We start from the raw sequence: 56,303 nt of genomic DNA, 5'->3' as shown, positions 1-56,303 counted from the left end.
TCAGCAGCGAGACGACCAAAAACAGCTGCGGGATGTCCAGCCCAGCCACGCCCAGCAGCACCATGGTCAACAGGGCCGATACCACCATGAACAACGCATTGAGGATGTTGTTGGCAGCGATCACCCGCGCGCGCTCGTCTACGGCGGTGCGTGCCTGAATCAATGCGTACAGCGGCACGATATAGAAACCGCCAAACACCCCGAGCCCGACGATGGACAGCAGAATCCACCACGCCTGGCTCAGGCCCAGCAGGTCGAGCCAGTCATGGGCGCTGGCAGCGCTGGGCACATCCCCGGAATGCCACCACCACAGCAGGCCGAACACGGTCAGGCCAAAGGAGCCGAACGGCACCAGCCCGATCTCCACCTTGCGCCCGCTCAGACGCTCGCACAACAAGGAACCCAGGGCGATGCCCACCGAGAACAGCGTCAGCACCAGGGTGACCACGGTGCCATCGCCGTGCAGCCAGTCCTTGGCATAGGCCGGGATCTGGGTCAGGTAGATGGCGCCGACGAACCAGAACCAGGAGTTGCCGACGATCGAGCGCGATACCGCAGGCGGCTGGGCAAGGCCCATGCGCAGGATAGTCCACGACTGCCTGAAGATGTTCCAGTCCAGCCTCATGTGGGGTGAGGCAGCGGCGGCACGGGGAATCCAGCGGCTGGCCAGATAGCCCAGTACGGCAGTGCCCACTACGCCACCGGCTACCACCGCGGCATAGCGTTCGGTCGACATCATCACCCCGGCGCCGATGGTGCCGGCGAGGATAGCCAGGAAGGTGCCCGTCTCCACCAGCCCATTGCCGCCTACCAGCTCTTGCTCACGCAGCGCTTGGGGCAGGATCGAGTACTTCACCGGCCCGAACAGCGCCGAATGGGTACCCATGCCGAACAAGGCCACCAGCATGAGGGCCAGGTGATTGGTCGCAAACCCCAGCGCGCCGATCGACATGATGCCGATCTCCGCCAGCTTGATCACACGAATGAGCGCGTCCTTGGGAAACTTCTCCCCGAACTGTCCACCCAGCGCCGAAAAAAGAAAGAACGGCAGGATGAACAGCAAGGCACACAGATTGACCCAGATGGATCGGTCACCGTCCCCAAGGCTCAGCTTGAACAGGATGGCCAGGATCAGCGACTGCTTGAACAGGTTGTCGTTGAACGCACCGAGCGACTGAGTAATGAAGAAAGGCAGGAAGCGCCGCTTGCCGAGCAAGGTGAATTGCGAGGAATGACTCATCGTCCTTGGTCCTGGGTGAAGCCGCGAGGGCACGGGTGAAGGAAGGTCGTGGGGATTGCACAGATATCGGGGATAGGCAACTGGTAGATCTGCGAGTAGCGAGCTTGATCACTCAGGTGGCAATGTCAGGGAAATTCGACCAGGAAGTCAATGGAATGACCCCTCCCCGCAAGCGAGCAACCCGCTCACCTGCACTCACGGCCATGTTGATGCTTTGCGCAGCGATAGGGCCTGTCACCGCCCTGGCTAACAAGCCTGACGCGCAGCAAAAGACGTTCATCGACAATTTGCTCTCGCAGATGACCTTGCAGGAAAAGATCGGACAGTTGCGAATGGAATATGCCGCTCAAGGTGATGCGCCTCAAGACATGAACACAGCCATCGCAGCCGGGAATGTGGGGGCGATGTTCACCCACCCGGCTGCCAACAGTACGGATTTGCGCAGGCTACAGGCCATGGCGGTCGAGCGTAGCCGGCTGGGTATCCCGCTGTTCTTTGCAGGTGATGTAATCCATGGACGTCGCACCATTTTTCCCATCAACTTGGGTCAGGCGTCCAGCTGGGACCTGCGCGCGGTGGAAAAAAGTGCACGCGTTGCAGCAATCGAGGCGACCAACGATGGCTTGGACATGACCTTCGCTCCCGTCTTGGATGTCAGTCGCGACCCGCGGTGGGGACGCATCTCCGAAGGCTACGGCGAAGACACGCACCTGGCCTCGCGCATGGGTGAGGCTGCCATCCGCGGTTTGCAACGACCGCATCTGGCAGCACCGGACAGCCTGATGGTTTGTATCAAGCATTTTGCCGGGTATGGAGCCGTTGAGGGAGGGCGCGACTACAACACAGCTGACATGAGCGAACAACGCCTTCATCAGGATTACCTGCCCCCCTTCAAGGCTGCCATCGAAGCCAAGGCCGGTGCCGTGATGACTGCACTGTCCAGCCTTAATGGCATCCCTGCAACGGCCAACGGCTGGCTCTTGAAAGACCTGCTTCGCACACAGTGGCAGTTCAAAGGCTTAGTCATCAGCGACCACGGCGCAGTGGCAGAGCTGATAGACCATGGCGTGGCCCGTGATGGCACCCAGGCGGCCAAGGCAGCGCTGACCGCTGGCACACAAATGAGCATGAGCGACCGTCATTACCGTGACCAGCTGGCTGGCTTGATCAAGCAAGGACAGGTCAGCGAAGCCGAGCTGGACGGCGCGGTTCGCCAGGTGCTCACAACCAAGTACGAATTGGGCCTGTTTGATGCCCCTTATCAGCGCCTGGGTGCCGACGCCGCTAGCGAGCAGATCGGACAGCATCGTGCCCAAGCGCGGGATATGGCGCGCCGCTCCTTGGTGCTGCTGAAAAACCGAAACCGCACGCTGCCGCTGCATAAAAGCATGAACATCGCCTTGATCGGCCCATTGGCCGATAACGCGGCGGACATGCTTGGCAGTTGGTATGCCAATGGCAGACCCGAGGAGGTGGTCACGCTTCGCTCCGGCATGCATCAGGCTCAGGCGGGCAAGGGTCGATTGCGCTATGCCAAAGGGGCCAACATCATTGACGATCCATCGGCCCTGATGCTTCTTGCGGACAAACACGTCGACATCGATCCAAGCCCTCCCGCAGCGATGCTCAAGCAGGCCCTGGCGGTGGCTCGGCAAGCCGATGTAATCGTCGCGGTGCTTGGCGAGGCGCGCGGCATGTCCCATGAGGGTGCGAGCAGGACCGAGCTGGGTCTACCCGGCGGACAACGTGCGCTGCTCAAGGCATTGAGCGATACCGGCATTCCAGTGGTACTGGTTTTGATGAATGGCCGCCCGCTTGCCCTCGACGACGAAACCAAGTGGGCCGATGCCGTACTGGAAACCTGGTATAGCGGGAGCGAGGGGGGTAATGCCATCGCTGATGTGCTGTTTGGCGACTACAACCCCTCCGGGAAACTCCCAGTGACGTTCGTGCGCAACGTCGGCCAGATCCCCCTGTATTACAACCATCTGAACACCGGCAGGCCGTTCGACGCCATCAACCCCGCACCTTACCGGTCGCGCCACTTCGACGTCGATGACACCCCTCTTTTTCCTTTTGGCTTCGGGCTGAGCTACACCCAGTTCGATGTCTCAGCCCCACGCTTGTCCACCGACCGTCTGCGTCCGGGTGAGCGCTTGAAGGTTCGAGTCACTGTTACCAATCAGGGACCGTTGGCGGGCGAAACAACCGTGCAACTCTATCTTCGGGACCTGAGCGCCTCTGTCAGTCGGCCCGTCAAAGAACTCAAAGGCTTCCAGAACATCTTCCTGGAGCCTGGCGCTGCCAGAGACCTGACGCTGGAGATTGCACCCACCGCGCTAGCATTCGTGGACCGTAACCTGCAATGGGTGACCGAGCCCGGTAACTTCGAAGTGATGGTCGGACTGGACTCGCACCACGTCAAAACAGCCACATTCGAACGCCTGCCGTGACTGCTTGCCCCGACGACCCCGCTACAGGATCGCTATAGGTTGACCGAAGCCTTGCGTACCCATTCTTTGGCTCAATTGAAACGGTACAAGTCCTTGGCCGTCTCCAGCAACAGCGCCTTGCGCAACTCGCTGGAGCAGCCTAGGGCCTGCAATTGCTCGAGCGCCTGGCCATAACTCATCGTGCGTTCGTGCTGCGTATGCGGCCAATCGCTGCCCCACATCAGGCGCTCGGCCCCATAGTGCGCTTCCAGCGCGCCCAGCGCCTGGCGGGCGAACAGCTCGTTCTGCTCGGGCGAGCCTTCCAGGCGGTAGATACCGGAAACCTTCACCCAGACATTGCCCTGCCCGCCCAGGGTCAATAGGTCGGCGAAGCCTCCCTGCCCCAGCCCGCTGCGCGCATCGGGCCTTCCCAGATGGTCGATGACGATATCCAGCCCGTACGGTTGCAGCGCCCGCACCAGGGTGGGAATGTCCGCCAGTTGTCGATGCAGCTCGACGTGCCAGCCCAGTTCGGCCATGCACGCGAAACGATGGCGCCACTGCGGGGCCGCAAGGTCCGGCAGTGGTTGCCCCATCAGGTTCAGGCGCACGCCTCTGACCCCAAGCTGGTCCATCTGTATGAGGGTTTGGCGCGCAACGTCCGGCTCAAGCATCACCACCCCCCGCAGGCGCCCCTGAGCGGCTTGCAGGGCACCCAGCAGATAGCCATTGTCGGTCCCCAGGAAACTGGGCTGCACCAGAACGCCGTGACTGAAACCGTGCGCCTGCAACTGGCTGAGGTAATCCGCCAACGATGCATCGTACGCGGGGGCATAACGGCGCTCGCGCGCCAATGTCAGCCCTTGACTGAACACGTGGGCATGGCTGTCGATGGCAATCATGGATGAAGCAGGGTTGTGAGGCATGTCTTTGATCTTTCGGTCAGGTTACTGGGCGGCCACACCGGGCGCTTGCGGGGCAGGCTCGAGGTTGCGGCCGCGCGTTTCAGGCAGGCACAGTGCAGCGATCACCGCCACGCCGTAGGCGATGCCGGCATCAATGCCGATGGCGGTACCCAGCGACATGGATTCGCTCATGTGCCCGACCAGGAAGGGGAAGACCGCCGAGAGCACACGGCCAAAGTTGTAGCAGAAGCCAACCCCCGCTCCCCGCACATCGGCAGGATACAGCTCGTTGAAGAAGGCGCCGAGGCTTGCTGGAATGCCGGCTGCGAAGAAGCCCAGCGGGAAACCCAGGAACAGCATCTGCGTATTGCTCAACGGGAAGAAGACATAGGCCTGAACCGTCAGCACGCAGCACAGCGCAAACAGCAGGATGTTGCGACGCCTGCCGATGCGATCGATCAACAACCCGCTGACCACGCAGCCACACCAGAACGCAAAGATGATCACCGCCAGGTAGCCACCGGAATTGAGCACCGACAAGTTGCGTTCGGTCTTAAGGAAAGTCGGCAGCCAGGTCATCACCGCGTGGTAGCCACCATGCGCCCCCAGGCCCAGCAAGCCGCCCAGCAACGTGACGCGCAGCAATTCAGGGCGAAAGATCCCCGCCATCGAGGCGAAGAAACCCTGGGGAATGGCGTTCTGTTTCTGCAGGCGTTGAAAGCTGTCCGGTTCTGGAACGTTGCGACGCACCCAGATGATCAGCAGCGACGGCAACAGGCCCACGAAGAACATCACGCGCCAGGCGAATTCCTGCGGCACCAGCGAATAGATCAAGGTGAACAACGCTACCGCCAGGCCCCACCCTACCGCCCAGGCGCTTTGCACCGTACCTATGACCTTGCCGCGGTACTTGGGGTTGATGGTCTCGGCCATCAGCACGGCCCCGGCCGCCCACTCCCCACCAATGCCAAAGCCTTGCATGGCCTTGACGAACAGCAGTGGATAGAAGCCTGTGACGAAAGCCGAGAGGAATGTGAAGCAGGAGAACCACAGGATCATCCACTGCAAGGTGCGCACGCGGCCGTACCGATCCGACAGGGTTCCGCCAAGCCAGCCGCCGATCGCCGAGGTCACCAGGGTCAGGCCACTGATCAGGCCCGCATCGCCTTTGGACAGCGAGAAAGCCGCGATCAGCGCGGGAATGGCCAGGCCGAACATCTGCACTTCCAGCGCATCGAGCGACCAGCCCCCAAAACAGGCCCAGAAGGTCTTGCGTTCGCGCGATGTAATTTGGCGGTACCAGCTGAACATGATTCTTATCCTTTTAAGGGTGAAGGGTACGCTGGGTTGCCCTCAACGCAGACAACCGAGCAGGCGAAGCCACTGCGCCCTGGTGACGGGGCGCAGGCAGGTAAAGAAGGTTGAAACGGCGCGGTCAGCGAATATCGATGCGGTAGCGGAAGTGCTGCGCGTGTCCCCGCGACCGGCGCCACTCCAGGGGTTTGCCGGCGTAGTCACGGGCCAGCCGTTCGATCACCACAATAGGGCTGCCGGCCGGTACCTGCAGAAGGCGCCCATGCACTTCATCCACGGCCTCGGCAGTCAGGGCTTCTTCGGCGGCTGCGACCACTTGCCCACACAGCTGTTCGTAGATCGGGTAGAGCAATGGGCCCTTGTTATCCAGATCAGTCTCCAGCAGCAACTGGAACGGCTGGCGGGGCAGCCAGATGTCCTCGGCCAGCACGGGCTGGGCATCGAGCAGACGAAGCCGCTGCAGATGGATCACATCGGCCCCGGGTACGAGCCCCAAGGCCTGAGCCACGGCAGACGGTGCCGCCACGGCGTTCATGCTCAGGATGCGACTCATCGGCACGACGCGCTCGCCGTTGACAGCTTCGAAGCGGAAGAAGCGAAACAGCGAGGATTGGAACTGTGGACGGCGGATGAAGGTACCTCGCCCCTGCTGGCGCTCAAGCACGCCTTCGGCGACCAGCGCATCGATGGCCTTGCGCACCGTGCCCACCGACAGGTCGAATTCACTCGCCAGTGCAGCCTCGGTGGGGATCGCCTCACCCGGGTGCCAGCGGTTGTTGGCGATCTGCGCTACCAGATGGTCGCGTAGCTGTTGATAGCGTGGCAGTCGTGTGTCGCTGGCGAGTGGAAGCATGGCTGTATTCTCGTCTTGTTATATAGACATCTATATGAATTTTTCGAGAGTATTTGCTTCCAGGCATCGCCTGTCAATCCTCCACCCGTCTGCTGGGCCCCGCACGAGCCCGCAATTTGGGTGCGTCACGCTGCGACCACCTGCCACTGCGACCATCGTCTGCGCTGACGGCGCGCCACCTGTCGTGCCAGACTGGCTGACCGGGCCTCGTTATCCATTTAGCTTCGGAGTCACCATGTCGTTGTCCAGCGGGCTGATCGCCGCGGTCGCCCTGGCCTATATGGCCGTCATGTTCGCCATCGCCTTCTATGGCGACCGGCGCAGCACCCCTTTGCCGCCCAAATTGCGTGCCTGGGTGTACAGCCTGTCGCTGGCGGTGTATTGCACCAGCTGGACGTTCTTCGGCGCGGTCGGACAAGCGGCCGAGCAGCTGTGGGCATTCCTGCCGATCTACCTGGGGCCGGTATTGCTTCTGGTCTTCGCACCCTGGGTGGTGCAGAAGATGGTGCTGATCAGCAAACAGCAGAACATCACGTCCATCGCCGACTTCATCGCTGCCCGTTACGGCAAATCCCAGACGCTGGCCGTGGTCGTGGCTCTGATCTGCCTGGTGGGCGTGCTGCCCTACATTGCCCTGCAGCTCAAAGGCATCGTGCTGGGCGTCAATCTGTTGATCGGCGCCAGTGCAGACGCCACCGGCACGCGCGTACAGGACACTGCGCTGGTGGTGTCGCTGGTGCTGGCGCTGTTCGCCATCGTATTCGGCACGCGCAGCCTGGACGTCACCGAGCACCACCGGGGCATGGTGCTGGCGATCGCGTTCGAGTCGTTGATCAAGCTGTTGGCGTTTCTGGCCGTGGGGATCTTCGTCGTCTTCAACCTGTACGATGGGTTCGATGACCTGTTCACCCAGGCGCGCCAGTCCATCGAGCTGCACGATTACTGGACAGAGACCATCAACTGGCCGTCGATGGTGGTCCAGACGGCGGTCGCCATGATGGCCATCATCTGCCTGCCTCGGCAGTTCCACGTGACCGTGGTGGAAAACATCGAGCCACAGGACATGCGCCTGGCACGCTGGGTGTTCCCGATGTACCTGGCCCTGGCTGCACTGTTCGTGGTGCCCATCGCCCTGGCGGGGCAGATGTTGCTGCCAGGGACGGTGATGTCGGACTCGTTCGTGATCAGCCTTCCCCTGGCCGAGGCCCACCCCAGCCTGGCGCTGCTGGCATTCATCGGTGGCGCGTCAGCGGCTACCGGCATGGTCATCGTAGAAGCGGTCGCGTTGTCGACCATGGTGTCCAACGACATGCTGCTGCCCTGGTTGCTGCGTCGCAACAACGCCGAGCGACCGTTCGAGGTGTTCCGGCACTGGATGCTTTCGGTCCGGCGGGTCACCATCGTGGTCATCCTGCTGCTGGCGTACGTCAGCTACCGCCTGCTGGGTTCTACGGCCAGCCTGGCGACCATCGGCCAGATCGCGTTTGCTGCCGTGACCCAACTGACGCCCGCCATGCTCGGGGCGCTGTACTGGAAACAGGCCAACCGCCGGGGTGTATTCGCAGGTCTGGCGGCGGGCATCTTCCTGTGGTTCTACACCCTGGTGCTGCCCATCGCCGCCCACAGCCTGGGCTGGTCGTTGCAGGTGTTCCCAGGGTTGGCGTGGTTGCACGGCAACCCCCTGAATCTGCCGATCAGCCCGCTGACCCAAGGCGTGGTGCTGTCGCTTGCCGGCAACTTCACCCTGTTTGCCTGGGTCTCGCTGCTGTCGCGTACCCGCGTGTCCGAGCACTGGCAAGCGGGCCGCTTCATTGGCCAGCAGACCAGCGCCCGCCCCAGCAGCAAGCCCTTGCTGGCGGTGCAGATAGACGACCTGCTGACCTTGGCATCGCGTTTCGTGGGTGAGGAGCGCGCGCGCCAGAGCTTCATCCGTTTCGCCTACCGCCAGGGCAAGGGCTTCAACCCCAACCAGAACGCCGACGGTGACTGGATCGAGCACACCGAGCGGTTGTTGGCCGGTGTCCTGGGCAGTTCGTCTACCCGTGCAGTGGTCAAGGCAGCGATCGAAGGCCGCGACATGCAGCTCGAAGACGTGGTGCGCATCGCCGATGAAGCGAGCGAAGTGCTGCAGTTCAACCGGGCACTGCTGCAGGGCGCCATCGAAAACATCAACCAGGGCATCAGCGTGGTCGACCAGAACCTGCATCTGGTGGCCTGGAACCGGCGTTACCTTGAGCTGTTCAATTACCCGGACGGGCTGATCAGCGTGGGACGGCCCATTGCCGACATCATTCGCTACAACGCCGAGCGCGGCCTGTGCGGCCCAGGGGAGGCCCAGGTGCACGTAGCCCGGCGTCTGCACTGGATGCGCCAGGGCCGGGCCCACTCGTCCGAGCGGCTGTTCCCCAATGGGCGCGTGATCGAGTTGATCGGCAACCCGATGCCCGGTGGCGGTTTCGTGATGAGCTTTACCGACATCACGCCGTTCCGCGAAGCCGAGCAAGCGCTGCGCCATGCCAACGAAAGCCTTGAGCAACGCGTGGCAGAGCGCACCTACGAGCTGTCGCAACTGAACCAGGCGCTGACCGAAGCCAAGAGCCATGCCGAAGCGGTCAGCCAGTCCAAGACTCGCTTTTTGGCTGCGGTCAGCCACGACCTGATGCAGCCTCTGAACGCCGCCAGGTTGTTTTCAGCGGCCTTGTCGCAGCAAGCCGAAGGCATGACCGAGGAAGCCCGGCAACTGGTTCAGCACATGGACACTTCACTGCGTTCGGCCGAAGAACTGATCAGCGACCTGCTGGACATCTCGCGCCTGGAAAACGGCAAGATCACCCCTGACGCCAAGCCATTTGCCTTGAACGAGCTGTTCGACACCCTTGGGGCGGAATTCAAGGTGCTGGCGGCAGAGAAAGGCCTGGCGTTCCGCCTGCGCGGCAGCCGCCTGCGGGTCAACAGTGACATGAAGCTGCTGCGCCGCGTGCTGCAAAACTTCCTGACCAACGCCCTGCGCTATGGCAAGAGCCCGATCCTGCTGGGTGCCCGCCGCCAGGGCGAGCGCCTGTGGCTGGAAGTCTGGGACAGGGGCCCTGGCATCGCCGACGACAAGCTGCACGTGATCTTCCAGGAGTTCAAACGCCTGGACAGCCATCAGACCCGCGCCGAAAAAGGCCTGGGCCTGGGCCTGGCGATCGCGGACGGACTGTGCCGAGTCCTGGGCCACACACTGGAGGTACGTTCCTGGCCAGGCAAGGGCACCGTGTTCCGTGTGAGCGTGCCGATCTCTCTACAACCAGCCCCTGTCACTTCGGCGGTGGAGCAGCGCAGCGAGCCGCTGGCCGGGCTGCAGGTGTTGTGCGTGGACAACGAAGACAGCATCCTGATTGGCATGAACAGCCTGCTCAGCCGCTGGGGCTGTCAGGTGTGGACCGCACGCAGCCGCAGCGAGTGCGAGGCCCTGCTGGCCGAGGGCATGCGCCCACACCTGGCCTTGGTGGACTATCACCTGGATGAAGGCGACACCGGCACGCGCCTGATGGGCTGGCTACGCACCCGATTGGGCGAACCGGTGCCCGGGGTGGTCATCAGCGCCGACGGCAGCAAGGAAACCATCGCCCTGGTGCATGCCGCAGGCCTGGACTATTTGCCCAAGCCGGTCAAGCCGGCTGCATTGCGGGCCCTGCTCAACCGTCATCTGAGCCTGGTGCAGTAACTGCCTGGTCGGGCACTTCATCGGCGAAGGCGCGCTCGAGCAAGTCGGGCGACAGGCTTTTGCTGGCCCGGGCGCCGAGCAGCTTGAGCTGCTCGCTGCGACTGACGAGATTGCCGCGCCCTTCGCACAGTTTGTTACGTGCTGCCGCATAGGCCTTGTCCACCTGTTGCAGGCGGCTGCCCAGCTCATCCAGGTCCTGGATGAACAACACGAACTTGTCGTACAGCCACCCGGCACGTTCGGCGATTTCCCGGGCGTTCTGGCCTTGGCGTTCCTGCTTCCACAAGCTGTCTATCACCCGCAAGGTGGCCAGCAAGGTGGTGGGGCTGACGATGACGATTTGCCGGTCGAAGGCTTCCTGGAACAGGTTGGGCTCGGCCTGCAGCGCCGCCGAGAACGCGGCCTCGATGGGCACGAACAACAGTACGAAATCCAGGCTGTGCAGGCCTTCGAGGCGGCTGTAGTCCTTGCTCGACAGGCCCTTGACGTGACTGCGCAGCGACTGGACGTGCTGCTTGAGCGCCGCCTCGTCGTTGCCTGACACGAACTGCTGATACGCCGTCAGGCTGACCTTGGCATCGACCACCACCTGCTTGTTGCCCGGCAACATGATCAGCACATCTGGCTGGAAGCGCTCACCGTCAGCGCTCTTGAGGCTCACCTGCGTCTGGTACTCCCTACCCTTCTCCAGCCCTGCGTGTTCGAGCACGCGCTCCAGGATCAGCTCGCCCCAATTACCTTGGGTTTTCTGCCCCTTGAGCGCCTGGGTGAGGTTGGTCGCTTCATCGGACAGACGCAGGTTGAGTTGCTGCAGGCGCTCGAGTTCCTTGCCCAGCGAAAAACGCTCGCGGGCCTCTTGCTGGTAACTTTCCTCGACACGCTTTTCGAACGCCTGGATACGCTCCTTCAATGGGTCGAGCAGTTGGCCAAGGTGCTGCTGGCTGGTTTGAGCAAAGCGCTGCTCACGCTCATCGAAGATCTTGGTGGCCATGTCGGCAAACTGGGCGCGCAGCGTATCGCGGGCCTCCTGCAGGTCTTCGAGACGCTGCTGGTGGCTTTCCTGCTGTTCTCGCAGCTCGGCTTCGAGGCGTGCGGCCTGGGACTCCAGACGGCGCTGCTCGGCCTCGCGAGTCGCGCGTTCCAGGTTCCAGGCGTGAGCGGCATCACGGGCGTTGTCTCGCTCGATCTGCAGCAGCTCCAGCTCTCGGCCCTGGGCTGCCAGTTGCGTCTGCTTGAGGGTATTGGCTTCGCTGAGATCACTGACTTCATCACGGCTGGCTTCGAGTTGCGCCTGCAAACCGGCCTGGGCCAACTGCGCTGCGTTCAGACGCTCGTCAAGCAAAGCACGCTCGCCATCACGTGCTGCATGCCGACGCTGAAGCTGCATGACCCACACCAGGCACGGCACCGCGCCCGCCACCAAGCCCAGCAGAATGCTGGCCAGATCCACTGTCATGCCTACCCCGGTCACTGTTGGCAAATTCGCTGAAGCTTAACAGCCTGACCGGCAGGTTGCCCGTGCCGCCGTCACCTGCAGGGGTCGTCAGTGCCCAAACCACTGACGCAGCAATCGACGGGCCTCATGGGACCCCTTCCCGGCCGCCAACTCCAGCCAGCTGCGGGCCTGTTCGGGCGCAGACGCCCGGCACGCCCGTGCATACTCCACCTGGGCACGACAATCGCCAGCGCGTGCGGCCTGGCGTAGCAGGTCATGGCCGATACGCCGATCACGGGCGCTGCCACAATCGCGGCAAAGCATCTGTCCCAGGCGGCTTTGAGCCACCACCACACCCTCGCGGGCTGGGCGCTTGAGCAACCGCCCAGCCAAGTGCTTGACCTGAGGCTTGTCACCCAGACGCGAATTGTCGAGTAGCCACAGGGCAACCTTTAGGGTGAACCGTCCGGAACGCTCTGCAGACGAGGGCATGGGGCTGGCAAGTTGTTTACTGCGAGACTTCATGAGCGGCAGGTCAGGCAAATCGAAAAGCGCGCCACTCTACCGGTTTTCGACGTGCGGGCCTAACCCTGAGGATTTTTTTTATAAAAATTTCATGTGATTGTTTCTTGACGTTTGCAAGACGATGGATGGTCATTCGAACTGGTCTGATTCTTGGCGAGATCCCAGGCAGCTTGGCGCCAACCCCGCACTAGAGCAAGCGGCGGCGACAATCCACAGTTCCTGTGGATAAGTCGGTGGACAACACCCTATTCCCCCCCGCCAAGCCCCGAATTACGGGGGCTGCTGTCAAACTGACGATTTTTTCACCAACGAAAAATAGTGTTTTTTTTCATTGACTTAACTGGCTAGTCAAGTCATTGGCGACTGGAGCGAAAGGTGGGACAGGTTTGATACACGTCCTCCTTTCGGTGTGAACAAACATCAACCGCGCATCCGTTCGTGTGTGAGCAAGGCGGCCAGGACACCCTTCGAGCACGCTCGGCCCCTTCCCACCGCCGGCATTAAGCGCCATACTGCTCGGCTACCCACGCACAATCAGGGCTTGCCTTCACCGAAAGGCTCAGGTAGGATGCGCCTCGTTAGTACCAAGCTGAAAGTCAATTCTGGCCCACAGTGTCCTTGCAGACTCGCTCTCCCAATAGCGCGCTGCTGAAACCAGGACCGGCCCTTTCGATGATTCGCCCGCAGCCGATACGCTGCCGCGACATCCATCACGAGCCCAATTGATCAGGATCCCGCGCGAAGGCCTAGAACCTTGGCTCCGCGTGCTGCCTGCCCTCTGAAGTACCTACCAGTCAGCCCAAGCGCCCACCATTGATTGCGCTCCCTCTGGCTGCTTTGTTCCAGCAGGTTCTCTCGTCCCTTAATAAAGACGTCACTGGAACGTTTCTATGATGCACGGATCTACTCCCCGTGTTTAATGCAGGAACCTCCAATAATATGCAAACTCAACATCAAATCCAGGCTGCAATCGGTACCCTTTCCCAGGCGTTCTCGCCGTTGAAATGCTTGCTCGTCGCACCCCGCAAGGGCAGCTTCAGCTTTACGCTGGTGGACGAACACGGTATCGCCTGCCATACCGAACGCCTGTACCACGAGCAGTACAGCCGCAGCGAACCGCTGCAGGCCGTCATCGCCCGTACCCGCCAGTCACTCACCGCGTGAGCGGTGAATGCTGCGGCATTCACCCATCAGATACACCCCCTCCCAGCTTGCCTGCACAAATCCAGCGTAATTGCCTTCGGGTATATCGCTCGGCTTGTCAGGCAGCAATCGATTTAAAAACAGCCTTTTACGTCACCCTTATCACACTACACTTCAACTCGAGCGGTGCACGCCGCTTCCGGCGGGCCTGACCGTTCACACAGCTGCCAAGCGCCTGCGCCCGCCGGTCCCTTACTGCTCGGGGGCACCATGGGTATTGCGGCCAAAGAACTATGTCAGCATGTCATCAGGCCCACACTGATCTACCTTGACCGTCACTGCGCCAGCGCCGAAGTGTTGTTGCTCGGCATCGCTGCCTGCCAGTCGGCTTTGGGTTCGGCGCTGCACGGCAGACGCGGGCATGGCCTCTTTCGCATAGATGATCAGCGTCATCGGGCGCTCTGGGACGACTACTTGGCACGCGATCCAGACTTGGCCAGCCGTGTACGCGGCCTGGCCAGCTAACATGCCTTCCTGGGCGGACCCGACCTGGAACTCACCGTCAACCTGCGCTACGCCACTGCCATTGCCTGGCTGCTTGTGGAGGCCCAGGTGGTGACCTTGCCTGCCGTGGACGACCGGATGGGCCAGGCGCGTATCTGGCGGCAGATTTTCAACCCTCAGGGTCGCTTGCGAGACTTCACCGAAGCCTGGCAAGCCTGCATTGATCAGAAACTGCCAGTAGCTTCTTGAGACGGTTCTTACAGACTCAACTGAGAAAAGGAATTTTAGTCGGATTGTCCTACAAAACCGCTCTATCTCCTGCGATTGCGCCTATAGCGCGACGCGTGATTTGTTGGTAGCTTTTCGCCTCGGAGATCCCAAGGAGTTCTAATAATGAAAAAAGTAATGCTCAAAACCTCCCTTGGCGTTGCTGTTGCGCTCGCATCGAGCCAACTGTTCGCCAGCGGCTTCGCGTTGAACGAACAAAGCGTCAGCAGCATGGGGACAGGTTTCGCGGGACGTTCCTCTTCTGCCGAGGATGCCAGCACCGTATACGGCAACCCGGCCGGCATGTCCCGCCTCAAGCGCCAGCAGGTCACCGTCGGTGGCGCAGCGGTCATCGCCAAAACCGATATCTCGGGGCCTGGCAGCAACCTTGGGGGGGAAACTGACGGTGACATGGTACCGGTCGTCGGCGTACCCATGGGTTACTACGTCAAGCCCATCGACGACCACTGGACCGTCGGCTTCGGTGTCTACGTGCCCTTCGGCCTGGTGACCGATTACGGCAGTGACGACGCGGCGCGCTATTGGGGCAAGAAAAGTCACGTGGAAGTGGTGACGTTCCAGCCTACCGTCAGCTATGCCTTCAATGACAAGGTATCGATCGGCTTCGGCCCGACCTTCAACCGGATCAAGGGCGAACTGGGTTCCAACCTGATCAACCCGGCCACCCCTGGGCGCAACGACGGTGAAGTCAAGATCAAGGGTGACGACACGGCAGTCGGCTACAACATCGGCCTGATGGTGCAAGCCACCGACCGCACGCGCATCGGCCTGACCTATCACTCCATGGTCGACTACAAGCTCGAGGGCAAGACCAAGGTCAACACCCCACTGATCGGGCCATTCAACGGCAGCAAGTTCGATGCCTCGCTCAAGATCAAGACGCCGGAGTCGGTTGACCTGTCGGTCACGCATGAACTCGACGACCAATGGACGCTGTACGCTGGCAGCACCTGGACGCGCTGGAGCCGCCTGAAGGACATCACTGTACAGAACGATGTCCCGCGCCCATTGATCGGCTCTGCCTTCCAGACCATTTCGGAAGAACAGAACTGGCATGACACCTGGGCCCACGCCGTGGGTGCGTCGTACAAGGTCAACAAGGAGTGGGTGCTGCGTACCGGCTTCACGGTCGACCAATCGCCGACCAACAACCAGGACCGTTCGCCGCGCATCCCCACGGGCGATCGCAAGATCTTCAGCCTGGGCGCCGGCTGGAGCCCGAGCGAGGACATGACCATCGACGTGGCGTATTCCTACCTGTGGGAAGAAGACACCAAGGTCAATCAGGTCAGCGCCACCAAGGGCGCCTACCGTGCCAAGTACGAGAACAGCGCGCACGGTGTAGGGGCATCGCTCACTTACCGCTTCTGATCGTTACCGTTACCTTGAAAAACCGCCCTTGTGGCGGTTTTTTCATGTTGGCACTTGCCACTCTTCGCCCAGGTGGTCGCGCAGGTAGTGCATGAAGGCGTGTACCTTGCTCGTGAGTGCGAAGCGGTCGGCCACGCAGAGATAAACGTCCATGGGTGCTGTCTGCGCGTACGCCTGCCCGTCAGGGCCATGTTCGAACAGCGGCACCAGGGCACCGCAAGCCAGGTGCGGCCGGGCAATGAATGCTGCCAGGCGCGTGATGCCGCCGTCATGCACCGCCATCTGCGTCAGCGCATCGATGTCGTCGCAGATGAGCACGTCGCCAAATTCGGGCTCCAGGCGCTGCCCATCACGCATGAATCCCCAACGCAACAGACGGCCATCGACCGGGTAGCGAAACACCAGACAGCGGTGATTGCGCAGCGCCTCCGGCGTCTGTGGTACGCCGGCACTGGCCAGGTACCCTGGTGCGGCACAGCAGACGAAAGGAATGCGGGCGATGTGCTTGGCTATCAGGTGCTCGTCCAACTGGGGCGTGATGCGCAGGCTGACATCGATACCTTCACGTGCGTGGTCAACCTTTCTGTCGCTCATGACCAGTTCTATCGAAATGCGCGGGTACAGCACGCTGAACGCGGGTATCAGGGGCGCCAGGACGTGACGACCGAACGCAGAGGTCGACGCGATGCACAGGCGACCTTGAGGTTCGCTTTCGGGGGTCATCACCGCTTGTTCAGCGCGCGCCAAGTCACGCTCTATCAGCCTGACATGCTTGTAGTACTGGGTGCCGGCGGGAGTCAGCGTCATACGCCGCGTTGTGCGGGTCAGCAAACGGACCTGCAAATGCCCTTCAAGCCGGGCCAGGTTCTGGCTCACAGCTGCTGGGGTAATGCCCAGGCTGCGGGCACCTGCTGCAATACTTCCGGCTTCGACGACCTTGATGAAGCTGCGGATGGCGTTGAGCAGGTCCATGCTGTGCCCTTGGGATTCGTAAGTTTTGCTTTATAAAGGAGTTAGGCGGAGCGGTCTACTGGTGAAGCGCAGTGGGTTGATAGGGTAAGGCCTCAATCGGACTCCAGGAGGTCGCATGACTGATGTCACTCAAAGCCGTCGTCGCAGGTTGCATGTGAATGCCACGCCGTATGTGTTTGCCTTTTACATGTCGGCCATCATGGCATTGCTGATGTGTTTCGTGATCACGGCAGCTAATGCCGGAATCGATCAGGATTATATGAGCAACGTACTGAAAGCTTATCGATTGGCGATGCCGGTAGCCTTTGTGTGCGTGTTGATTGTTAGGCCGATTGTGGGAAGGCTGGTTGCGATGACCGTGCATACGGCTTGAATGGCCGTGCAGCTGCTATCGTGGATAGGTAGATTAATCATCAGCAATCGCTATGCAGGGTACCCTCTTCACTAACCCCCTACCTGTAAATAACGGTCACTGCTATCGTTTTGGCTGTTGATCTTGATCTTGATCTTGATCTTGATCTTGATCTTGATCTTGATCTTGCTCTTGCTCTTGCTCTTGCTTTTGATCTCCGCGACTTCAGAAGGCCGAACGCAGGTCTTGCGGAGGGAGGTGACAGGCATGGATGCCTGTCAAGCGCTGGGCCCCAGGATGGGGCCTACAGCGCGGTCCTCCCGGGAGCAAGACCGGAGTGAGGGAACCCCGAAGCGCAGCGTAGGGGCCGTATGAACGGAGCGCAGCCTTTTTTGGTTACTTTTTGTGGCGTTTGACAAAAAGTAACTCGCCGTAAGGGCGAAAAGGTGATTAAGCGTCGCCATCGCAAATGGACTATGCGCTCTATCAATACCCACACCAACCCATCGAACTTCAAACTTCAAACTTCAAACTTCAAACTTCAAACTTCAAACTTCAAAGCGTGGGCGCATATATCGAGTTGGTATTCATTGGCGCGGGTGGCGCACAGTCACCCTTCCGCCCTTACGGCGGCTCACTTTTTGTCTTGTCAAAAAGTAAGCAAAAACCGCCTGCTCCTATCATCCGGCCCCTACGCTGCGCTCCGGGGTTCCCTCGCTCCGGGCTTGCTCCCGGGAGGACCGCGCTGCAGGCCCCATCCTGGGGCCCAGCGCTTGACAGGCATCCATGCCTGTCACCTCCCTCCGCAAGCCCTGCGCTCGGCCTCCTGAAGTCGCGAGCTGTGTTGCCTGGGCTACCGCGCGCTTAGAAGCAAGAGCAAAAGCATTAGCAAGAGCAAGAGCCAAAACAGCGCATTTCTCTGAACTTGATAGTTGAGCAGTTGCCCAACTTTCTGGATTACACATCACCCCTGTAGGAGCGGTCGGCCCGGTACCCCAGGAAGGCCGCCCCTACAAGCTACTGTGGGTAATTGGCCAAGTACACTTAAGCACCTTATATATACTTGCCACAGATCACCTATACAGTTCCATCACTGGAAGCCCCCATGCTCTAACAGGGATCGCTACTTGATCAAACCAAAAAGATCAGGGCTGCGAGGCGATAGCCTTCTCAATCGCTGTTCTAAACTCGACGTCATCCGGTTTCGTCAAACTCGAAAAACTACCAATCACCTTGCCCTGGCGATCAATTACATACTTGTAGAAGTTCCACTTGGGCGCACTGCTCTGCCTGGCCAATTCAGCGAACATCGGAATCGCATCCTTGCCCCGTACCGCCTGCTCCTTGGTCATGGTGAACGTCACACCATAATTCGCATAACACACCTTCGCCGTCTTCTCGCTGTCCGCATCCTCCTGCTTGAAGTCGTTCGAAGGCACACCCAGCATCTCCAACCCACGGCCATGGTACTGCTTGTACACCGCCTCAAGCCCCTCGAACTGCGGCGCAAACCCACAATAACTGGCCGTGTTGATCACCACCAAGGGCTTGCCGGCAAACCGCTCGCACAAAGCGACCTCACCCTTGCCCCGCAACTCCGGCAACGAACCCTGCAACACGGCCGGGCATTCGGTCGCCCAGCTGGACGCGCTGGCCATCAACGCCAATACCGGCACCACCATCCACTTCACGCTCATGACATCTCGCTCCTGCTCGATCAACCTTGAACTGGCAGCGTAGTGCCTAACAGGCGCCCATGCCCAATTGCATGAGCGCCATGCCGCCCTCGTGCCACCCCCACCAGACCAGCGTCAGCACCAAAAGCGCCGCCACCGCGAGGGCGATACGGATCAGTCCAGGGCTCATGCCGCTGTTGCCTGCAAGCGTGCCACAGGCCGTTCACGAACCGGCCAGTTGAGCGCCGCAGCCAAGACACTCAGCAGGATCGCGATCTGCCAGACCAGGTCATAACTGCCAGTACGGTCATACACCACGCCTCCCAGCCAACCGCCCAGAAACGCCCCAAGCTGGTGGAACAGGAAGACGATACCGCCAAGCATCGACAAGTTGCGCACGCCAAAGACCGTCGCGACGGTACCGTTGGTGAGCGGTACGGTGGACAGCCACAACAGGCCCATCGCAATACCGAACAGGTACGCGCTGAAGGCACTCACCGGCGCCCAGAGAAACAGCACGATGACGACTGCACGCAGCAGGTAGAGCCCGGTCAGCAACCGTGGCTTGGACAGGCGCCCGCCCAGCCAACCGGCCGTGAACGTGCCCACGATATTGAACAGGCCCACCAGGGCCAGCACGGTCGTGCCCGTGGTGGCTGGCAGATGCTGGTCTACCAGGTACGCCGGCAGGTGCACCCCGATGAACACCACCTGGAAGCCACACACGAAAAAACCTAGCGCCAGCAACCAGAAGCCGGCATGCCCACAGGCCTCACGCAGCGCCTCGCCCAGGGTCTGCTCGTTGCCGTACGCGGGCAAAGGCCGGTCGCGCAACAGGCCTACCAACGGCACGATGAAGGCGACCAGCAGGCCCAGTACCAGCAAGGCGGCCGACCAGCCCAGCCATTGGATCAGGCCGAGGGTGCCGGGCAGCATGGCGAACTGACCGAACGAACCGGCGGCACTGGCAATGCCCATGGCCATGCTGCGCTTTTCAGGCGGCACGGCCCGGCCGACGACGCCCAGGATGACCGAAAAGGACGTACCCGACAGGCCGATGCCGATCAACAGACCCGCGCTCAGTGACAACGACCAGGCAGAATCGGCCATCCCCATCATCGCCAGGCCCACCGCATACAGCACGCCGCCCACCATGACCACCCGCGAGGCGCCAAGACGATCGGCCAACGCCCCGGCGAACGGCTGGGCCAGGCCCCAGATCAGGTTCTGCAAGGCGATGGCGAAGGCAAAGACCCCTCGACCCCAGCCGAAATCGGCGCTCATCGGCGCCAGGAACAGGCCAAAGCCGTGCCTGACGCCCAGTGACAGCGCGAGGATCAGCGCCGCCCCAGCCAACACCCATCCACTGGTTCGCCATACAGACGTCATTGTTATTGTCTCCAGCCCATCGCAAGGTCGTCAGGTGCTGCCGCTGATAAAACCTGATATTCCAGGGACGGTGACCGCCCTGTACGTCGAGTTATCAAGGAAGCATTTGGTTACAGCATGAACGCTGGAGCCGACTGACAGCAAGCAGGACATCAGCAGACGTCGCCATTGGTCTATGGCCAGTCGTTTGCGTATCGGTTCGAACGCCGGCGTCGCCTGCCGTGGCAGCGGGTCGGGCAACCCCTGGTCGATCGCCTGCCAGTAACGCCAGGGCACTTTGGCGGTACCCAATTCGTAATCCATCCCGTCCCAGCTGTCTTCGCGGAAACTGTAGAACGCCCAGTGCACGCGGTGCTGATCGAGCACGCCCAGTACGTCCTCCAGGTACTGCCGGCAGCCGGACTCGCCCACCACCAGGCGCGAACGGGGCACGTTCGTGGCTTCGGCCCTGTTCAGCGGGGCCTGCAGGTACTGCGCCACGCGCTGGCCGTCCCCTTGCTGAGGCTGGCCGGAAGACCGCGCTGCCGCGATTTGCTCAGCGGATCACGACAAGGCCCAGCAGGACGGTGAGCTCAAGCAGTTCCAGCAGTGCACCTGCGGTGTCGCCCGTGGTGCCGCCCAGACGATTGCACATCACCCTGCGCAATGCCACGAACACGACCGCCGTCAGCACCATTGCCCAGCCGGTCAAAGCCAGGCCCAGGCCAGCACAGGTCAACAGTACCCATCCCGCTGCGCGGCGGGGCATGTGATCGGCCAGTGCCTGGCCTAACCCGCCAGGGCGCACATAGGGAGTACACAGGAACAACCCCAGCATCGCTGCTCGACCAATGACCGGTGCAAGCATCAGTTGCAGGCCAGCCCCCTGCTCGATCAGTGCCCACAAGGCGCAGAACTTGAGCAGCAGCACCAAAACCAGCGTCACCACCGCTGCCGGCCCGCTGCGCGGGTCCTTCATGATCTGCAGCGTGCGTTCACGATCACCAAACCCGCCTAGCCAGGCATCTGCGCTGTCTGCCAGGCCGTCCAAGTGCAGCGCGCCACTGAGCAGCACCCAGAGGGTCAATAGCAAGGCAGCATGCAGCGCCGCCGGAACGCCTTCGAGCCAGTGGCTGGCCAGCCACAGCACCAGACCGAACAGCAGCCCGACCAAGGGGTAGTACAACAACGAGCGGCCCACTTGGCGTGGCGTTGGCATGCCAGGCAAGGTGACAGGCAGGCTGCTTAGAAACTGCAGGGCAATCCAGAATGGCTGCATGCTAACCCTCCTCAACCAGCTGGCCATCCTCGCCGACTTGCAAGCGCACCCGTGCGCCATGGCCGACTTCCACCTGCAACAGCTGCGCCCTGGGCAGGCCCCGGGCGCGGGCCAGCAGCAGGCGCATGACACCCCCATGGGTGACCAGCAGTACGCGCTTGCCGGCATGCTGGCGGTACAACCCCTCGATGGCTGTCAGGACGCGCTGCGCAAACGCCTGGACCGGCTCGCCATTGGGCGGCGTATAGCCATAGGGGTCAGCCCAGAACTGCCCAAGCGCCTGTGCGTCGTGTTCCATGATCTGCAACGCCGTACGCCCTTCCCAATCGCCGAAATGCAGCTCTTGCAATGCAGGCTCGCGCTGCACGGGCAGGCCCAGCCTGGCGCCCAATTCATCGGCGAATCGGCCACAGCGCTGCAACGGCGAACTGACCAATGCCTGCCAAGGCCCTGCGTCGGCCACGGCAGCGCGCATTTGGGCCCAGCCCTTTTCGGTCAGGGCGTCATCGAGGCTGCCACGCAGGCCACCTTGCTCGGTTTCCCCGTGGCGCAGCAGGTCGAGCCTCATGCCGGGCGGTCCTCCACGGCAGCCTCGGCAAAGGTCGCCATCTGCGCGTGTAGCGCGCAGGCCAGCCGCAGCAAGGGCACGGCCAGCGCGGCACCGCTGCCCTCACCCAGGCGCAGCCCCAGGGCCAACAGAGGCTCGGCCTGCAAGGCGCTCAGCACCGCCTGGTGACCAGGCTCCGCACCTTGGTGGGCGAACAACAGCCAAGCGCGGCACTGCGGGTTGAGGCGCACGGCCACCAAGGCCGCCACGGTGCAGATGAACCCGTCCACCAGCACCGCCACACCCGCCTGGGCGCATGCGAGATAAGCGCCGACCAGCGCCGCCAGCTCGAAGCCCCCCACACAGCCCAGCGCACGCAGCGGCTCATCGGCCGCCAGGCGGTGCAAGGCCAGGGCTCGCTCGATGACGTACGCCTTGTGCTGCACGCCGGCGCTGTCCAACCCGGTGCCTGGCCCGCTCAATGTGGCTGGCGGACAGGCGAGCAGTACGCTGGCCAGCGCCGCCGCTGCGGTGGTGTTACCGATGCCCATTTCGCCGCCGATGAACAGCTGTGCACCGTGGGCCGCCGCCCGCAGCGCGCTGTCACGACCTGCCTGCAGGGCGGCTTGCAGTTGTGCCTCGCTCAGGGCGGGCTGTTGGGCAAAATTAGCCGTACCGGGGCCAAGGTGCATGTGGCGAACGCCCGGCAATGCGAGCGTCGGGTCGACAGTGCCGAGGTCGACCACCTCCAGGGTGGCGTGCAGTTGGCGCGCCAGTACGCTGATGGCTGCACCCCCACCGACGAAATTGCGCAACATCTGGCCTGTCACGGCCTGAGGGTACGCCGAAACGCCCTCCTCGACCACGCCGTGGTCGCCCGCGAACAGGCTGATGGCGACGTGCTCCAGCGACGGCCGTTCGCAGCCCTGCAGGCCTGCCAACTGAATGGCGAGCGCTTCGAGCTGGCCGAGCGAACCGGCAGGCTTGGTCAATTGTTGCTGCCGCTCGCGTGCTGCGGCCATGGCCGCCTCGTCAAGGGGCTGGCAGGGCATCTGCCACCAGACAGGGTTCATGATGCAGGTCCTTTGAGCGTGAGTGGGAGGCCGGCGACCGTGAGGATCACCTGCTGGCAGCGTTCGGCCACCGCCTGATGCACGACACCGGCCAAATCGACGTAACGTCGCGTCAGCTCGCCCATGGGCACCACGCCCAGGCCGGTCTCGTTACTGACCAGGATGATGTGGCCGGGCAGGTGCTCAAGGCAGCCCAACAAGGCATCACGCTCCTCGGCCAGCCGGCGCGGGTCGTCCAGCATGAGCAGGTTGGTCAGCCATAGCGTCAGGCAGTCCACCAGCAGGCAGCGGTCAACGGCCGCTTCGGCCTTCAGTACGGCGGCCAGGGCCAAGGGTTCTTCGATCAACCCCCACTCCACTGGCCGGCGCTGGCGGTGCAGCTGCACCCGCTCATCGAGTTCGCCATCCAGCGGTTGACTGGTGGCGATATAGGTCACGGGCAGGCCGCAGGCGGCTGCCCGCTGCTCGGCCAGGCGGCTCTTGCCAGACCGGGCTCCGCCGATCACGAACGTACGCACGTCAAGGTACTCCACACAATTGGCGCAGGCGCTGGGTGTCCAGGTGCTTGTCCACCAGGTCAGCCAGGCGTTCGATGTCGCGCTCGCGCAACGCCTCGTAGTCGATCAGTTGCACGTCTTCAAGCCCAGCCCAGCGCAGCAGGGCCGCGCAGGAGGCGCTGCCCTCGAACAACCCGTGCAGGTAAGTGGCCAACACCTGGCCGTCCGTGCTGATGGCACCCTCGCAGCGACCGTCGGCCAGGCGTATAGCTGGTTGCGCCAGCGCAGGGCCAGTGGTGACACCGGCATGGATCTCGTAACCGGTCACAGGCGATGCATCCAGGTGCAAGGTCCCGGCGACGTTGCGCAACTGCTTGTCGGCTTCCAGCACCGTGGCGTAGTCCAGCAGGCCGAGCCCGGGGCTGGAGCCTGCAGCGCCTTCCAGGCCCAGCGGATCGTGCACCTCGCGCCCAAGCATCTGCAGGCCGCCGCAGATACCGATCACCTTGCCGCCATAACGCAGATGGCGTTCGATGGCCTTGTCCCAGCCGCGCGCACGCAGTTGCGCCAGGTCGCCACGGACACTCTTGGAGCCTGGCAGGATGATCAGGTCCGCTGGCGGCACCGGTTGACCGGGGCCGATGAACTGCAGGTCGACCTGCGGGTGCAGGCGCAGCGGGTCGAAGTCGGTGTGGTTGCTGATACGTGGCAGCACAGGCACGATCACCTTGAGCACACGCTGCTGCTTTTCGCCCTGGCGCCGGTCGATGCCGTCCTCGGCTTCAAGGTGCAGGTCGGTGACGTACGGCAGCACGCCGAGCACGGGTTTGCCGGTGCGCTGCTCCAGCCAGTCGAGCCCGGGTTGCAACAGGGCGATGTCGCCCCTGAAGCGGTTGATGACGAACCCTTTGACGCGCGCCTGCTCGCTGGGCGACAGCAGTTCGAGGGTACCGACCAGGTGGGCGAACACACCCCCGCGGTTGATGTCGGCGACCAGAATCACCGGGCAGTCCACAGCCTCGGCAAACCCCATGTTGGCAATGTCGCCAGCCCGCAGGTTGATCTCGGCCGGCGACCCTGCGCCCTCCACCATGACCACCGGCCAGCCCTGGCTCAGGCGCTGGTGCGAGGCCAGCACGGCCTGCATGGCGATGGCCTTGTAATCATGGTAGGCAACCGCGTTCATGCTGGTCACCGCACGGCCATGGATGATCACCTGGGCGCCGGTGTCGCTGTTGGGTTTGAGCAGCACCGGGTTCATGTCGGTGTGCGGCGCCAGGCGACAGGCTTGGGCCTGCACCGCCTGGGCCCGGCCGATCTCGCCGCCGTCGGCGGTCACGGCGCTGTTGAGGGCCATGTTCTGCGGCTTGAACGGCACCACGCCGATGCCCTGGCGCAGCAGCCAGCGGCACAGGGCAGTCACCAGGGTGCTCTTGCCGGCGTCGGAGGTGGTGCCTTGCACCATCAGGGTCGTCATGTAAGGTCCTTGCGGTAGGCACTGAGGGCTTGGGCCAATCGTCGTTCGTCCGCCTGGCTGGGCGGTAACCCGAAACGCAGGGCCGCCGGCTGCTCGAACAGGCGCACCAGCACCCCGTGTCGTGCGAGGTGATCGTGCAACCGGGCGGCATGCTCGCACCGCACGTACTGGAACAGGTCACAGCCGCCGGCGGGCGCCAGCCCTGCATGGGACAGCAAAGCCGCCAGGCGTTCGCTGGCGCCTGCACAGCGCTGGCGCTGCAGCTGCTGCGTGGCCAGGTCGGTCAGGCTGGCCTGGGCCAGCACCCGGCTGGGGCCGTTGATGGTCCACGGGCCGAGCAATTCGGCCAGGCGCTGCAGCACGCTGTGCTCTGCGGCCACGAAGCCCAGGCGCACACCGGCCAGGCCGAAGAACTTGCCGAACGAGCGCAGCACTATCAAGCCCGGGCATTCGGCACGTTTGATCACAGTGTTTGCGGGGCTGTTGTCCATGAAGGCTTCATCGACCACCAGCCAGCCGCCGCGTGCTGCCAGGCGCTGATGCCACCCCAGCAGTGTGGGCGCAGGCACGACGCGGCCGGTGGGGTTGTTCGGATTGACCAAGACCAGCACGTCGAGGTTGTCGATCGCGTCGTCGACCTGGTGCTCATCCAGCTCAAGCAACGTGTGCCCAGTCCGCTGCCAGGCATAGGGGTGCTCGGCATAACAGGGTGTCAGCACTCCGACTCGGCTCGGGCTGCGTAACAGGGGCAGGGCCTGGATGGCAGCCTGTGAGCCCGCCACGGGCAGCAGTCGCGTGGCGCCGTAGTAGCTGCACGCCGCCTGCTCAAGGCCATCGTCTGTTTCCGGCAGGCGTGCCCAGGCTTCGATAGGGATCGGCGGTATCGGGAAGGACCAGGGCGCAATGCCACTGGACAGGTCCAGCCACTGCTCGCGGGCGATGCCATATTGCCGAACCGCACGCAGCAGCCGGCCTCCATGTTCAAGCATTCAAGTAAGCTCCCAGACACAACACCAACAGCCACAGCCATACCCCACGCTGCACCAGTGTCCAGCCGCCCTCGATGGCATCGGGGCTGGCCGCAGGGCCGTCGCCCAGGCGCGGGCGGTCGTGCAGTTGGCCGTGGTACACCGCCGGCCCGCCCAACTCGACACCCAGTGCCCCTGCCCCGGCCGCCATGACCGGGCCAGCATTGGGGCTGTCCCATAGCGGCCCCTGGCGGCGCCAGCAGGCCAGCGCCAGGCGGGTTTTGCCCAGCACTGCGTAGGTGAGTGCGACCAGGCGCGCCGGCACATAGTTAAGTACGTCATCGATACGCGCCGCGCACCAGCCGAAGCGCTCGAAGCGTTCGTTTCGATAGCCCCACATGGCATCGAGGGTGTTGCTCAGTCGATAAAGCACCACCCCTGGCGCCCCGGCCACGGCAAACCAGAACAAGGCGGCGAACACGGCATCGCTGCCGTTTTCCAGCACCGACTCGGTGGCCGCCCGCGCCACCGCCGTCTCGTCCAGCTCACGGGTTTCACGGCTGACCAGATACCCCACTCGCCGCCGTGCTTCTTCCAGATCGCCCTGGCGCAAGGCCGTGGCCACCGGCAGCACATGTTCGCCCAGGCTACGCAGCCCCAGGGCGCAGTACAGCGCCAGCACATCGACCAGCCAGCCGATCACCGGCAGCCAGGAGAGCATGAGGGCCAGCAAGGTCAGCGGCACCACGGCCAGGAACCAGGCGCTCACGCCATGACTGCGCCAACCGCGCCCGCCGGCATTGAAGCGCCGCTCCAGGCTGCTGGCCATGTTGCCGAAAGCAACCAGCGGGTGGCGCCGCCGCGGCTCACCGAGCAACGCATCCAGGGCCACACCGGCCACGCTCAGCAACGCCACGCTCATGCGCCTTCTCCCCACCGGTTTTCAAACAGCATCTCGTGCAACGGTCGTTCTTCGGCCCAGCTCTGCATGACCAGCATGGGCGCAGGATAGAATGCCGCCACCGGCCCCAGGCACAGCACGGCCACGGGTTTGGCGCCGCTGGGCATGCCAAGCAACGCTGCCAGCGCCTGGGGATCGAACAGCGATACCCAGCCCATGCCCAGCCCTTCGGCACGGGCGGCCAGCCACAGGTTCTGGATCGCGCAGGCGAGCGAGGCCAGGTCCATTTCAGGCAGGGTGCGGCGCCCGAAAATGTGAGGCTCACGGTTGTCCATCAAGGCGGCGACCCACAGTTCGGCGCAATCGTTGATGCCCTCTACCTTGAGCTTCATGAATTCGTCCGAGCGCTCGCCCAGCGCTTGTGCAGTCAACGCCCGCTCGGCCTCCACCAGGGCCTGAATGCGCCCACGCAGGGCCCGCTCGGTGATGCGGATGAACCGCCATGGCTGCATCAAGCCCACGCTCGGTGCCTGGTGGGCTGCGCTGAGTAACCGTGTCATGACCTGCGGCGCCACCTCCCCTTGAGCGAAATGGCGCATGTCGCGCCGCTCGCCGATGGCGCGATAGACCGCGGCACGCTCCTGGTCGCTGAACGCATGCTCGTTCATGGGCAGAGCAGCGCTGCGGCTGCCTCCGGGTTGGAGGGGAAGTAGAAGTGCACGTAGGACGCGGTCAGGCGGCCCAAGCGATAGACCGCTTCGTTGCCGCGCCCACCGTTGGGGCTCAACCCACGTGCCAGCGGCTCGAGCGCGGTGCTGGTCAAGGAGTGGTGGTAGGTATGGCCGCGCAGTATGCCCTCGGGCAGTTCGACCGCCTGCAGAGCCAGGGCCGCCAGGCGCTTTTGCATGGTCGCCTCCCCCGGCAGCAACCCAAGCAACTCGACCCTGTCCCCGGCCACGTCGGTCAGCGCGTCGAGCAGATACAGCATGCCGCCGCATTCGGCGAGCAACGGCTTGCCCTGGGCATGATGGGCGCGGATGGCCTGGCACATCGAGGTGTTGCGCGCCAAGGCATGATGGTGCAGCTCGGGGTAACCGCCGGGCAGGTACAGGCTGTCCACTGGGGGCAATTCGACGTCATGCAGGGGGGAGAAGAACTGCACCTGTGCGCCTAGACGGCGCAACAGGTCCAGGTTAGCGCCATAGAGGAAGGCAAAGGCTTCGTCGCGGGCCACACCGATACGTACGCCCGCCAAGGTGGCCTGGGCGGGTAACGGATCGGCCGGTTCGAAGGTGACCGCCGGTGGCAAGGCGGCATCGCAACTGGCGCCCAATGCCTGGGCGGCAGCGTCCAGGCGTGCGTCCAGGTCGTTCAACTCGCTGGCCTGCACCAACCCCAGGTGACGGCTGGGCAGTTCGATGCCGCGCTCGCGGGACAAGCCGCCATACCAACGCAGGCCCTCGGTGAGGCTGCCTTCGAGCAGTTGCGCATGACGCAGGCTGCCCACCCGGTTGGCCAGCACCCCGGCGAACGGCAGATCCGGCTGATAACGCGCCAGGCCCAGGGCCAGCGCGCCAAAGGTCTGGGCCATGGCCGTACCGTCGATAACCGCCAGCACCGGTACGCCGAAGTGACGTGCCAGGTCGGCGCTCGAAGGGGTGCCGTCGAACAGCCCCATCACCCCTTCGATGAGGATCAGGTCGGCTTCACCTGCCGCCTCCCAGAGCAGCCGGCGGCTTTCCTCGGCACCGATCATCCACAGGTCCAACTGGCAGACGGGGGCACCGCTGGCGCGTTCGAGAATCATGGGGTCGAGAAAGTCAGGCCCGCATTTGAACACCCGCACCTTGCGGCCCAGATTGCGGTGCAGGCGCGCCAGCGCGGCAGTGACCGTGGTCTTGCCTTGGCCAGAAGCCGGCGCGGCAATCAGGACGGCGGGGCAATGGCGGGCCTGGCTCACAGCTCGACGCCCTTCTGGGCACGGATACCGGCCTGGAAGGCGTGCTTGAGCATGCCCATTTCGGTCACGGTGTCGGCCAGCTCGACCATTTCCGGCTTGGCCGCGCGACCGGTGACGATGACGTGCTGCATGGGGGGGCGAGCCTGGATGTCCGATAGCACCTGGTCCAGATCAAGGTAGCCGTGCTTGAGCGCAATGTTGAGCTCGTCTAGCACCACGAACTGCACCGCAGGATCCTGCAGCAGTTGCCTGGAGACGGCCCATGCCGCTTCTGCCGCCGCAATGTCACGCTGGCGGTCCTGAGTTTCCCAGGTGAAACCCTCGCCCATCACGTGATAGCGCACCTGTTCGGGAAAGCGCCTGAAGAACAGCTCTTCGCCGGTACTGTTGCGGCCCTTGATGAACTGCACCACCCCGCACTGCATGCCGTGGCCCAGGGCCCGGGCCAGCATGCCGAAGGCCGAGCTGCTCTTGCCTTTGCCATTGCCGGTGAGCACCAGCAGCAGGCCGCATTCGTTGGGGGAATTGGCAATGCGTTCGTCGATGACCGCTTTCTTGCGCTGCATCCGTGCCAGATGGCGTTCGTCGCGCTCGGTGGCGTCGCTCATGGGAGGTTCTCCGCTGGCTGACACCACGATCGAGCGCCGTGTCAGGGAATGGGCAGGCAAACGGAGCGCGCGCAGGGGCATTGGCCAAGGCCAGTGGTCACCGCGCATCACCCTCCGTGATGCCGTTGGCAGTATCAGGCCGGTCTCCGGGCTCGTGAGCGGGCCGCTGGCCCTGACCTGCGCGCCTTCCCGGGTATGGTCACCCAGTGGCCCTGCGCGGCCGTCACTCACTTACCGTTGCGGGGGCAGCGCCGGAATCGCACCCTGTGGGCACTCACCGACTTCCCAGTTTCACCCTGGCCAGACGTTGCTGGCGGGGCACCTGAAACACGCGCGAAGGTTAGAGGGTTGCACCCGGAGCGTCAATCGACGCGGCTCGCCTGGCGGCGCAGGAGGGATGGCCGAGCCACCCGCGTCAGCCCCGCCGCCTGTGCGACTGAACCCGCCGCGTTCCACAGCCTCTGAATCAATAGAACCTGCCGAGGACGTCGACCATGAACCGCGTGGCACTGCCTGTTGCACTTCTTGTAAGCCTGGGCTTGGGTGGCTGCGGCGAAACGGCGCGCCTGACAGTGGCCGACGGCACCGGTCCTGCGCCGCAGTTGCCCTCCCCCGCCAAGACCCTGCTCCCCACCGTGAACATCGCGCCAGCCGTCGGCTGGCCCGCCGGGCGCATGCCTCAGGCTGCACCCGGGTTACAGGTGTCGCGCTTTGCCGGTGACCTCGACCATCCGCGCTGGCTGTACGTGCTACCCAATGGCGACGTGCTGGTGGCAGAAACCAACGCACCTGCCAAGCCCGAAGACGCCAAGGGTATCCGCGGATGGGCCATGAAGCGGGTCATGGCACGCGCGGGGGCTGCCGTGCCCAGCCCTGATCGCATTACCCTGTTGCGCGACGCTGACCAGGATGGCGTTGCGGAAATCCGCCATACCTTTGCCGACGGGCTGAACTCGCCCTTTGGGATGGCGCTGGTGGGCAATGATTTTTACATAGCCGATACGGACAAGCTGCTGCGTTTTCACTACCAGCCCGGGGCACGCCAGGTAACCGGCCCGGCAGAAGTAGTTACCCTGCTGCCAGCCGGCCCGTTGAATCACCACTGGACCAAGAATGTCATCGCAAGCCCTGATGGGCAGCGCCTCTACGTCACCGTGGGCTCAAACAGCAACGTGGGTGAAAACGGACTCGACCAGGAGCAGGGTCGCGCCGCAATCTGGGAGATCGACCCCAGCACCGGCAAGCACCGCCTGTTCGCCACCGGCCTGCGCAACCCTAACGGGCTCGCCTGGGAGCCTAACAGTGGCGCACTGTGGACGGCGGTCAACGAGCGTGACGAAATCGGCAGCGATCTGGTACCGGACTACATTACCTCGGTACACGCGGGTGGATTCTATGGGTGGCCCTACAGCTACTACGGCCAGCACGTGGATGAGCGCGTGCAGCCCCAGGACCCCGCCAAGGTCGCCCGAGCACGGGTACCCGACTATGCCGTTGGACCGCATACTGCTTCACTGGGATTGGCCTTCGCCGGGCCGGATGTGCTACCTGCTCGTTTTGGAGCAGGCGCATTGATTGGCCAGCATGGGTCCTGGAACCGCAAGCCCCACAGCGGCTACAAGGTGATATTCGTACCCTTCGACGCCTCAGGCAAACCGTCGGGCCGGCCCATGGACGTGCTCGACGGTTTTCTGGATGAAGGCGGCCAAGCCATGGGCCGCCCGGTGGGGGTTGCCCTGGAGGGTCGCGGGGCCGTGCTGGTCGCGGACGATGTGGGCAATGCCATCTGGCGCGTCAGCAAAGCTCGGTAACCCGTCTCAGGGGTTCTGTGCCAGGTGCCCCTGAGGGATGACCCGCTTGGCCTGCAGGTAGGCCTTGGCCCAGTAGCTGTTGGACAAATAGTCCAAACGCACCGTACCGCCAGTGCGAGGCGCATGCACGAAGCGCCCGTCCCCTACATAAATGCCGGCATGGCTCACCTGCGAGCCGCCACTGGTCGCGAAAAACACCAGATCACCCGACTGCAAGGATTTCACATCCACGGTAGGCGCACGCATGCCGATCATCTCGCGCGTGGAGCGCGGCAGGCTGATGCCGGCGGCATCGCGGTAGACGTACTTGATCAGACCACTGCAGTCGAAACCTGAATCGGGCGTATTGCCGCCCCAGCGGTAGGGCGTGCCAACCAGACCAATGGCGCGAATCAGTACGTCATCGGCAGTGGGCGAGAAGCTGGGTTGGCTGTAGGTAACCTGGGGCTGCACAACCCGCACAGGGGCAGGCGCCTGAGGTTGGCTGGAGCAGGCCGCCAATAAGGCTGCCAGGGAAATGAAAGCGAAGCGCGCCATCGTTGTCATGGCCAAAACATCCTGTATGGGAACGCTGGGCCGCAGCGGGATAGAGTTGAGAAATTAGATTAGACGCTTTCTGTAAATACGCACGGCGTCGAGCTTTTTTGCAAAGCAGCGACGCCGTGGTTAGGACACATCAGATTGCCATTAGTTGCGCGCGATATGCGTCGGCGCCATGGCCAAGGCACGTTTGGCCTCGAGGAAGGTCTTGCTCCAGTAACGGTCACCGAGGCTATCGATGCGCACGCCCCCGCTACGGCGGCTGCTGGAGTGAATGAACTGGTTGTCGCCCAGGTAGATGCCAGCATGACTGACACGACCACGGCCGTTGGTGCTGAAGAACAGCAGATCGCCAGGCTTGAGTTTGTTGCGTGCCACCTTCGGCGCATCGACGTTGATCATCTCGCGGGTAGAGCGCGGCAAGGTCATGCCTGCCTCTTCGCGGAACAGGTAGCCGATGAAGCCGCTGCAATCGAAGCCGGACTGCTCCGAGGTACCACCGAAGCGATAGCGGGTGCCGATCAACGACATGCCGCGCTCCAGAATGCTGTCGGCCAGCACTGGCAGCTGATAGGGCTTGCTGCTGGAGAAGACCTCCAGTTCATCGTCAGTAGCCACTTCCTGGGGTTCGCCAAACACTGGCGAAGACGAGGCCTTGGCCTTGATCGCCGGCTGTACGGCGACCGGGGTGTGATCCTGGGGCTGGGATACCGGGCCTTGGGCCGCGCAGCCAAAAAGCAGGGTCACGAGTGCGAGTGGCACGAGGGGTGCGAAGCGCTTGAGCATGGGCACAACCGTGTCTGTAATCCTTTAGTGGGGTGGAACTATGCCCACTATAAGTTCCATTTGCAAATTTTATCGAAAAAGATGTGACTTTTCCGTGGGATGGCTCTGGCCCTGTGTTTTCAGGGGGTCACCAGCCCAGGGTTTCCTTGAGGAAAGGAATGGTGAGTTTGCGCTGGGCTTGCAGAGATGCCTGATCGAGCCGTTCCAGCAGATCGAACAGCGCACTCATGCTGCGCGCGCCGCGGGTAAGGATGAAGTGACCCACTTCGTCGGTCAGGTGCAGGCCGCGCCTGGATGCCCGCAATTGCAAGGCACGTAGCTTGTCTTCGTCGGACAGCCCGCGCATCTGGAACACCAGGGCAAGGGTGAGGCGGGATTTCAGGTCAGGCAGCTTCACCGGCAATTCCCGCGGGGAAGCGGATGCTGCCAGCAGCAGCCGACGGCCACTGTCGCGCAAGCGATTGAACAGGTGGAACATGGCCTCCTCCCAGTCCGGCTTGCCGGCGATGACGTGCAGGTCATCGATGCACACCAGTTCGTACTGGGCCAGGTAGTCTAGAAGACCGGTACCGCGTTCGAGCAGCTGCGCCAAGGGCAGGTAGACGGCAGGCTCGCCCCGTTGCTGGAAGCGATGGGTGGCTGCTTGCAGCAGATGCGTGCGGCCCACGCCTTGTTTGCCCCACAGGTAGATGAGGCTCTCGGTCCAGCCGGCGTCGGCTTCGCAAAGCCGCTCGACATACCCCAACGCAGCGGCATTGGCGCCCGGATAGTAGTTGATGAAGGTGGCGTCGTCGCGCAGGCGCACACCCAGGGGCAACTGGATCGGTGGTTTCATGCTCGCGGGCGGTCGACAGGACCGCAGGGGGCCTTTTGTGGACAATCTGCAAAGTCTATACCTGCCAAGCGGGGTGCACAATGACGCCGCTGCAGAGTCCAAGCAAAATCAATGGGTTGCACTCTCCCAGCGCCAACCCGAGACTCACCTGCCGCCCTGTCACGGCTGATCGGGTGCGGGGGGATCGAGGGGGACTGGGACTGGAGCATCCCCTGCATACATGTCCGACTCCTTGTACAAGCCGTGCACGTGGCGCAGCAGCACCATGATGACCGCCGCCACCGGCAACGCGAGCAGCACGCCCGTGAAACCGAACAGCTCACCGCCGGCCAGGATGGCGAAGATCACCGCCACAGGGTGCAAACCGATCCGGTCGCCTACCAGTAGCGGTGTCAGCACCATGCCCTCGAGTGCCTGACCGACCATGAAGACCGCAACGATGCCGAGCATGGGATACAGATCGCCACCGAACTGAAACAGTCCTGCCACCAGCGCCGCGCCGATGCCAATGATGAAGCCCATGTAGGGGACGATGGCCGCCAGACCGGCCAGCATGCCGATCAACAACCCCAGTTCAAGCCCGACCAGCATCAAGCCTGCCGAGTAGATGATGCCCAACGCGACCATCACCAGCAGTTGCCCACGCACGAACGCACCCAGCACCTCGTGGCACTCGCTGGCCAGCTCGACGACTTTCGGCTCGCTCTGCCGCGGCAACAAGCTGCGCAACTTGGCCATCATCAAGTCCCAGTCACGCAACAGGTAGAACCCCACCACGGGGATCAGCACCATGTTGGCCACCCAGGCCATCAACGCCAGGCTGGAGGCCGTTGCCTGGGACAAGAGCATGCTGACGATATCGGTGGTCTGCCCCATGTGAGCGCCGATGGCCGCCTTGATCTTGTCGAATTTCCAGAACCCGTCGGCAAGGCCCAGGCGCCCCTGCACCCAAGGCAAGGCGACGTGTTCGAGCCAGTCAAGCACTTGCGGCGCCAGCGCATACAGGCGCACCAACTGCTTGGCCAGCATGGGGATGAGCACGAGCAACAGTGCAAGCATCAGCAACGTGAACAGCCCGAACACCACCACTACGCCCCAGGTCCGTGACAACCCCAGGCGCTCCAGGCGATCGACCAGCGGGTCGGCCAGATACGCCAGCAGAATGCCGACCAGAAAAGGTGTGAGAATGTTGTGCAGGCTATAAAGCAGGGCGATGACGATCAATGCCACGCCCAGCCAGATCCAACGACGCATGTCAGTCATGAACGACCCTCTTACCAACCAAAGCGCAAGCCATCGAACGTTTCGGCACCAGCCGCAGGCGACACTGGTGGCTCGTCTGGGGATGTACCCACTGGCCCAGGGGTCACCTGCGGCGCAGGTATCTGCTCGGCCGGGACTTCCCTGAGCTTGGCCAATGCCAGCTGAGCCCGTAGTTGTTCGCGGCTGGCGGTGACCGAATAGGTCAGCACGTCGCCGTCGACCCGCTTCAACTGCGCGCCGTAGGACTCCAGAACCCGGGCCAGCTCAGCGTAGCGCGGCAGGTTCATGCCCTGGACCTGCATCTGCACTTGGCCACCGGCCCCGGGTCGCGTCACGTAACGCGGTGCCAGCCGCGTACTCACCGCAAGCATCACGGCGTCGGCCAGCGCTGCCGGGTCCGCTCCTTCGGCGCTGCCCTGCTCGCGCTCACCGCCCAGCCACAATTGCCATTTACCTTGCCATTTGCCGTCGACCTGCTGGGCGTGCACAGCCAGCAGAGCATCGGCGCCGTAGCGCTGGGAGACTTCACGCAGCGGCCCCGGGTCCTTGGCGTCGATATGCTTGGCATCGGCCACCAATTGCTCTTGCAGATCGGCCAGAGGCAGGCGCAGCGGCAAGCCCCGGTGACGGGCCGCGCGCCGCAACGGCTGGGCGCTGGGCTGGCCGTCCCCTACCAAGCTGGTGCCGTCAACGCTCTCGACGAGCCACCAACCCAGAATCGACGGGCGATTGCTGCCCCACAGACTAAGGCCCGCCTTGCGCAGGGCACGTTCGGTGCTACCGGGGTCGAACTCGACCCGCACGGTTTCGGGCGGGCCAGCGTCGCTGCCCACCTGGTTGACGATCGGTTGCGGGTCCTTGCGCAGTGCGGCCAGCGCCGGGCTCTGCACGGCCTTGGAGTCGCCGGTCAGGCGCAGCACCAAGGTGTCGAAGGCCTGGCTGGTCGCCGCCGCACGCGCCTCGGCGCCCTGCCCGGCCACTGGCTCGCGTACCTGATAGAGGCCGGAGACGTTTTCGGCCTGGGCCGCGCCTGCGATCAACGCCAGACATCCCATGACCCAAGTAGTGAAGAAGCGCATCGTTGTGTCCTTGTGATCTGGAACGGCGAGTTTCAAGCTTCAGCGCTCACACCTCAAGCGGCACGGTTAAAGGTAGCACCGGCAAGGCCAGGCTTCTGGCGATCTTGCAGGGGCAAGGGCCCTAAATTCACCTGCCCGTCGGCCGGAGGATGGCCGCTGCCCGGCAACCCTGATAAAATCGCGCGCCTTCACAGACCACTGATGTCACGGTTAGCCGCTGCATGGCTGCCGGCCCTTGCCGTCAGGGTCGTTTTTACGAATCCCTCCCTCCTAAAGGCCTGGATCAATGAGCAAGCAACCCTCCCTGAGCTACAAGGACGCCGGTGTAGACATCGACGCCGGCGAAGCACTGGTCGAACGCATCAAGGGCGTGGCAAAACGCACCGCACGCCCTGAAGTCATGGGTGGCCTGGGCGGCTTTGGCGCCCTTTGCGAGATCCCGGCCGGCTACAAGCAGCCGGTGCTGGTCTCCGGCACCGACGGCGTGGGCACCAAGCTGCGCCTGGCGCTGAACCTGAACAAGCACGACAGCATCGGCCAGGACCTGGTCGCCATGTGCGTGAACGACCTGGTAGTTTGCGGCGCCGAACCGCTGTTCTTCCTGGATTACTACGCCACTGGCAAGCTGAACGTGGACGTGGCGGCTACCGTGGTCACCGGTATCGGCGCAGGTTGCGAACTGGCGGGCTGCTCGCTGGTTGGTGGCGAAACCGCCGAGATGCCGGGCATGTACGAAGGTGAGGACTACGACCTGGCGGGCTTCTGCGTAGGTGTAGTGGAAAAGGCCGAGATCATCGACGGCTCGCGCGTGGCCACCGGTGATGCGCTCATCGCTCTGCCATCCTCGGGCCCGCACTCCAACGGTTACTCGTTGATCCGCAAGATCCTCGAAGTCTCGGGCACCGACGTCGAAAGCACCCAGCTCGACGGCCAGCCACTGACCGACCTGCTGATGGCGCCAACGCGCATCTACGTCAAGCCGCTGCTGCAACTGATCAAGAACACTGGCGCAGTCAAGGCCATGGCCCACATCACCGGTGGCGGCCTGCTGGACAACATCCCGCGCGTATTGCCGGCCAATGCCCAGGCGGTCATCGACGTGGCCAGCTGGCAGCGCCCAGCCGTCTTCGATTTCCTGCAGGAAAAGGGCAACGTCGACGAGCATGAAATGCACCGCGTACTCAACTGCGGCGTGGGCATGGTGATCTGCGTAGGCCAGGACCAGGTCGAAACTGCCCTGAGCGAACTGCGCAACGCCGGCGAACAGCCTTGGGTCATCGGCCATATCACCGAGGCCGCAGAGGGCGCTGCTCAGGTCGAGTTGCAGAACCTCAAGGCACACTGATGCCGAGCAAGCCCTGTAATGTCGTGGTACTGCTGTCGGGTTCCGGCAGCAACCTGCAAGCGCTGATCGACAGCAGCGCCATCCCGGACAGCTCCGTGCGCATCGGCGCGGTCATCTCCAACCGCGCCGATGCCTACGGCCTGCAGCGCGCAGCCGCTGCCGGTATCGAAACCGCAGTACTCGACCATACCGAATTCGAAGGCCGCGAAGCCTTCGATGCGGCCCTGGTGGCGTGTATCGATGGGTTCGCCCCGGACCTGGTGGTGCTGGCGGGTTTCATGCGTATCCTCAGTGGCGGCTTCGTGCGCCACTACCAGGGTCGCCTGCTCAACATCCATCCTTCGCTGCTGCCTCGCTACAAAGGGTTGCACACCCATCGACGCGCCCTGGAAGCAGGGGATGCCGAGCATGGGTGCAGTGTCCATTTCGTCACCGAGGAACTCGATGGGGGCCCGTTGGTCGTACAGGCTGTCGTGCCGGTGGCACCCGATGACACGGTCCAAAGCCTGGCTCAGCGGGTTCACGCACAGGAACACGTCATCTACCCAATGGCTGTTCACTGGTTCGCCAACGGCCGCTTGCGTCTTGGCGAACAAGGTGCATTACTGGATGGCCAGCCCCTGTCGGCCAGCGGTCATTTGATTCGATCCTAGGAGATACTATGCGTCGCGCCCTGCTCTTGGCTCTTGCCGTGCTTGCCCTGCCCCTCCAGGCAGCAGACCTGAAGCCGTTCTCGGCCAGCTACACCGCCGACTGGAAGCAACTGCCCATGAGCGGCACCGCCGAACGTAGCCTGGTCAAGAATGCCGATGGTACTTGGGACCTGAACTTCAAGGCGTCAATGATGATCGCCAGCCTGACCGAGCAAAGCTCGTTGCGCCTGGAAAACGATACCTTGCTGCCGCAGCGTTACCACTTCGAGCGCGGCGGTCTTGGCAAGGCCAAGAAGGTCGACTTGAACTTCGATTGGGCTGCCAAGAAAGTGACCGGCAGCGACCGTGGCGATGCCATCACCCTGCCGCTCAACCGTGGGGTGCTCGACAAGTCGTCCTATCAACTGGCGCTGCAGCACGATGTCGCCGCAGGCAAGAAGAGCATGACTTATCAGGTGGTCGATGGTGACGAGATCGATACCTATGACTTCCGCGTGCTGGGCACCGAAAAAGTCACCACCAAGACCGGCCAGGTGGATGCCGTCAAGGTCGAACGTGTGCGTGATCCAAGCCAGAGCAAGCGCATCACCGAGCTATGGTTTGCCAAGAACTGGGACTACCTGCTGGTGCAATTGCGCCAAGTGGAAACCGATGGCAAGGAATACGTGATCGTCCTGCAGGACGGCACGGTCGATGGCAAGTCGGTCAAAGGTAACTAACGTTCGAGGTTGTCGGCGTTTAGCCGTAATCAACGCAAAGCCCCGCCCTGTGCGGGGCTTTTCTTTGGCCGGGCATAAGGCAGTCGCGCCAGGGCATGCCATGGCTACATGAAACTTGTTTCATGACCGTTTTATTTACTTAGGCTGCTAACAAACTCTATAAATAAGGCGTGCGACAGACTGTCGCACCCAACCCGAAAAAGTGGAGTTTAACGATGACAGTTCAAGTGACCGAACGCGACGAATCGAAAATGTCCCACGAAGGCCTGGCCGCAGGCGTGCGGATCTGGGATGTGCACCAGCAGGGCCAGTTGGTCGGGATGTTCCACAACGAGCACGAGGCGCAACAGTACCGTGTCGAACTGGAAGACCTGGAAAAGCAGCGCACGCCGCAGTGACAGCGATCTTCAGAAAAACCATGACGTGAATAGTCGTCGTGGTGCCAGGGGCCGCCTCGCGGCCCAGCGCACACAATGCGGCCCTGCCTAACCGATTCACGATCAGACAGGGCCTTGCAGCGTTACCACATCAGATCGTCAGGGATCTTGTACGCCGCATACGGATCGTCGTCATCGGCTTCCTCGACATGGGTATTGAGCAGTAATACCCGGCCCGGGTCGCGTTCCTGAATCTTGACGGCAGCCTCGCGGGGAATGACCTCATAGCCGCCCCCGTAGGACACCACCGCCAGCGCACCATTGCTCAACTTGCTGCGCATCAGGGCGTTGACCGCGATACGTTTGACCTTTTTGTCGTCGACGAAGTTGTAGTAATCCTCGGTCGTGAGCTTGGGCAGGCGGGTCGCTTCGATCAGTTGCTTGATCTGCGCGGCGCGTGCCTTCTTTTCGGCTTTTTCCTGCTGTTCACGGTTGAGCGCCTGATCACGCTTGGCCTTTTCAGCCATGGCTTCCTTGGCCAGCCGCTGCTGGGTATCGTCCACGTCGACCTGGCCTTTGTGCTCCAGGCGCTTCTGTTTCTTTTCAGCCTTGTTGGCCTGAGAAACCTGTTTCTGGTTGACCAGCCCGGCTTTGAGCAATTGGTCGCGAAGGGAAAGGCTCATGAATGTTCACTCACTTATGCAACAGCTCAGCCGCAGCTGGGCAGGTTCTTTTCCTGACGCTTGGCTTCACCCCAAAGGGTGTCCAGCGCATCAAGGTTACAATCTTCAATGGCAGTGCCGCTGTCACGCAACGCCTGCTCGATAAAGCGAAAACGTCGCTCGAACTTGCGATTGGCTCGGCGCAAGGCGTTTTCAGGGTCATGTTTCAAGTGACGCGCCAGGTTGACCACCGCGAACAGCAAATCGCCTACTTCGTCTTCCAGCGCATCGTTGTCCCCGTCGGCCATGGCCTGCAACACTTCGCCGAGTTCCTCACGCACCTTGTCCACAACCGGCAAGGCCTCGGGCCAGTCGAAACCGACGGTGGCCGCACGTTTTTGCAGTTTGGCCGCCCGGGACAAGGCAGGCAATGCCGTCGGCACATCGTCGAGCAACGACAGCTGCTCTGGTCGGCTTTTTTGCGCCCGCTCCTGCGCCTTGATTTCTTCCCAGCGTGACTTGACCTGCGCATCGCTCAGGCTGGGCGTCTCCAGCGGCGCATACAGGTCCCCGGTCGGAAAGACATGCGGGTGGCGACGAATAAGCTTGCGGGTGATGCCATCCACCACGCCGTCGAACGCGAAACGGCCCTCCTCCCGAGCAAGCTGGCTGTAGTAGACCACCTGGAACAGCAGATCACCCAACTCGCCTTGCAAGTCCTCGAAATCGCCGCGTTCGATGGTGTCCGCCACCTCGTAAGCTTCTTCGAGGGTGTGCGGGACGATGCTGGCATAGTCCTGCTTCAGGTCCCAGGGGCAGCCGTAGTGCGGGTCGCGCAAGCGAGCCATGAGGTGAAGCAGGTCCTGGAGGGTGTAGGTCATTCAGGCAAGTCCTTGACGGTCGGGCTTGGCGGGCAAACCGGCCCCACAGGTGAGGCGGTCTACCCGCAAATCGTGCACACGTGGTTCAGGGCGTACGATTACGCCGTGTCTCGATGATGTTCGGCAACTGCGAGATACGCCCCAGCAAGCGCCCAAGGGCGTCCAAACCGGGAATCTCGATGGTCAGCGACATCAGCGCCGTGTTGTCTTCCTTGTTCGAGCGGGTGTTGACCGCCAGCACGTTGATCTTCTCGTTGAGCAGCACCTGGGAGACATCGCGCAGCAAACCGGGGCGGTCATAGGCACGGATGACGATATCGACCGGATAGGTCTGTACCGGTATCGGCCCCCAGCTGACCTGGATCATGCGCTCTGGCTCTTTGCCGGCCAGCTGCAACACCGAGGCGCAATCCTGGCGGTGGATGCTCACCCCGCGCCCCTGAGTGATGTAGCCGACGATGGCATCGCCAGGCAAGGGCTGGCAGCAACCGGCCATCTGCGTCAGCAGGTTGCCCACGCCCTGGATCTGGATGTCGCCACGCTTACCCCCACGCGGCCCACTGGGCTTGCGCGGCACCAGTTCGATCTGCTCGATGCGCTCAGGCTCCAGCAGCTGTTGCGCCGCGTTGACCAGGTGCGCCAGGCGCAGGTCCCCAGCCCCCAGGGACGCAAACATGTCCTCGGCCGTCTTGACGTTGGTCTTCTCGGCCAGGCGCTCGAAGTCGACCTGCGGCAGGCCCAACCGGCTGAGCTCGCGTTCGAGCAGCGTCTTGCCGGCGGCAACGTTCTGGTCGCGCGCCTGCAGCTTGAACCAGTGCACGATCTTGGCCCGCGCGCGCGAGGTGGTGACATAGCCCAGGTTCGAGTTCAGCCAGTCACGGCTCGGGTTGCCATGCTTGCTGGTGATGATTTCGACCTGCTCGCCAGTCTGCAGGCTGTAGTTGAGCGGCACGATGCGCCCGTTGATCTTGGCACCCCGGCAGTTGTGGCCGATCTCGGTGTGTACCCGGTAGGCGAAGTCCAGGGGCGTCGCCCCTTTTGGCAGGTCGATGGCGTGACCGTCCGGGGTGAATACGTACACCCGGTCGGGCTCGATGTCGACCCGCAGTTGCTCGGCCAGCCCCCCGATGTCGCCCAGTTCTTCATGCCACTCCAGTACCTGGCGCAGCCAGGAAATCTTTTCTTCGTAGTGGTTTGAGCTGGGCTTGACGTCGGTGCCCTTGTATCGCCAGTGGGCACAGACGCCAAGCTCCGCTTCCTCGTGCATGCCGTGGGTGCGGATCTGCACTTCCAGCACCTTGCCTTCCGGGCCGATCACAGCCGTGTGCAGGGAGCGGTAGCCGTTTTCCTTGGGGTTGGCGATGTAGTCGTCGAATTCCTTGGGGATGTGACGCCACAAGGTGTGCACGATACCCAGGGCGGTGTAGCAGTCGCGTATCTCGGGGACCAGAACCCGCACGGCGCGCACGTCGTAGATCTGGCTGAATTCCAGGCCCTTGCGCTGCATCTTGCGCCAGATCGAGTAGATGTGCTTGGCGCGGCCACTGATGTCCGCCTTCACCCCGGTGGCCAGCAGTTCGTTCTGCAACTGGTTCATGACATCGCTGATGAAGCGTTCACGGTCCAGGCGGCGCTCGTGCAACAGCTTGGCGATCTGCTTGTACTGCTCGGGCTCGAGGTAGCGGAACGACAGGTCTTCCAGTTCCCACTTGATATGCCCGATACCCAGACGGTGGGCCAGGGGGGCGTAGATGTCGAACACTTCCCGCGCCACCCGCAGGCGCTTCTCGTCGTCAGCGGACTTGACCGCCCGAATGGCACAGGTGCGTTCGGCCAGCTTGATCAACGCCACGCGAACGTCGTCGACCATCGCCACCAGCATCTTGCGCAGGTTCTCGACCTGCGCCTGGGAGCCGAGCACCAGCGACTGGCGGGGGCTGAGGCTGGCACTGATCGCAGCCATGCGCAGCACGCCATCGATCAGCTTGGACACGACCGGCCCGAAGCGCTGGCTGACTTCGGCCAGGGTGACCTTGCCTTCTCGCACAGCGCGGTAGATGACCGCCGCTACCAGGGAGTCCTGGTCAAGCTTGAGGTCCGCGAGGATCTCGGCGATCTCAAGCCCTGCCTGATAGCTCGACGTACCATCGGCCCAGGAATGCTTGGCCGGGTTGCCCTTCTTCTCGACTTCCTGGGCAAACTCGCAGGCCTCTTTGAGCGCTGCGCGGTCGAGCGCCGAATCGACGCTGACCACATGGTCCAACCACGCTTCGAGATTGATACTGCCGTCGGTATTGACCGGCTGGTGCACTCTCACCTGTACCATCTTTGTTTTACCTTTCCATACAGCGCACCCTGCGGGTGCACTGGCAATCACCGCACGGCTGCCATTCCCTGGAAGCCGCACCAAGGGGCCAGCTGGCTAGCCCACTTCGAATAACGCCATGGCTTCGACATGCGCCGTTTGAGGAAACATGTCGAGAATCCCGGCCCTTGTTAACCGGTACCCCTGCCCGACCAGCACTTGGGCGTCTCGCGCCAGCGTGGCCGGGTTGCACGATACATAGACCAGCCGCTTGGCCCCAAGACGGGCGATGCCTTGCACCACCTCCCATGCACCGTCGCGCGGTGGGTCCAAGAGTACCGCAGAAAAGCCCTCGGCGGCCCATTCCATGCCCGTCAACGGCTGCGATAAATCGGCCTGAAAAAACTGCGCGTTATGCACATCGTTGCCGCGGGCGTTGGCCGCCGCGCGATCGACCATGGCCTGCACGCCCTCTACCGCCACCACCTCACGAGCGTGCCGTGCCAGCGGCAAGGCAAAATTGCCCAGGCCGCAGAACAAGTCCAGTACCCGCTCTCCGGGCTGCGGAGCGAGCCAGGCCAGGGCCTGCTCGATCATGGCGGTATTGACCTGGGCATTGACCTGCACGAAGTCGCCGGGGCGCCAGTCCAGCTGCAGCTGCCAAGGCGCCAGGACGAAACCCAACCGCCCAGTGGCATCCACCGGCTGCGGCTCGCCTTCACCCTGCAACCACAGCTGCGCGTTGGCCTCGGCGCAGAACGCCTGCAAGCGCGCTACATCGTCGGGCGGCAACGGCGCGACATGACGCACCAGCACCGCCTCGGCCGTCCCGCTGAACAGTTCCACATGGCCCAGGGCCTGGGGCTTGACCAACGAGCGCAGCACCGTAGGCAAGTGACGCAGGATCGACTGCAAGGGCTGTACCAGCACCAGGCAATCATCGATGGCAACGATGTCCTGACTGGCCTGCGCCCTGAAGCCGACGGCCAACTGGCGGGTCTTGGGGTCCCAGCGCACGGCCACACGGGCGCGACGACGGTAGCCGAAAGCGGCCCCGGTCAAGGGCGCGGCCCACTGCTCGGGCTGCACACCGGCCACCCGTTGCAGTTGCTCGGCCAGGGTGCGCTGTTTGAGCGCTAGCTGGGCCTCGTGGGGCAGGTGCTGAAGGTTGCACCCCCCGCACTGGCCGTAGTACTTGCACGGGGCTTCGCGGCGCTCGGGACTGGCCTGGAGCACCCGCTCCAGCCGCGCCTCGACCACTTTGCCACGGGCATTGAGCACCCTCGACTCGACCTCCTCGCCTGCCAGGGCGCCGGTGACGAACCAGGTGCGCCCTTCATGGAAGGCAATACCGCGACCGTCCCCTGACAGGCGCTCGACGACCAGGCGTTGCTTCTTGCCCACGGGAACCTGGGGACTACGATTGCCACCGGCTGGCTGAAAGCGCAGGCCGCTGTTGGTTTTCTTCTTGGACATTTAGCTCGGATCGAACAGGCCAGTGGACAGGTAGCGGTCGCCGCGGTCGCAGATGATGGCCACCAACGTGGCATTTTCCACCTCCCGGGACAGGCGCAGCATGGCGGCGACTGCACCACCGGAAGACACGCCGCAGAAAATGCCCTCTTCACGAGCAAGCCTGCGCATGGTCTGCTCGGCCTCGTCCTGGGACATGTCGACGATGCGATCGACCCGGGCTGCGTCGAAGATTTTTGGCAGGTATTCCTGGGGCCAGCGGCGAATACCCGGAATGGCCGCGCCTTCCATCGGCTGCAAGCCGACGATCTGCACCGCAGGGTTCTGCTCCTTGAGGTACTGCGAGCACCCCATGATGGTCCCGGTAGTGCCCATCGAACTGATGAAGTGGGTAACGCGTCCCTGGGTCTGCTGCCAGATTTCCGGGCCGGTACTGGTGTAGTGCGCAATCGGGTTGTCACCGTTGGCGAACTGGTCGAGCACCACGCCACGGCCATCGGCTTCCAGCTGCTGGGCCAGGTCGCGGGCCCCTTCCATGCCCTCTTCCTTGGTCACCAGGATCAGCTCGGCGCCGTAGGCTGCCATCGCCGCCTTGCGTTCGGCCGTGGAGTTGTCGGGCATGATCAGGATCATCTTGTAACCCTTGATTGCCGCCGCCATGGCCAAGGCGATGCCGGTGTTGCCGGAGGTGGCTTCGATCAGCGTATCGCCGGGTTTGATCTGACCGCGCGATTCTGCACGGGCGATCATCGACAGCGCGGGGCGATCCTTGACCGAGCCGGCAGGATTGTTGCCCTCGAGCTTGAGCAGCAAGGTATTGCTGGTCTGGCCAGCCAGGCGCTGCAGGCGAACCAGGGGCGTATTGCCGACGCAATCGGCGATGGTTGGATACTGCAAGGTCATGGTGTCTTTCACAATCCGGACGGCAGGGGCGACCATCATACCGGCAAACCCTGCTTCGCCATATCACGCAATCTGAGGTGCATATAGCTGCAAGCTATAAAGCCTGTGCAATGCCTTGCCCACGCACTGCGCAGGCCCTGTAGACCCATGCCAATGCGCAGGCTGCCCATGCGCACGGAGTTAACTCGTGCAATGGCTGGCGAGGCGGAGTAACGTCCCCGCTTGGCCGCCTTGCAAGGCGGCATCCAGGCACATTGACAGGAGGCGAGTGTGCTCGACCGTTTGGGAATTCGCAGCCGTGTGCTGTTGCTGGCGCTGCTGCCAGCCGGATTGATGGCCTTGGTACTGGGCAGCTATTTCACCTGGCTGCAACAGAGCGACCTGCGCAAGCAATTGCTGCAACGGGGCAAGATGCTGGCCGAGCAGCTGGCGCCGCTGGCAGCCCCGGCCATGGCCCGCAAGGCGCCTGCACAACTGGAGCGCATTGCCGCGCAGACCCTCGAACAGGCCGACGTACGCGCCGTCGCCTTCCTGACACCGGACCGTAGTCGGCTGGCCCATGCCGGCCCGAGCATGCTCAACCAACCGCCCAGCGGCGGCAGCGGCACCCAGTTGCTACAACGCAGTGGCAACGATGCCACTCGCTACCTGATGCCGGTGTTCGGCCACCACCGCGACCTGGCCACCGACGCCGTGCCTGCCGAAGCCGAACGCTTGCTGGGCTGGGTGGAAATCGAACTGTCCCATGACGGCACCTTGCTGCGCGGCTACCGCAACCTCTTCACCACGCTGCTCCTGATCCTGGCCTGTTTGGTGGTCAGCGGGCTGCTGGCCCTGCGCATGAGCCGTGCCATCAACACCCCGATCGAGCGCATCAAGCATGCCGTCAACCAGCTCAAGGACGGCCACCTGGAGGAACGCCTGCCGGCCATGGGCAGTCACGAGCTGGACGAACTGGCCCACGGCATCAACCGCATGGCCGAGACCCTGCACAGTGCCCACGAAGAGCTGCAGCACAGCATCGACCAGGCCACCGAAGACGTCCGGCAAAACCTTGAAACCATCGAGATCCAGAACATCGAGCTGGACATGGCCCGCAAGGAGGCCCTGGAAGCCAGTCGGATCAAGTCGGAATTTCTGGCCAACATGAGCCATGAAATCCGCACGCCGCTCAACGGCATTCTGGGCTTTACCCACCTGCTGCAGAAAAGCGAGCTGATGCCACGCCAGGTGGACTACCTGAACACCATCGAGAAGTCAGCTGACAACTTGCTCGGGATCATCAACGAGATTCTCGATTTCTCCAAGATCGAGGCGGGCAAGCTGGTGCTCGACAGCATCCCCTTCAACCTGCGCGACCTGATCCAGGACACCTTGACCATCCTGGCGCCGGCGGCCCATGCCAAGCAGCTTGAGCTGCTGTGCCTGATCTACCGCGATACGCCCTCCTCGCTGATCGGTGACCCGCTGCGGCTCAAGCAGATCCTCACCAACCTGGTCAGCAACGCGATCAAGTTCACCCGCGAAGGCACCATCGTCGTGCGTGCCATGCTCGAGGACGAGCACGAGGACAGCGCCCAGTTGCGCATCAGTGTCCAGGACACCGGCATCGGCCTGTCGCCTCAAGACGTACGTACGCTGTTCCAGGCCTTCAGCCAAGCTGACAACTCCCTGGCCCGCCAGCCAGGTGGCACTGGCCTGGGGCTGGTGATCTCCAAGCGCCTGATCGAGCAGATGGGTGGCGAGATCGGCGTCGACAGTACCCCTGGCGAGGGCTCGCAATTCTGGATCAGCTTGAACCTGCCCAAGGCGCACGACGATGCCGAGGAGCTCCCTTTGCAGCCCTTGCTCGGGCGTCGCGCCGCCATCGTCGATGGCCACGAACTGGCGCGACAGGCTCTGGAGCACCAATTGCAGGACTGCGGCCTGAGCGTCTGTGTCTTTACCTCCTACGAGCAACTGGTGCAGGCGGTGCAAGCTGCCAGCCAGGCGGGGCAGCCGTTCGACTTCGCCGTGCTGGGTGCCAACGTGGGCTCCCTGGCGCCCGAACAACTGGGCCAGTACTACCAGCACCTGGAGCGGCATCATTGCCAGTGCGTGGTGCTGTGCCCCACCACCGAACAGGCGCTCTATCACCCTTACCTGTCCAATGGCCACGGTCAGCTGTTGTCCAAGCCATCCTGCACACGCAAGCTGCGCCGCCTGCTGCTGGAAATGGTCCAGCCCCGCCGGTTGCAGGGCGAGGTCAGCGCCATGGCGGGCCAGCAGCGCCAGCCAAAGGTGCTGTGCGTGGATGACAATGCGGCCAATCTCTTGCTGGTGCAGACCTTGCTGGAAGACCTGGGCGCCCGGGTGACGGCTGTCGACAATGGTTACGCGGCGGTACAGGCCGTGCAGAGCGAACCGTTCGACCTGGTACTGATGGACGTGCAGATGCCTGGCATGGACGGACGCGCCTGTACCGAACAGATTCGCCTCTGGGAAAACACCCAGAGCGGCAACCCGTTGCCGATCGTTGCGCTGACCGCCCACGCAATGGCCAATGAAAAACGCGCCTTGCTCCATGGCGGCATGGACGACTACCTGACCAAGCCGATCAGCGAGCGGCAGCTGGCACAGGTGGTGATGAAGTGGACCGGCCTGAGCCTTGGCCCGTCGCCGCAGATGCCGTCGGGCCTGCCCACCGGGCCTGACGAGTTGAAGGTGCTTGACCATGACGAAGGCCTGCGCCTGGCGGCAGGCAAAGCCGATCTGGCCGCCGACATGCTGAGCATGCTGCTGGCCTCGCTGGAAGATGACCGCGCCGCCATTCTGGGTGCGCGTGAAGCGCATGACCGTCATACGCTCATCGAGCAGGTGCACCGGCTCAACGGCGCTTCTCGCTACTGCGGTGTACCTCAACTACGTGCCGCCTGCCAACGCAGCGAAACCCTGCTCAAACAGGACAGCCCCTTGGCTGGGGAGGCGCTCGATGAACTGGACAACGCGATCAGCCGGCTGGCAGCCGAGGCCAGGCTGAGTATTTGAAGGCACCCGCCCTTTCCACCGACCAGTGCCCATGCACAAGGAGCCACCATGCGCGCCCTGCTCTTCAGCAGTCAGCACTATGACCAGGAGAGTTTCACCCAGGCCGCCCTAGGCGGCGGCGTGGCACTGCACTTTCAGTCCGCCCGACTTACAGCCGATACCGCGCCGCTGGCCCAGGGCTTTGATGTGGTCTGCCCCTTCATCAACGACGAGCTCGACGCGACGGTGCTGCAATGCCTGGCGCGCGGTGGTACGCGCCTGGTGGCGTTGCGTTCGGCGGGGTACAACCATGTCGACCTGGCTGCGGCCAAGCGACTGGGGATAGACGTGGTGCGCGTGCCGGCCTACTCGCCCCAAGCCGTGGCCGAGCACGCCGTGGCGCTGATACTGGCGCTCAATCGGCGCTTGCATCGGGCCTACAACCGCACACGGGAAGGCGACTTCACCTTGCACGGCCTGACCGGTTTCGACTTGCATGGCAAGACCGTCGGGGTGGTCGGCACCGGCCAGATCGGCGCGGCCTTCGCGCGCATCATGGCTGGCTTCGGCTGCCAACTGCTGGCTTACGACCCCTGCCCCGACCCGCAGCTTGAGGCCTTGGGCGTGCGCTACATGAGTTTGCCAGCGTTGCTGGGCCAGGCACGCATCATCAGCCTGCACTGCCCGTTGACGCCAGGCACCCGGCACCTGATCGATGCGCAGAGCCTGGCGCACCTGCAACCTGGCGCCATGCTCATCAATACCGGGCGCGGGGCGCTGGTCGATACGCCGGCATTGCTCGATGCGCTCAAGAGCGGCCAGCTGGGCTACCTGGGCCTGGACGTCTACGAAGAAGAAGCCAAAGTGTTCTTCGAAGACCGTTCGGACCTGCCCCTGCAGGACGATGTGCTGGCGCGCCTGCTGACATTCCCCAATGTGATCGTGACTGCCCATCAAGCCTTCCTCACCCACGAGGCCTTGCAGGCCATTGCCCAGACGACCCTCGAGAACATTGCCTGCTGGGCGGCAGGCAGGGCGCAGAACCTGGTGACCGGTTAATGCTAGGATACGCGGCATTTAGGGAGGACCCATGGTCGAACACGATTTTCGTTACACCCTCTTCAACCCGCAGCACACGCTGATCGAATGCCGCGCCCTGGTGCCTGGTCGCTACCAGGTCACAGGCAACGGCGGCTCGATGCACAAGGGCGATACCCTGCTGGTCACCCTCAAGGGCAGCAAGGACTTGACCATGCGCCTGACCGTGGACAGCGTCCGGCACCTGATCAACCCGCTTGGACAGTGGGTTGCCGTGGCCAACGGGCCGGTCTTCCACGAACTGGAGATTCTGGCCTGGCAAGTGGCGTGCGACAGCTGCGATGCGGTACTGGATTTCGAATTTGCGGTCGATGCCAAGCTGGGCAAAGCAGCGCGTCAGCCTGCAGCCAACGCCCGCATCGCCGAACTGGGCTGGGCAAGCCAGGACGCCCGGCACCTCTGCCCCCGTTGCCAGGAGCCTGCACAATGAAACACCTGCTCACCAGCGCACTGATCGTCACCGGCCTGCTTGGCTGCGCGACAGCCCCTTCGGACCTGCAGCAAGACCGCAGCTACGTACTGGAGTGGATCGGGGAGCGCCCCCTGCTCGACGACAGCCACTTGAGCATGACCCTGGGCAGCGACGGGCGCGCCTACGGCAATGCAGGCTGCAATCACTGGTTCGCGGCCTACACCCTCGACGGCGGGCGCTTGAGTTTTGGCAGCGTCGGCAGCACCCGCAAGCTGTGTGCACCGGCCTTGATGGAACAGGAAAAACGCTTCCTGCAGGCCCTTGGCAAGGTGACGCGCTGGGACTTGGCGCCCGATCAGCAACTGCGCTTGTGGCCAACCGACGGCAAGCCGCTGCGCCTGTGGCCTGAAGAGGGCTGATCAGGCAGCCCGTTACCCATGGGGCCTGGCCTGGCGTGACAGGTCAGGCCCCGTTCGCACCGCCCGTGCCAGTGTCAGCCCTGTTTCAGAGCCTTGATTTTGGCCTTCAAGCCTTCGAGCGTCTGCTCACCGAGCAACTGCTCACGCACCTTGCCCTTGTCATCGATGATGTAGGTCACCGGCAGCGCTTCGCTGCGGGGCAGGTCGTAGCGCTCGGCGGGGTCCTGGGCCAGCACGGTGAAACCGATGCCCAGCGTGTCGGCCGCCTGCTTGAGGTCCGCGCCTTGCAGGCCATCGAAATTCACCCCCACCACCTTGATGCCGTCAGCGGCCCATTGCTTGGCAGCGGCATTGAGCTCGGGAATTTCGGTGCGGCAGGGCCCGCACCACTCCGCCCAGTAGTTGAGCACCAGCCAGTGCCCATCCAGGTGTTCGGCCTTTACCGTGTTGCCATGCTGGTCCACGCCATAATCGGCACCGCAGCCACCAAGCAACAGGCTCGCGGTGATGGCCATTACTGCTGCCAGACGCCTTGCCATGGGTCAATCCTTCTCGAGTTTTAGAGCAAATGGGACAGTCGCTGCGGTTAGAATACCGGTCACACCTTGCCGGATGCGACCCCACATGACTGACCTGACGCTCTATCATAACCCGCGCTGCTCCAAATCCCGCGGCGCGCTGGATCTGCTCGAGGCCCGCGGCCTGGCGCCTACCGTGGTGCGCTACCTGGAAACACCCCCCGATGTGGCCACGCTCAAGGCGCTGTTGGACAAGCTGGGCATGCCGCCCCGTCAACTGTTGCGTACGGGCGAGGACGACTACGCTCAACTGAACCTGGCCGACCCGACACTCAGCGACGCCCAGCTGATCGACGCCATGGCGACCCATCCCAAGCTGATCGAGCGGCCAATTCTGGTAGCCGGCGACAAGGCCGTGATCGGCCGCCCACCCGAAAAAATCCTGGAGATCCTGCCGTGAGCGAACCTTACATCCTGGTGCTTTACTACAGCCGCCATGGCTCGACCAGCGAGATGGCCCGGCACATCGCCCGTGGCATCGAGCTGGGCGGCATGGAAGCACGCCTGCGCACCGTACCGGCAGTGTCCAGCGAATGCGAGGCGGTCGCGCCCGACGTGCCGACCAGTGGCGCACCCTACGCCACCCTCGACGACCTGCGCCACTGCTCGGGGCTGGCCCTGGGCAGCCCTACCCGCTTCGGCAACATGGCCGCTGCGCTCAAATACTTTCTGGACGGTACCAGCCCCTTGTGGCTGGGCGGCGAGCTGGTGGGCAAGCCCGCCGGTGTGTTCACCTCCACCGCGAGCTTGCACGGTGGCCAGGAGAGCACCCTGCTGTCGATGATGCTGCCCTTGCTGCACCACGGCATGTTGGTACTGGGCCTGCCCTACAGCGAGTCAGCCCTGATCGAGACCCGTGGCGGCGGCACACCTTACGGGGCAAGCCACCACGCCGGCGCCGACGGCAAGCGTGACCTCGATGAGCACGAAATCGCCCTGTGCCGCGCCTTGGGGCAACGCCTGGCGACCACGGCCAAAGCTTTGGAGACCACGCGTGGCTAAGGCGCGAAAACCGCTGCCTGCGCAAGCATGGCTGGCACCCCGGGTGCGGGTGACGCGGGCGCTGAGCTTGGCCTTCGTGCTGGGGTTGATCGCGCTGCTGGTGGTTAACAACCTGTGGTTCGCCAACCTGCATGGCGCGCGGGTGAGCGTGATCCTGGCCATCGAACTGCTGCCACTGCTGCTGGTATTGCCAGGCATGTTAAGCGCCAGCGCCCGGGCTCATGCCTGGGCCTGTTTCGTGGTCAACATCTACTTCATCAAGGGGGTGGTGGCAGCGTTCGATCCTGCCCGGGCGCTGTCTGGCTGGCTTGAGCTGTTGCTCAGCCTGGGGCTGTTCACGGCTGCGCTGCTGTATGTGCGCTGGAAGTTCCAGTACCAAAGGCGCCTGGCCGGCGAAGGCAACTGATGGGGGCGGGCCCGCCCCGTCGGCTCAGTGATTGACGGTGTGGGCCAGCATCACCGACAGCTGGCACAACGGCCGGCCGCTTTGTTCTTGCCACTGGTTGAAGGCGTCCTGCACCAGGGCCAGGTCGCGCTGGCTGGTGGGCTTCTTATCGATGACCTTCTGAGCGATCAGCGCTGCCGACATATCGTCGGTAGGCACGAAGGTGTCCTTGCCGACCATGCGCAGGAAACGTGGCGCGGACAAACCGCCCAACTGGTTGCCGTGCTTGGTCAGGTATTTCCACAAACCCACGATATCGGTGACTGGCCAATCGGCGATGAAGTCGCCGAAGCTGCCCCACTGTTTTTCGATGTCCAGCACCATCTGGGCGTTGCGCGGCACGCTCTTGAGCTTGCCCAGGTGCCGGATGATGCGGGTGTCCTGCATCAGCCGCTCAAGGTGCTCGGCACTCATCAGCACGACCTTTTCCGGGTCGAAGCCGAAGAACACCTGCTCGAAGGCCGGCCACTTGGCGTCCACCAGGCTGTGCTTGAGCCCGGCGCGAAATACACGCAGGGCAAGGGTCGACAAGTAGCGATCAGCGCTGGTCGCCCTTAGCTGCTCCGGGCTACGGGGGTGCGGCAAGGCCGCCTCCAAGGCGCGGGCAGAGCCGAAGCGGTTCAGGCAGAACTCGTGCAACCACTGATAATCACGCATGAGTCAGATGTTCACCACGTCAAGAAAACGCGGGGTGGCGTTTTCATCGATCGTCAGGCTGGTGAAATCGAAGAGATTACGGTCGGCCAACTGCGACGGCGCAACATTCTGCAGGGCGCGGAAGATGCTTTCGGTACGACCTGGGTGCTTGCGCTCCCATTCGACCAGCATGTCCTTGACCACCTGACGCTGCAGGTTCTCCTGCGAGCCGCACAGGTTGCAGGGGATGATCGGGAACGCCTTCATGTCCGAGTACGCCTGGATATCTTTCTCGCTGCAATAGGCCAGCGGACGGATCACCACGTTACGGCCGTCGTCGGCACGCAGTTTTGGCGGCATGCCTTTGAGGGCACCGTTGAAGAACATGTTGAGGAAAAATGTTTCGACGATGTCGTCACGATGATGGCCTAGCGCCATCTTAGTGGCACCAATTTCATCGGCGAAGGTGTACAAGGTACCGCGGCGCAGGCGTGAGCAGAGCGAGCAGGTGGTCTTGCCTTCCGGGACCAGCTCCTTGACCACCGAGTAAGTGTCCTTCTCGACGATGTGGTACTCGACGCCCAGTTCCTTGAGGTAGGCCGGCAGCACGTGCTCGGGGAAGCCCGGCTGCTTCTGGTCCATGTTCACCGCCACGATCTGGAACGAGATCGGCGCCACCTTCTGCAGGTGCAACAGAACATCGAGCATGGTGTAGCTGTCCTTGCCGCCGGACAGGCAGACCATGACCTTGTCGCCATCCTCGATCATGTTGTAGTCGGTGATGGCTTCGCCGGCGAGACGACGCAGACGTTTTTGCAATTTGTTCTGGTTGACCGAAAGGGTGCCCATAGCGCTTGAATCCGCGAGGTGTGACAAAAGCCGGCTATTTTACGCACAATTCCAGCTGGGCTGTAGGCATTCCGACAAAGACTTCAGGGCGATCACGCTCGAATAACCCGCCGTGTGACCAATGGCTGGGTGAGCGCACTGCCGCTGCGGCATAATGGTCGCCAGAGGATTCATTGCCCCATGCCCGAACTGCTCATCCAACGCGTTGAAACCTGCTATCAGCAAGCTGAACGGTTTTTCGATCGCGCCTTCCCCCGCCCGCAGATCAGTTTCAAGCTGCGCGGGCAAAAAGCCGGGGTCGCTCACCTGCACGAAAACAAGCTGCGTTTCAACCTGCAGCTCTACCGCGAGAACCACGAAGACTTCCTGCGCCAGACCGTGGCGCACGAGGTCGCCCACTTGGTCGCACACCAGGTCTTCGGCGAAGGTATCCAGGCCCACGGGCAGGAGTGGCAGTTGATCATGCGCGGCGTCTACGAACTACCGCCCGCGCGCTGTCACAACTACGCCGTCAAGCGCCGCGTGGTGACCCGCTACCTCTACCGCTGCCCCTGCCCGCAAAGCGAGTTTGCGTTCACGGCGCAGCGGCACGCGCTGGTAGGGCAAGGCCGTCGGTACCTGTGCAAACGTTGCAGGCAGCTGCTGGTCTACAGCGGCCAGACGCGGGTCGAATAGCGGCCTGAGTGATGAAGCAGGCAAAAAAACGGTCCGTTGACGCGGGGTCAACGGACCGTCTGGTCATGCTGAGCGCGCCTTACTTCTCGACGAACGCTCGCTCGATCAGGTAATCGCCCGGCTCGCGCATGCGTGGGGAGATTTTCAGGCCGAAGCTGTCCAGCACTTCGCTGGTCTCATCGAGCATGCTCGGGCTGCCGCAAATCATCGCGCGGTCATCCTGCGGGTTGATCGGCGGCAGGCCGATGTCGCTGAACAACTTGCCGCTGCGCATCAGGTCGGTCAGACGGCCCTGATTCTCGAAAGGCTCGCGGGTAACGGTCGGGTAATAGATCAGCTTTTCGCGTACAGCATCGCCGAAGAATTCGTTCTGCGGCAAGTGCTCGGTGATGAACTCACGGTAGGCCACTTCGTTCACGTAGCGCACGCCGTGGACCAGGATCACCTTCTCGAAACGCTCGTAGGTTTCAGGGTCCTGGATCACGCTCATGAACGGCGCCAGGCCAGTGCCGGTGCTGAGCAGGTACAAGTGCTTGCCAGGGTTGAGGTCGTCGAGCACCAGCGTACCGGTAGGCTTCTTGCTGATGATGATCTCATCGCCTTCCTTCAGGTGCTGCAGCTGCGAGGTCAGCGGGCCGTCGGGCACCTTGATGCTGAAGAACTCCAGGTGCTCCTCCCAGTTCGGCGAGGCGATGGAGTAGGCGCGCATGAGCGGACGGCCGGAGTCCTGCTGCAGGCCGATCATCACGAACTGACCGTTCTCGAAGCGCAGCCCCGGATCACGGGTGCACTTGAAGCTGAACAGCGTGTCGTTCCAGTGGTGCACACTGAGGACACGTTCGTGGTTCATGTTGCTCATCTAATGGGGCTCCTGAAAAAAGTCGCAGCGCGCACGAGGCGCAGAGTTGCGCGATAGTTTAGGGGCAGCGACAATATCTGTTAACTGGATTATCAAGATATGTGTTATCGGTTATATCGATATGCGATTCACACTACGTCAACTGCAGGTCTTCGTGGCCGTCGCCCAGCACCAGAGCGTTTCACGCGCTGCCAGCGTGCTCGCGCTGTCGCAGTCGGCTGCCAGCACCTCCATCACCGAGCTTGAGCGCCAGAGCAGTTGCCAGCTGTTCGACCGCGCGGGCAAGCGCCTGAGCCTCAATGCCTTGGGTCACCAGTTGCTGCCACAAGCTGTGGCGTTACTGGACCAGGCCAAGGAGATCGAGGACCTGCTCAACGGCAAGTCAGGCTTCGGCTCCCTCGCCGTGGGCGCTACGCTCACCATTGGCAACTATTTGGCAACCCTGCTGATCGGCAGCTTCATGCAGCGACACCCCGAAAGCCAGGTGAAGCTGCACGTACAAAATACCGTGCATATCGTGCAGCAAGTTGCCCACCACGAAATTGACCTGGGTCTGATCGAAGGTGATTGCAATCATCCGGACCTTGAGGTGCAGCCTTGGGTGGCGGATGAACTGGTGGTGTTCTGCGCCCCTCAACATCCATTGGCCAGGCAGGGCCGCGCCGACATCGCCACGCTGGCCCGTGAGGCCTGGATCCTGCGCGAGCAAGGCTCGGGCACGCGCCTGACGTTCGACCAGGCCATGCGGCACCACCGCGCACAGCTGGACATCCGCCTGGAACTGGAGCACACCGAGGCCATCAAGCGCGCCGTGGAATCGGGCCTGGGCATCGGATGCATTTCACGCCTCGCCTTGCGCGATGCCTTTCGCCGAGGCAGCCTGGTGGCAGTGGAAACACCCGAGCTGGACTTGATGCGCCAGTTCTACTTCATCTGGCACAAGCAGAAATACCAGACCTCGGCGATGCGCGAGTTTCTGGAACTCTGTCGCCACTTCACAGCTGGCGTCACGCGCAGCGACGAGATCGTGCTGCCGCCCATCGCCTGAGCCGTCCAGGCGCTGCGCCCCACGGTGCCGCTCTACAGCAGGATCACGCCCCACACGATCGCCACCATGCACAACGACACCAGCTGGGCAGCGCTGCCCATGTCCTTGGCGTTCTTCGACAACGGGTGGCGTTCGAGAGAAATGCGATCGATCGCCGCCTCCACCGCCGAATTGAACAGCTCGACGATCAGTCCAAGCAGGCACACCGCGATCATGATCGCCCGCTCCGCACGGCTTACCGGCAACC

The 56,303-nt window shown here is 63.0% G+C and carries 55 protein-coding genes, 2 pseudogenes and 1 riboswitch (2 of these 58 only partly in view); of the genes and pseudogenes, 20 read left to right on the top strand and 37 right to left on the bottom strand.

The features are described from left to right. A protein-coding gene (locus FH041_RS00805) for a 1-acyl-sn-glycerol-3-phosphate acyltransferase (protein WP_140174116.1) crosses the window boundary here: on the bottom strand, positions 1–1,240 show its 5' portion. The gene continues 638 nt to the left of window position 1, outside the view; only the first 1,240 of its 1,878 coding nucleotides appear in the window; its start codon is at positions 1,238–1,240; the stop codon falls past the left edge of the window. Positions 1,241–1,395: 155 nt separating this feature from the next. Between FH041_RS00805 and bglX the strand changes: the two genes are divergently transcribed. Then, complete coding sequence (bglX, locus tag FH041_RS00800; protein ID WP_225806657.1) at positions 1,396–3,693, top strand: beta-glucosidase BglX; 2,298 nt, start codon at positions 1,396–1,398, stop codon at positions 3,691–3,693. A 71-nt stretch (positions 3,694–3,764) separates the two neighbouring features. Here bglX and FH041_RS00795 read toward each other — a convergent pair whose 3' ends face one another. From FH041_RS00795 to FH041_RS00785, 3 genes are all read right to left on the bottom strand, one after another. Further along, on the bottom strand, positions 3,765–4,598 hold the full coding sequence (locus tag FH041_RS00795) for an amidohydrolase (protein ID WP_140174115.1): 834 nt from the start codon (positions 4,596–4,598) through the stop codon (positions 3,765–3,767). 21 nt (positions 4,599–4,619) lie between these two features. Beyond that, entirely contained in the window at positions 4,620–5,888 is a 1,269-nt protein-coding gene (locus FH041_RS00790; protein WP_140174114.1) for an MFS transporter, read from the bottom strand. A gap of 124 nt (positions 5,889–6,012) precedes the next feature. Beyond that, a complete protein-coding gene (locus FH041_RS00785; RefSeq protein WP_027915770.1) occupies positions 6,013–6,744 on the bottom strand; it encodes a GntR family transcriptional regulator in 732 nt (243 codons plus the stop codon). Between the two features lie 235 nt (positions 6,745–6,979). Between FH041_RS00785 and FH041_RS00780 the strand changes: the two genes are divergently transcribed. Continuing rightward, positions 6,980–10,453: a hybrid sensor histidine kinase/response regulator gene (locus FH041_RS00780; RefSeq protein ID WP_027915769.1), complete on the top strand. Its 3,474-nt coding sequence runs from the start codon at positions 6,980–6,982 to the stop codon at positions 10,451–10,453. On the opposite strand, the gene rmuC is transcribed toward FH041_RS00780, so the two are convergent. Both rmuC and FH041_RS00770 read right to left on the bottom strand, forming a co-directional pair. Further along, positions 10,425–11,795 (bottom strand): DNA recombination protein RmuC, encoded by a 1,371-nt coding sequence (gene rmuC, locus FH041_RS00775; RefSeq protein ID WP_166741502.1) that lies wholly within the window; start codon positions 11,793–11,795, stop codon positions 10,425–10,427. The genes FH041_RS00780 and rmuC overlap by 29 nt on opposite strands. A 201-nt stretch (positions 11,796–11,996) precedes the next feature. Then, on the bottom strand, positions 11,997–12,413 hold the full coding sequence (locus FH041_RS00770) for a sel1 repeat family protein (protein ID WP_027915767.1): 417 nt from the start codon (positions 12,411–12,413) through the stop codon (positions 11,997–11,999). Positions 12,414–13,352: 939 nt separating this feature from the next. On the opposite strand from FH041_RS00770, the gene FH041_RS00765 reads away from it, so the two are divergent. The 3 genes and pseudogenes from FH041_RS00765 to FH041_RS00755 all read left to right on the top strand — a co-directional run bounded on the left by FH041_RS00765 (position 13,353) and on the right by FH041_RS00755 (position 15,719). Next, the gene (locus tag FH041_RS00765) at positions 13,353–13,577 is read left to right on the top strand and encodes a hypothetical protein (RefSeq protein WP_027915766.1); all 225 of its coding nucleotides are present in this window, start codon (positions 13,353–13,355) and stop codon (positions 13,575–13,577) included. Between the two features lie 249 nt (positions 13,578–13,826). Beyond that, positions 13,827–14,309 (top strand): annotated as a pseudogene (locus FH041_RS00760) (hypothetical protein). Positions 14,310–14,453: 144 nt separating this feature from the next. Next, positions 14,454–15,719 (top strand): OmpP1/FadL family transporter, encoded by a 1,266-nt coding sequence (locus tag FH041_RS00755; protein WP_023533893.1) that lies wholly within the window; start codon positions 14,454–14,456, stop codon positions 15,717–15,719. Positions 15,720–15,761: 42 nt separating this feature from the next. On the opposite strand, the gene FH041_RS00750 is transcribed toward FH041_RS00755, so the two are convergent. Beyond that, positions 15,762–16,691: a LysR family transcriptional regulator gene (locus FH041_RS00750; protein WP_028686857.1), complete on the bottom strand. Its 930-nt coding sequence runs from the start codon at positions 16,689–16,691 to the stop codon at positions 15,762–15,764. 115 nt (positions 16,692–16,806) lie between these two features. Between FH041_RS00750 and FH041_RS00745 the strand changes: the two genes are divergently transcribed. Then, positions 16,807–17,064 (top strand): DUF2798 domain-containing protein, encoded by a 258-nt coding sequence (locus tag FH041_RS00745; protein ID WP_027915763.1) that lies wholly within the window; start codon positions 16,807–16,809, stop codon positions 17,062–17,064. 71 nt (positions 17,065–17,135) lie between these two features. On the opposite strand, the gene FH041_RS22620 is transcribed toward FH041_RS00745, so the two are convergent. From FH041_RS22620 to cobO, 15 genes and pseudogenes are all read right to left on the bottom strand, one after another. Beyond that, complete coding sequence (locus tag FH041_RS22620; RefSeq protein ID WP_168199519.1) at positions 17,136–17,312, bottom strand: hypothetical protein; 177 nt, start codon at positions 17,310–17,312, stop codon at positions 17,136–17,138. A gap of 876 nt (positions 17,313–18,188) precedes the next feature. Next, on the bottom strand, positions 18,189–18,740 hold the full coding sequence (locus FH041_RS00740; protein ID WP_027913937.1) for a glutathione peroxidase: 552 nt from the start codon (positions 18,738–18,740) through the stop codon (positions 18,189–18,191). Positions 18,741–18,786: 46 nt separating this feature from the next. Next, entirely contained in the window at positions 18,787–18,909 is a 123-nt protein-coding gene (locus tag FH041_RS22870) for a hypothetical protein (RefSeq protein WP_255212321.1), read from the bottom strand. After that, positions 18,906–20,108 carry an MFS transporter gene (locus FH041_RS00735; protein WP_028686859.1) on the bottom strand — a complete coding sequence of 401 codons (1,203 nt, stop codon included), beginning with the start codon at positions 20,106–20,108 and terminating at the stop codon, positions 18,906–18,908. Before FH041_RS00735 ends, FH041_RS22870 begins: the two co-directional genes overlap by 4 nt. Positions 20,109–20,279: 171 nt before the next feature. After that, positions 20,280–20,621 (bottom strand): annotated as a pseudogene (locus FH041_RS00730) (glycosyl hydrolase); the annotation flags it as partial. Between the two features lie 22 nt (positions 20,622–20,643). Next, positions 20,644–21,366, bottom strand: a complete 723-nt coding sequence (locus tag FH041_RS00725) for an adenosylcobinamide-GDP ribazoletransferase (RefSeq protein ID WP_027913934.1) — start codon at positions 21,364–21,366, stop codon at positions 20,644–20,646. Position 21,367: 1 nt separating this feature from the next. Further along, positions 21,368–21,934, bottom strand: a complete 567-nt coding sequence (cobC, locus tag FH041_RS00720; RefSeq protein WP_027913933.1) for an alpha-ribazole phosphatase family protein — start codon at positions 21,932–21,934, stop codon at positions 21,368–21,370. Continuing rightward, positions 21,931–22,986, bottom strand: a complete 1,056-nt coding sequence (gene cobT, locus FH041_RS00715) for a nicotinate-nucleotide--dimethylbenzimidazole phosphoribosyltransferase (protein ID WP_027913932.1) — start codon at positions 22,984–22,986, stop codon at positions 21,931–21,933. The genes cobC and cobT overlap by 4 nt, the downstream gene beginning before the upstream one ends. After that, positions 22,983–23,504: a bifunctional adenosylcobinamide kinase/adenosylcobinamide-phosphate guanylyltransferase gene (gene cobU, locus FH041_RS00710; protein WP_027913931.1), complete on the bottom strand. Its 522-nt coding sequence runs from the start codon at positions 23,502–23,504 to the stop codon at positions 22,983–22,985. Before cobU ends, cobT begins: the two co-directional genes overlap by 4 nt. Before the next feature lies 1 nt (position 23,505). Further along, the gene (locus FH041_RS00705) at positions 23,506–24,960 is read right to left on the bottom strand and encodes a cobyric acid synthase (RefSeq protein ID WP_027913930.1); all 1,455 of its coding nucleotides are present in this window, start codon (positions 24,958–24,960) and stop codon (positions 23,506–23,508) included. Next, positions 24,957–25,949, bottom strand: coding sequence for a threonine-phosphate decarboxylase CobD (cobD, locus tag FH041_RS00700; RefSeq protein ID WP_027913929.1), 993 nt, complete (start codon positions 25,947–25,949; stop codon positions 24,957–24,959). The genes FH041_RS00705 and cobD overlap by 4 nt, the downstream gene beginning before the upstream one ends. Further along, positions 25,942–26,850 (bottom strand): adenosylcobinamide-phosphate synthase CbiB, encoded by a 909-nt coding sequence (gene cbiB, locus FH041_RS00695; protein WP_027913928.1) that lies wholly within the window; start codon positions 26,848–26,850, stop codon positions 25,942–25,944. Before cbiB ends, cobD begins: the two co-directional genes overlap by 8 nt. Next, positions 26,847–27,497: a 5,6-dimethylbenzimidazole synthase gene (gene bluB, locus FH041_RS00690; RefSeq protein ID WP_027913927.1), complete on the bottom strand. Its 651-nt coding sequence runs from the start codon at positions 27,495–27,497 to the stop codon at positions 26,847–26,849. The genes cbiB and bluB overlap by 4 nt, the downstream gene beginning before the upstream one ends. Continuing rightward, entirely contained in the window at positions 27,494–28,789 is a 1,296-nt protein-coding gene (locus tag FH041_RS00685) for a cobyrinate a,c-diamide synthase (RefSeq protein ID WP_059183703.1), read from the bottom strand. The genes bluB and FH041_RS00685 overlap by 4 nt, the downstream gene beginning before the upstream one ends. Continuing rightward, positions 28,786–29,397: a cob(I)yrinic acid a,c-diamide adenosyltransferase gene (gene cobO, locus FH041_RS00680; RefSeq protein ID WP_027913925.1), complete on the bottom strand. Its 612-nt coding sequence runs from the start codon at positions 29,395–29,397 to the stop codon at positions 28,786–28,788. The genes FH041_RS00685 and cobO overlap by 4 nt, the downstream gene beginning before the upstream one ends. Positions 29,398–29,516: 119 nt before the next feature. Next, positions 29,517–29,738: riboswitch (cobalamin riboswitch) on the bottom strand. Positions 29,739–29,891: 153 nt separating this feature from the next. Here cobO and FH041_RS00675 point away from each other — a divergent pair. Next, positions 29,892–31,208: a sorbosone dehydrogenase family protein gene (locus FH041_RS00675; protein ID WP_088523265.1), complete on the top strand. Its 1,317-nt coding sequence runs from the start codon at positions 29,892–29,894 to the stop codon at positions 31,206–31,208. 6 nt (positions 31,209–31,214) lie between these two features. Here FH041_RS00675 and FH041_RS00670 read toward each other — a convergent pair whose 3' ends face one another. The 5 genes from FH041_RS00670 to FH041_RS00650 form a co-directional block, all read right to left on the bottom strand. After that, the gene (locus tag FH041_RS00670) at positions 31,215–31,754 is read right to left on the bottom strand and encodes a C40 family peptidase (RefSeq protein ID WP_027913923.1); all 540 of its coding nucleotides are present in this window, start codon (positions 31,752–31,754) and stop codon (positions 31,215–31,217) included. A gap of 141 nt (positions 31,755–31,895) precedes the next feature. Next, positions 31,896–32,534, bottom strand: a complete 639-nt coding sequence (locus FH041_RS00665; RefSeq protein WP_028686867.1) for a C40 family peptidase — start codon at positions 32,532–32,534, stop codon at positions 31,896–31,898. Between the two features lie 127 nt (positions 32,535–32,661). Further along, a complete protein-coding gene (hda, locus tag FH041_RS00660) occupies positions 32,662–33,369 on the bottom strand; it encodes a DnaA regulatory inactivator Hda (RefSeq protein WP_027913921.1) in 708 nt (235 codons plus the stop codon). Positions 33,370–33,528: 159 nt separating this feature from the next. After that, complete coding sequence (locus tag FH041_RS00655) at positions 33,529–34,632, bottom strand: AI-2E family transporter (protein WP_042139556.1); 1,104 nt, start codon at positions 34,630–34,632, stop codon at positions 33,529–33,531. 11 nt (positions 34,633–34,643) lie between these two features. Further along, positions 34,644–35,711 carry a DUF2066 domain-containing protein gene (locus FH041_RS00650; RefSeq protein WP_049695541.1) on the bottom strand — a complete coding sequence of 356 codons (1,068 nt, stop codon included), beginning with the start codon at positions 35,709–35,711 and terminating at the stop codon, positions 34,644–34,646. A 286-nt stretch (positions 35,712–35,997) separates the two neighbouring features. On the opposite strand from FH041_RS00650, the gene purM reads away from it, so the two are divergent. The 4 genes from purM to FH041_RS00630 all read left to right on the top strand — a co-directional run bounded on the left by purM (position 35,998) and on the right by FH041_RS00630 (position 38,826). After that, entirely contained in the window at positions 35,998–37,056 is a 1,059-nt protein-coding gene (purM, locus tag FH041_RS00645; RefSeq protein ID WP_027913919.1) for a phosphoribosylformylglycinamidine cyclo-ligase, read from the top strand. Further along, positions 37,056–37,709 carry a phosphoribosylglycinamide formyltransferase gene (purN, locus tag FH041_RS00640; protein ID WP_104926471.1) on the top strand — a complete coding sequence of 218 codons (654 nt, stop codon included), beginning with the start codon at positions 37,056–37,058 and terminating at the stop codon, positions 37,707–37,709. Before purM ends, purN begins: the two co-directional genes overlap by 1 nt. 8 nt (positions 37,710–37,717) lie before the next feature. Continuing rightward, entirely contained in the window at positions 37,718–38,428 is a 711-nt protein-coding gene (locus tag FH041_RS00635; protein ID WP_028686870.1) for a DUF3108 domain-containing protein, read from the top strand. Positions 38,429–38,643: 215 nt separating this feature from the next. Beyond that, entirely contained in the window at positions 38,644–38,826 is a 183-nt protein-coding gene (locus tag FH041_RS00630; RefSeq protein WP_104926472.1) for a hypothetical protein, read from the top strand. 122 nt (positions 38,827–38,948) lie between these two features. Here FH041_RS00630 and FH041_RS00625 read toward each other — a convergent pair whose 3' ends face one another. The 5 genes from FH041_RS00625 to cysM form a co-directional block, all read right to left on the bottom strand. Further along, positions 38,949–39,488: a DUF2058 domain-containing protein gene (locus tag FH041_RS00625; RefSeq protein WP_023534063.1), complete on the bottom strand. Its 540-nt coding sequence runs from the start codon at positions 39,486–39,488 to the stop codon at positions 38,949–38,951. 26 nt (positions 39,489–39,514) lie between these two features. Further along, positions 39,515–40,348, bottom strand: a complete 834-nt coding sequence (gene mazG / locus FH041_RS00620) for a nucleoside triphosphate pyrophosphohydrolase (RefSeq protein ID WP_027913916.1) — start codon at positions 40,346–40,348, stop codon at positions 39,515–39,517. 85 nt (positions 40,349–40,433) lie between these two features. Further along, on the bottom strand, positions 40,434–42,674 hold the full coding sequence (relA, locus tag FH041_RS00615) for a GTP diphosphokinase (RefSeq protein WP_027913915.1): 2,241 nt from the start codon (positions 42,672–42,674) through the stop codon (positions 40,434–40,436). A gap of 96 nt (positions 42,675–42,770) precedes the next feature. Beyond that, the gene (gene rlmD / locus FH041_RS00610) at positions 42,771–44,129 is read right to left on the bottom strand and encodes a 23S rRNA (uracil(1939)-C(5))-methyltransferase RlmD (protein ID WP_059183700.1); all 1,359 of its coding nucleotides are present in this window, start codon (positions 44,127–44,129) and stop codon (positions 42,771–42,773) included. Next, the gene (gene cysM / locus FH041_RS00605; protein ID WP_027913913.1) at positions 44,130–45,029 is read right to left on the bottom strand and encodes a cysteine synthase CysM; all 900 of its coding nucleotides are present in this window, start codon (positions 45,027–45,029) and stop codon (positions 44,130–44,132) included. A gap of 270 nt (positions 45,030–45,299) precedes the next feature. Here cysM and FH041_RS00600 point away from each other — a divergent pair, with 270 nt between their 5' ends. From FH041_RS00600 to FH041_RS00585, 4 genes are read left to right on the top strand one after another with little or no spacing between them, the layout of a single operon-like run. Beyond that, positions 45,300–48,056 (top strand): response regulator, encoded by a 2,757-nt coding sequence (locus FH041_RS00600; RefSeq protein WP_059183699.1) that lies wholly within the window; start codon positions 45,300–45,302, stop codon positions 48,054–48,056. 48 nt (positions 48,057–48,104) lie between these two features. Continuing rightward, positions 48,105–49,094 carry a 2-hydroxyacid dehydrogenase gene (locus tag FH041_RS00595; protein ID WP_059183698.1) on the top strand — a complete coding sequence of 330 codons (990 nt, stop codon included), beginning with the start codon at positions 48,105–48,107 and terminating at the stop codon, positions 49,092–49,094. Between the two features lie 31 nt (positions 49,095–49,125). After that, positions 49,126–49,563, top strand: coding sequence for a hypothetical protein (locus tag FH041_RS00590; protein ID WP_059183697.1), 438 nt, complete (start codon positions 49,126–49,128; stop codon positions 49,561–49,563). Beyond that, a complete protein-coding gene (locus FH041_RS00585; protein ID WP_028686873.1) occupies positions 49,560–49,964 on the top strand; it encodes an META domain-containing protein in 405 nt (134 codons plus the stop codon). Before FH041_RS00590 ends, FH041_RS00585 begins: the two co-directional genes overlap by 4 nt. Positions 49,965–50,038: 74 nt before the next feature. Here the strand turns inward: FH041_RS00585 and FH041_RS00580 are convergent, their stop codons facing one another. Next, positions 50,039–50,503, bottom strand: coding sequence for a TlpA disulfide reductase family protein (locus tag FH041_RS00580; RefSeq protein ID WP_027913908.1), 465 nt, complete (start codon positions 50,501–50,503; stop codon positions 50,039–50,041). 85 nt (positions 50,504–50,588) lie between these two features. On the opposite strand from FH041_RS00580, the gene arsC reads away from it, so the two are divergent. The 3 genes from arsC to FH041_RS00565 are packed head-to-tail and all read left to right on the top strand — an operon-like array spanning position 50,589 to position 51,950. Then, entirely contained in the window at positions 50,589–50,942 is a 354-nt protein-coding gene (gene arsC / locus FH041_RS00575; protein ID WP_027913907.1) for an arsenate reductase (glutaredoxin), read from the top strand. Then, complete coding sequence (gene wrbA, locus FH041_RS00570) at positions 50,939–51,544, top strand: NAD(P)H:quinone oxidoreductase (RefSeq protein ID WP_059183696.1); 606 nt, start codon at positions 50,939–50,941, stop codon at positions 51,542–51,544. Before arsC ends, wrbA begins: the two co-directional genes overlap by 4 nt. Further along, positions 51,537–51,950, top strand: a complete 414-nt coding sequence (locus tag FH041_RS00565; RefSeq protein ID WP_027913905.1) for a DUF2069 domain-containing protein — start codon at positions 51,537–51,539, stop codon at positions 51,948–51,950. Before wrbA ends, FH041_RS00565 begins: the two co-directional genes overlap by 8 nt. A gap of 24 nt (positions 51,951–51,974) precedes the next feature. Here FH041_RS00565 and FH041_RS00560 read toward each other — a convergent pair whose 3' ends face one another. Beyond that, positions 51,975–52,646: a DNA-3-methyladenine glycosylase I gene (locus FH041_RS00560; protein WP_027913904.1), complete on the bottom strand. Its 672-nt coding sequence runs from the start codon at positions 52,644–52,646 to the stop codon at positions 51,975–51,977. A gap of 3 nt (positions 52,647–52,649) precedes the next feature. Further along, a complete protein-coding gene (ttcA, locus tag FH041_RS00555; RefSeq protein WP_023534071.1) occupies positions 52,650–53,474 on the bottom strand; it encodes a tRNA 2-thiocytidine(32) synthetase TtcA in 825 nt (274 codons plus the stop codon). 180 nt (positions 53,475–53,654) lie between these two features. Here ttcA and FH041_RS00550 point away from each other — a divergent pair, with 180 nt between their 5' ends. Next, positions 53,655–54,149, top strand: a complete 495-nt coding sequence (locus FH041_RS00550; protein ID WP_027913903.1) for a SprT family zinc-dependent metalloprotease — start codon at positions 53,655–53,657, stop codon at positions 54,147–54,149. Positions 54,150–54,228: 79 nt separating this feature from the next. Here the strand turns inward: FH041_RS00550 and fpr are convergent, their stop codons facing one another. Beyond that, the gene (gene fpr / locus FH041_RS00545) at positions 54,229–55,008 is read right to left on the bottom strand and encodes a ferredoxin-NADP reductase (RefSeq protein ID WP_023534074.1); all 780 of its coding nucleotides are present in this window, start codon (positions 55,006–55,008) and stop codon (positions 54,229–54,231) included. A gap of 121 nt (positions 55,009–55,129) precedes the next feature. On the opposite strand from fpr, the gene FH041_RS00540 reads away from it, so the two are divergent. Next, positions 55,130–56,056, top strand: a complete 927-nt coding sequence (locus tag FH041_RS00540) for a LysR family transcriptional regulator (RefSeq protein ID WP_049695540.1) — start codon at positions 55,130–55,132, stop codon at positions 56,054–56,056. A 32-nt stretch (positions 56,057–56,088) separates the two neighbouring features. Here the strand turns inward: FH041_RS00540 and FH041_RS00535 are convergent, their stop codons facing one another. Further along, on the bottom strand, positions 56,089–56,303 hold the 3' portion of the coding sequence (locus tag FH041_RS00535; protein WP_027913901.1) for a diacylglycerol kinase. It continues 154 nt past the right edge of the window; 215 of the gene's 369 nt are visible here — the last part of the coding sequence; its start codon lies beyond the right edge, outside the window; the stop codon is at positions 56,089–56,091.

Source organism: Pseudomonas sp. SWI7, assembly GCF_006351945.1.
GTDB lineage: Bacteria > Pseudomonadota > Gammaproteobacteria > Pseudomonadales > Pseudomonadaceae > Aquipseudomonas > Aquipseudomonas fulva.
Note: the sequence above shows the minus strand (reverse complement) of the source record. Positions and strands in the feature narration are given on the sequence as shown.

Coding starts and splice junctions, on each gene's coding strand:
- FH041_RS00740 (WP_027913937.1), bottom strand. CDS start 18,740: ATGAGCGTGAAGTGGATGGTGGTGCCGGTATTGGCGTTGATGGCCAGC.
- FH041_RS00630 (WP_104926472.1), top strand. CDS start 38,644: ATGACAGTTCAAGTGACCGAACGCGACGAATCGAAAATGTCCCACGAA.
- cysM (WP_027913913.1), bottom strand. CDS start 45,029: ATGACCTTGCAGTATCCAACCATCGCCGATTGCGTCGGCAATACGCCC.
- cobD (WP_027913929.1), bottom strand. CDS start 25,949: ATGCTTGAACATGGAGGCCGGCTGCTGCGTGCGGTTCGGCAATATGGC.
- FH041_RS00585 (WP_028686873.1), top strand. CDS start 49,560: ATGAAACACCTGCTCACCAGCGCACTGATCGTCACCGGCCTGCTTGGC.
- ttcA (WP_023534071.1), bottom strand. CDS start 53,474: ATGGGCACCCTTTCGGTCAACCAGAACAAATTGCAAAAACGTCTGCGT.
- arsC (WP_027913907.1), top strand. CDS start 50,589: ATGACTGACCTGACGCTCTATCATAACCCGCGCTGCTCCAAATCCCGC.
- rlmD (WP_059183700.1), bottom strand. CDS start 44,129: ATGTCCAAGAAGAAAACCAACAGCGGCCTGCGCTTTCAGCCAGCCGGT.
- FH041_RS00595 (WP_059183698.1), top strand. CDS start 48,105: ATGCGCGCCCTGCTCTTCAGCAGTCAGCACTATGACCAGGAGAGTTTC.
- cobO (WP_027913925.1), bottom strand. CDS start 29,397: ATGAGCGACGCCACCGAGCGCGACGAACGCCATCTGGCACGGATGCAG.
- bluB (WP_027913927.1), bottom strand. CDS start 27,497: ATGAACGAGCATGCGTTCAGCGACCAGGAGCGTGCCGCGGTCTATCGC.
- FH041_RS00745 (WP_027915763.1), top strand. CDS start 16,807: ATGACTGATGTCACTCAAAGCCGTCGTCGCAGGTTGCATGTGAATGCC.
- FH041_RS00780 (WP_027915769.1), top strand. CDS start 6,980: ATGTCGTTGTCCAGCGGGCTGATCGCCGCGGTCGCCCTGGCCTATATG.
- FH041_RS00750 (WP_028686857.1), bottom strand. CDS start 16,691: ATGGACCTGCTCAACGCCATCCGCAGCTTCATCAAGGTCGTCGAAGCC.
- FH041_RS00635 (WP_028686870.1), top strand. CDS start 37,718: ATGCGTCGCGCCCTGCTCTTGGCTCTTGCCGTGCTTGCCCTGCCCCTC.
- purN (WP_104926471.1), top strand. CDS start 37,056: ATGCCGAGCAAGCCCTGTAATGTCGTGGTACTGCTGTCGGGTTCCGGC.
- cbiB (WP_027913928.1), bottom strand. CDS start 26,850: ATGAGCGTGGCGTTGCTGAGCGTGGCCGGTGTGGCCCTGGATGCGTTG.
- FH041_RS00790 (WP_140174114.1), bottom strand. CDS start 5,888: ATGTTCAGCTGGTACCGCCAAATTACATCGCGCGAACGCAAGACCTTC.
- FH041_RS00590 (WP_059183697.1), top strand. CDS start 49,126: ATGGTCGAACACGATTTTCGTTACACCCTCTTCAACCCGCAGCACACG.
- FH041_RS00650 (WP_049695541.1), bottom strand. CDS start 35,711: ATGCGCTTCTTCACTACTTGGGTCATGGGATGTCTGGCGTTGATCGCA.
- mazG (WP_027913916.1), bottom strand. CDS start 40,348: ATGACCTACACCCTCCAGGACCTGCTTCACCTCATGGCTCGCTTGCGC.
- FH041_RS00755 (WP_023533893.1), top strand. CDS start 14,454: ATGAAAAAAGTAATGCTCAAAACCTCCCTTGGCGTTGCTGTTGCGCTC.
- fpr (WP_023534074.1), bottom strand. CDS start 55,008: ATGAGCAACATGAACCACGAACGTGTCCTCAGTGTGCACCACTGGAAC.
- FH041_RS00765 (WP_027915766.1), top strand. CDS start 13,353: ATGCAAACTCAACATCAAATCCAGGCTGCAATCGGTACCCTTTCCCAG.
- cobC (WP_027913933.1), bottom strand. CDS start 21,934: ATGAGGCTCGACCTGCTGCGCCACGGGGAAACCGAGCAAGGTGGCCTG.
- FH041_RS00705 (WP_027913930.1), bottom strand. CDS start 24,960: ATGACGACCCTGATGGTGCAAGGCACCACCTCCGACGCCGGCAAGAGC.
- hda (WP_027913921.1), bottom strand. CDS start 33,369: ATGAAACCACCGATCCAGTTGCCCCTGGGTGTGCGCCTGCGCGACGAC.
- FH041_RS00665 (WP_028686867.1), bottom strand. CDS start 32,534: ATGCTCAAGCGCTTCGCACCCCTCGTGCCACTCGCACTCGTGACCCTG.
- FH041_RS00785 (WP_027915770.1), bottom strand. CDS start 6,744: ATGCTTCCACTCGCCAGCGACACACGACTGCCACGCTATCAACAGCTA.
- FH041_RS00580 (WP_027913908.1), bottom strand. CDS start 50,503: ATGGCAAGGCGTCTGGCAGCAGTAATGGCCATCACCGCGAGCCTGTTG.
- FH041_RS00735 (WP_028686859.1), bottom strand. CDS start 20,108: ATGACGTCTGTATGGCGAACCAGTGGATGGGTGTTGGCTGGGGCGGCG.
- bglX (WP_225806657.1), top strand. CDS start 1,396: ATGACCCCTCCCCGCAAGCGAGCAACCCGCTCACCTGCACTCACGGCC.
- FH041_RS22620 (WP_168199519.1), bottom strand. CDS start 17,312: ATGCCTGTCACCTCCCTCCGCAAGACCTGCGTTCGGCCTTCTGAAGTC.
- FH041_RS00625 (WP_023534063.1), bottom strand. CDS start 39,488: ATGAGCCTTTCCCTTCGCGACCAATTGCTCAAAGCCGGGCTGGTCAAC.
- FH041_RS00725 (WP_027913934.1), bottom strand. CDS start 21,366: ATGCAGCCATTCTGGATTGCCCTGCAGTTTCTAAGCAGCCTGCCTGTC.
- FH041_RS00540 (WP_049695540.1), top strand. CDS start 55,130: ATGCGATTCACACTACGTCAACTGCAGGTCTTCGTGGCCGTCGCCCAG.
- FH041_RS00670 (WP_027913923.1), bottom strand. CDS start 31,754: ATGACAACGATGGCGCGCTTCGCTTTCATTTCCCTGGCAGCCTTATTG.
- cobT (WP_027913932.1), bottom strand. CDS start 22,986: ATGAACCCTGTCTGGTGGCAGATGCCCTGCCAGCCCCTTGACGAGGCG.
- relA (WP_027913915.1), bottom strand. CDS start 42,674: ATGGTACAGGTGAGAGTGCACCAGCCGGTCAATACCGACGGCAGTATC.
- FH041_RS00795 (WP_140174115.1), bottom strand. CDS start 4,598: ATGCCTCACAACCCTGCTTCATCCATGATTGCCATCGACAGCCATGCC.
- FH041_RS00655 (WP_042139556.1), bottom strand. CDS start 34,632: ATGACTGACATGCGTCGTTGGATCTGGCTGGGCGTGGCATTGATCGTC.
- FH041_RS00550 (WP_027913903.1), top strand. CDS start 53,655: ATGCCCGAACTGCTCATCCAACGCGTTGAAACCTGCTATCAGCAAGCT.
- FH041_RS22870 (WP_255212321.1), bottom strand. CDS start 18,909: ATGAGCCCTGGACTGATCCGTATCGCCCTCGCGGTGGCGGCGCTTTTG.
- FH041_RS00675 (WP_088523265.1), top strand. CDS start 29,892: ATGAACCGCGTGGCACTGCCTGTTGCACTTCTTGTAAGCCTGGGCTTG.
- purM (WP_027913919.1), top strand. CDS start 35,998: ATGAGCAAGCAACCCTCCCTGAGCTACAAGGACGCCGGTGTAGACATC.
- FH041_RS00770 (WP_027915767.1), bottom strand. CDS start 12,413: ATGAAGTCTCGCAGTAAACAACTTGCCAGCCCCATGCCCTCGTCTGCA.
- FH041_RS00560 (WP_027913904.1), bottom strand. CDS start 52,646: ATGCGTGATTATCAGTGGTTGCACGAGTTCTGCCTGAACCGCTTCGGC.